Raw genomic sequence first — 57,671 nt, 5'->3', positions numbered from 1 at the left:
GCGAGGCGAGCAGACCGAGGAGGAGCGCGATCGGACCGGCGATGCGCAGCACGGCGAGGATCACCTGCAGCCAGGCGTCGTCGGGCGCGTCCGGCTCCTGCGTCGTGTCGGGCGTGTTCTGGGTGGTGCGCGGGTCCGGCTCGTCCGGCGGGGGCTCGACCGGCGTCTGGGGTCGCGAGATCTGCGTCGGGTCCTGCGGCGGCGCGTCGGGGATCGGCCGGACGGCCGGCACCGGGTCGAGCGCGACCCAGCCGTACTCGGCCGTGTTCACCTCGATCCACGCCGAGATGTCGGAACCGAGGATGACGCCGGGGTGCTCGTCCGACGGCACGAAGCCGACGACGACACGGGACGGGAATCCGATCTGGCGGGCCATGAGTGCCGCCGCGACGGCGTACTGCTCGGCGTCGCCGATCATCAGCGGCGAGGTCAGCAGGTCGCTGATGCGCTCGGCGGAGTGCCCGGAGCGGCTCGGCGGGTCGGTCGGGGCGATCCCGTGGCTGATGTAGCCGTCGCGACGGAGCCCGTCGAGCACGGCCTGCAGGGCCCGCCCCGGCGACGTCTGACCCGCTGTGTAGTCCTCGACGCGGGTGCCGACCGCGTCGGGCACCGAGACGGGGGCGGGAACCCGGGCTGAGCCGGGAGTCGCGGCGGCGAGCTGCGACGAGGTCGGGGTGATGGGCTCCACCGCGTCGAGCCGGTAGCTGTCGTCCGCGCCGAGGCCGCCGAGCACGGCGCCGGTGCCGCTGACGCGGTCGAAGTAGAAGCGGCCGCGCAGCTGCTGCGCGTCCGATCCGGAGAAGTCGACCGAGGTGAGGTCGCCGACGGTCGGCAGCCAGACGCCGCGGTAGTCGACGACCTGGATGTCGACCGACACCGACTGCCCCCGCTCGTTCGAGCGGTCGATGCTGGTGGGCACCCGCACGAAGCTGCCGGATCCGCCGTCGGCGTTGCCGGTGCCGCTGCGATAGACCACGCCGTCGTAGGCGTCGAGTGTCGCGATGCGGATGCGCTGGCCGTCGGCCAGGCCGCTCACCCGCAGCATGGTCTGCTCGTCGGCGCCGTCTTTGAGGTAGCCGCGGAAGGCGGCGAGCGGGCTCGCGTAGTCACGCGGGTCGAAGGGCTGCACGACCGCGGTGCGCAGTACGGTGCGGGGCACGCCGGGTGCGATCTGCACGGCCGCGGCACCCGCTCCGGCCCCGGCGATGAGCAGGATGGCGACGGCGGCGGCGAGGGAGCGTCCGCCGATCGAGCGCTCGGAGGCCGCCGCCGAGGAGCCGAGAAGACGGCGGACGGCCTCGCGGCGCCGGGCGGCACGACGCCAGACGCACCAGAGCAGCGCGACCGCGAGCGTGCCGCCGGCGAGAGCTCCGCCGAAGGCGGCGCGTTCGGGTCCGAAGGCGATGCCGACCACGAGCACGGCGGCGGCGGGGATCGCGCCGAGCTCGCCGTGCCGCGCTCGGAGTCCGATCGAGAGCCCGATCACCGTCGCGACCAGGAGCGAGACGAAGGCGGGCACGAGCAGCGCCTGGTAGTCGCCGACCGGCAGGGTGATCGTCAGCAGCTGACGCCAGCCGAGCGCGACGCCCGACACGAGGGCGGTGAGCCCGTCGAGGGTCGGCACGACGCCGCGCGTGGTCTGCGAGGGCACGGCGAGCGGGACGCCGGTCGCGATGAAGGCGATGAAGGTCGCGAGCATGAGCGCCCAGGCGCGCCAGTGGAAGACGGCGCCGAGCACGGCGATGGCGGTGCCGAGCAGCACGGCGCCCACGGCGGCGACCACGTAGCTCGGGTCGCGGTAGACGGGCCAGAACCCGGCGGCCCCGATCGCGATGAGCGCCCAGAACAGCAGGACCGTCACGATGGCCGAGAGCGGACGGAGCCGCATCCCCACTCGGGAGCTCCCCCGAGCGGAGGAGACGGTGCGGGCGCTCATGAGACCGCCGCCGCTCGGGCGAGCGCCTGCCGGAGGTCGTCGAGCAGGCCGACGCGCAGCACGTTGAGGCCGGGCACCCGACGCAGACCGGGGCGGGCATCCGGGTCGCAGACGACCGCGACGACCTCGACATCGGCCGGAAAGGCCGCGGATGCGGCGCGCAGCTCGGCGAGCGGGGTCGGAGACCCGGTCACCAGGAACGCGATCGAGACGCCGGTCACCGTGTCGGAGATCACCCGGGCGACGTCGCGGACGGGCAGCGCGTTCTCGTCGGAGGCGACGACGGCGAGGTCGTCGAGGAGGCGTCCCGGGCGCACGGTCGACAGCGGGCGCACGGCGTAGACCCGGCGCTTCGCGAACTCGGGGGTCTTCTCGCCCACCACGACCGAGACGGTGCGACCGTCGCGGATGGCGCGCACGCCGAGGCTGCCGGCGACGCTGACCGCGAGCTCGAACTCCTCGTCGTCGAGGAAGTCGCCGCGGGCGGTGCTGAGTCCGACCACGAGATGGCTGCGGCGGGTCTGCTCGAACTGCCGCACCATGTAGGTGCCGGTCTTCGCGGTCGACTTCCAGTGGATGTAGCGGCGGTCATCCCCCGCCTGGTATTCGCGCAGCGCGTGGAAGGACACGTCGCTGGGCGTGAGGTCGGTGGTCGCCGCGCCTTCGAGGTCGCGGATGAGCCCGGTGCTGGTCGACGGGACGGCGATCGTGCGCGGGTGCACGACGAGCTGCTCGCGTCCGGTCCAGATGAGCTCACGCCGCACCAGGCCGATCGGGTCGGCCCGCACGGTGTGCACGGGGCCGATCGGCACGACGCCGCGCCGTGCCGTCGGAACCGCGAACTCGTGCCGGTGCACGGCATCGCGACGCAGGCTCGGGATCGCGGCCTCGGCGAGCCCCTCGCCGACGGGGATCTCAGCGGTCGCGCCGAGCGAGCGGTGGCTGCCGGTGCTGCGCACGCTGATCGCCGCCGTCGCCGGTTCGCCCACGACGACCTTGTGGCGTTCGAGCTCGAGCGTGACGGCGAAGGCGTTGCGGCCGATCAGCGACACGACCGCGACGAGCACCAGGACGACGGCGATCCAGAACAGCACGACGGCCTCGACCCAGCCGAGGAGCACGTAGCCGACGAGCCCTGCGGCGACGAGCAGCGCGAGCACGATCCAGCCGAGCGGGGTGACGACCGACGACACGCGTCGGCCGACCTCGCCGACCGCCGCGCCGACGCGCCGCCCGACGCGCACGACTCCCACCACCCCGTCGGCGAGCACGCCGGTGCGCGCACCCACGAGGCGGGTGCGCGTGTTGCTGAGCGTGTCGGTGCGGGTGTGCGGATCCAGCGGGCGGGTTCCGGTCCGCTGCGCCGGTCCGCGGGGCGACCCGGTCGATCGCGGGGAGCCGGAACCGCTCACACGGCTTGCCGATCGCTCGGCGGCGGGGTCTCGATGAGGATCTGCGAGATGACGCTCGAGGCGGTGACGCCGTCGAACTCCGCCTCGGGGTCGAGCACCAGGCGATGCGCGAGCACCGGCTCGGCGAGAGCCTTCACGTCGTCGGGGATGACGTAGTGGCGTCCCGACGCCGCCGCGAGGGTCTTCGAGGCGCGGATGAGCGCGAGCGCGGCGCGGACGCTGCCGCCGAGCCGCACCTCCGTGGCGGTGCGCGTCGCCTCGACGAGGCGCGAGACGTAGTCGTTGATCGTCGGGTCGACGTGCACGGTGCGGGCGAGGCGGGCCATCTCGACGACCTGCTGGGCGCCGATGACCGGGTCGAGGCGCACCTCGTGCGAGCGCGTGCCGGCCGATTCGAGGATGCGCAGCGTCGACGCGTGGTCGGGGTACCCGATCGAGGCCTTGAGCAGGAAGCGGTCGAGCTGCGCTTCGGGCAGGCGGTAGGTGCCGGCCTGCTCGATCGGGTTCTGGGTCGCGATCACCATGAAGGGCGCATCCACCGAGTGCTCAACGCCGTCGGCGGTGATGTGGCGCTCCTCCATGACCTCGAGCAGGGCGGCCTGGGTCTTCGGCGAGGCGCGGTTGATCTCGTCGGCGAGCACGATGTTCGCGAACACCGGTCCGAGGTGGAATTCGAACGCGCCCGTGCGCTGGTCGTAGATGCTGACGCCGGTGATGTCGCCCGGCAGCAGATCGGGGGTGAACTGGATGCGGCTGGAGCTGCCGTCGACGCTCTGCGCGATCGCGCGCGCCAGCGAGGTCTTGCCCGTGCCGGGCGAGTCCTCGAGCAGCAGGTGGCCTTCGCTGAGCAGGGCCACGAAGCCGAGGCGCACGACGAAGGTCTTGCCGACGAGCACCTGCTCGACGTTCGCGACGAGGCGCGCGAAGGTCTCCTGGTACCAGGAGGCCTGCTCGGCCGTCATGGTCACGCGCTGGGCGGGGGACGCCGTGGTTGCGTCTACCACTGATAGCTCCGTTCGTAGGTCTGTCCGCCGGAGGTGATCCGGAGGGTGAGCGGGTTCCAGCCGTTGACGAACGGCAGCGAGCTGTCGCCCGTGCAGCTGCCCGGCCCGGCGTCGGTCACGGCGAGCCAGGTGCCGCCCCCGTCGCAGCTGATCTCCACCTTCTCGTAGGCGGAGCTGAAGCTGGTGGAGGTCCACGACCATGTCGTGGTGAAGTTCAGGACGCCGTCGGGCGTGTCGTGGGCGTACCCGTCGATCGAGGCCTTCACCGGCACGCCGAGCTGATACGTGTCCGACCAGCTGGACGCGCAGAGCAGCCCGCCGGGCAGCTCGGCGTACGACTTGCAGCCGAGCACCTGGATCGACACGACCTTGCCGTACTGCGAGCCGTTGCCGGTCACGAGCGCGGGCCCGCTCGCCGGGTCGACGGCGGCGCTCTCGCTGCCGTCGACGCCGTCGGTGACGAAGCGGTACTTGACCTTGTCGTAGGCGCCCGCGGGCGAGATGGAGCTGCTGCCGAGGGTGAAGTCGCCGAGCCCGTCGGCGCGCACGGCGTTCGGGTCGGGGGCGATCGCGGTCACCGAGGTCACGCGCGGCGGCGCGACGCGCGGCGTGAACGAGATCGCGGCCGACGGCGTGCAGCCCTGACGGTTGTAGGCGAAGACGACGAGACGGTAGGTCGTGTCGGGCGTCAGACCCGTGAAGGTGGCGCTGGTCACCGGGGTGTCATCCGGGGTCGTGACGACCTGGTCGCCGGTCGGCGGCACGGAGACCTTCGGCATGCCGGTGTCGACCCCGGTGACGACGCAGGTCGGCGCCGTGCTGCCGAGGGCGTAGGCGACGGCGTAGTACCGCCGGATGTCGCGGCCGTTCGCCGAGAACACGCCCGCCCAGCCGATCGTCGCCTGGGTGGTGCCCTGACCGGATGCCGTCGGGGCCACGGTCGCGATCGGCGGCCCGGCCGGGGTCCCGGTGCCGTTCGCCTCGTTCCAGACCGCGAGCGAGTTCGGGGCGCCGTTGCGCGCACTGACGGTGTACCCGATCGAGCTGCCGTTGATGATGGAGGCGCCCGTGACCGAAGCCGAGTAGCCGGTTCCGGTGGCGTCGCCGGCGTCGACCGAGACGGTGCGCGACACGCCGCCGACCGTGACGACGTAATAGGTGATCGGGCTGCCGGCCGCATCGGCGTCGGGCTTGGTCCAGGTGACGCGCAGACCCTGGTCGAGCGGTGTGGAGCCGAGTCCAGTGGGTGCGGGAGGGATGATGTCCGACCAGATCGTGCCGGCCAGGCTGGTCGCATCCGATCGGCCGATCGCGTTGACCGCGGTGACCGCGACGCCGACCGCGTTGCTCGGCCCGTTGCCCGGCGTGGTCACCTTGCAGGCCGCGGGGCCGGAGCACTTGGTCGTGCTGATGACGCCGTCGCCGCGGGTGAGCGCGACCTCGTAGCCCGTGATGGGCGAGTTGTTCGCGGGCCCGGGCGAGAACGCGATGCGCAGGCTGCGGTCGCCGAACTCCGTCACCCGCACTCCGCTCACCGGATCGGGACGGTCCTGCACGGAGATGCGGACGCTGCCCCAGACGTAGCGGTCCGGGTCGCCGGTCGCATCCGCCACCTGGTACTGCAGCGTCGTGTCGCCGGGCAGCGCCGACGCCCCCACCTGCACGGTCAGCCGACTGCTGTCGGCGCTCGGGGTGACCTTGACGCCGGCCGGCAGCGAGGCCGAGTCGAGCCCGCGCACATCCACGACCCGCAGCGGGCTGCCGGGGAAGGGGTTGTTGGCGAGGTCGTTGGCGAGCACGTCGACGGTGGTGCTCTGACCGCGCTGCGCGATCGCCTGATCGGCGACCGGACGCACGAGCGGACGGGTCGACGACACGACCTTGAGCTGGATGCGCCCGGCGGTGCCGGTGTTCTCTCGGTCGCTCACCCCGAGCGTCACGGAGCTCTGGGTGCCCTTCGCCGCGGAGTCGGCGGCGGTGATGACCAGGCGCTGCCCGTTCACGACCACCCGGAAGCCGGTGGGGTTCGCTCCCGTCACGGAGTAGGTCAGCTCGTCGAGGTCTTTGACATAGGGGTAGTTGGTGAGGCGAACCAGGTCGAGCTCGCGCTGCTGGCCCGGCTCGAATTCGAGGCTCGCGCCCGTGAAGACGGGCGGCTGGTTCTGCCGCGGCTCGACCTCGATCGGCAGCGTCAGCACGGCGCTGCGCGTCTTCGGGTCGGCGGGGTCGCCGTCGGCGACCTCGAAGGAGATCGAGGCCGGCCCGAAGTACTGGTCGGCGGAGGTGTACTGCAGCGTGTCGTCGTCGAGGACGAGGCTGCCGCCGTTGGCGTGGGTCGCGCGCACCGAGCTGCGGTCGGCGAGGCGCACCTCGGATCCGCCGAGCGCGACGACGTAGTCGTTGAGGTCGATGCGCACGGTCGACTCGCTGCGCACCGTGATCTTCGGCGCTCGCGTGTTGAGCTGCGGGAGCGCGTCGTCGTAGCCGGGCACGCGCAGGAAGGCGTAGGCGCGCACGCTCGAATCCTTCGGGTGCACGACCGCGAAGGGGATGACCTGGCTGGCATCGCCGACCGTGACCCTGATCTTCTTGTCGGCGAGCACGCGGGCGTCGGAGGAGTAGCCGGGCAGCAGCTCGACCCCGAGGCTCGAGACGGCGCCATCGGCGAAGAACACGTTGTCGAGCACGGGGACGCTGATCGTGCGCTTGCCGAGCATGTCGGTGACGGTCAGCACGGTGTCGTCGGCGATCGGGCGCGACAGCGGGGCGTCGGTGGCGACGGTGAGGGTGATGAAGTCGGATGCGGTGCCGCCGGTCACGTTCTCGATCGAGTAGACCAGGCCGAACGACCCCTCGGTGCGGGGAACCTGCACGCGCACGTAGCGTCCGTCGACGACGTCCGCCGTGACCGTCTTGTCGTTGGGCGTCACGGCTGTGACGGTCAGCTGGCCGCCGTCGGGGTCGGAGTCGTTGTCGAGCACGGGGATCGTCACGGTGGCGCCGGGCCGCACGGTCACCGCGTCGGGCACGGCGACCGGGTTGCGCCCGGCTTCGACGCGGGCGGCGATGCCGACGCGGATCGTGCCGGTGGCACGGGCGCCGAGCCCGTCCATGACGGAGTAGGTGAAGGTGTCGGTGCCGCTCGAGTAGGCGCCGGCCTGGTACACGATGCCGGTCGCGGTCGTGGAGGTGACGGAGCCCTTCTCGGGGTTCGTCGCGAGGCCGAGCAGCTGCACGGAGTCGCCGTCCGGGTCGATGCCCGAGAGCGGGATGCGGATGTCGACGGTCTCGCCAGCGATCGCGCGCGCCGTCACCTGGCGCGGCACCGGCGGGTTGTTGGTGGCCGCGTCGCGCTCGCGCACCGAGATCTTGACCTCCGCCTGCGCCGTCTGGCCGAGCGAGCTGATCTGGTAAGCGGCGGTGAAGGTGCCGGCCTGCTTCGGCGCCAGGAAGCGCAGGTGATCTCCCGAGACGAAGAGCAGACCCGAGCCGGAGGGCACGTCGCGCGGCAGCACCGGGTCGAGTGTGATCTCCTCGCCGTCGGGCTGCTCGTCGTTGTCGAGCACCGGGATGTCGATGATGTCGCCGACACGCACGGTCGCCGTGTCGTCGCGGGCGATCGGCGGCTGCACGACGCTGGGGAACGGGATCTGCACGACGGTGATCGTGCCGGTCGCCTCGGCGAGCCCGTTGGTGATCCGGTACCCGAAGGTCACGGCCCCGTCGAGCGGTGTGGTGAGCGTGACCCGCACGGAGCGCTGCTCGAGCACCTCGGCCTGCAGCTGCCCGGCCGGCAGCTCGGTCAGCGCGGTGACGAGCAGCACGCCGCCCGCCGGGTCCTTGTCGCCGCCGGCCACGTCGATGGTCTCGCTCGCGAGCGGATGCACGAAGACCGTCTTCGGGATCGTGATCGGCTTCGCGTTGGCGTCCGGCGGCTGCAGCACCTCGACGCGCACCTGACCGGTCACGGTCTGGGTGCCGTCGGTGACGACGTATTCGAGGTTGTGCGTGCGCACCTGGTCGCTGACGAAGGTGAAGGTGCCGGAGTCGAAGCTCGGCACGACGGTCGCCCCCGATTTGGCGGGCACCGCGTTGAGACGCACGGCGCCGTTGCCGCCGCGCACGTGCTCGAGCGGCGACACCGTGATGGTCTGGCCGGCGTAGGCGATGACCGGGAAGGGGTCGGCGATGATGGGCACCTGACCGCTCGCCCGCACCGTGATCGCGAGCGATCCCGTGCCGTCGGCGGCGCCGTCGGAGACGACGAGGGTGACGGTCTTGAGCTCGCCGCCCTGGCCGAGGTCGGAGAACAGCACGGCGCCGTCCGGCTTCGAGCTGACCCGATCGGGTGCCGCGACCGAGGCGCTGCGCACGTACATCGCGTCGCCGTCGGGGTCGATCCAGTCGCCGAGCACCTGAGTCGTGACCTCGCCACCCGCCCGGACCGTGGTCTTCGACGCGCGCACCTGCACCGGCGGCGAGTTCTCCCCCGGCTGACGCACCGTCACCCGCACGGTCGCCGAGGCGCTGCCGCCGTGGCCGTCGGTGATCGTGTAGCGGAACACGATCACCCCGCTCGCCTCGCCCGGAAGGGTCAGCAGGAGCTGCTGGTTGCGGTTGATCAGGTCGAGGCGCCCCTGCTGCTCGGGCAGCGCGTCGGCCGAGTCGATGACGAGCACGTCGCCGTTGGGGTCGTAGTCGTTGAGCAGCACCGGCAGCACGGTCGCGCGCCCGGGGCGCGCGCCGAGCTCGTCGTCGACCGCGACCGGCGGCTCCTGCTTCTCGGCGACCTGCGGCGGGGTGTCCTCGTCCGCGTCGACCACCTGCTGCTGATCGTCCTTAGCGAGCAGATCCTTCCAGTTGTCGATCAGCTCACCGTCGTGCTGCACGGCCCAGCTGCGGCCGCTGCGCACGTCGTTCAGCACGAGCCGCTTGCCGTCGCGCACGAAGCTGAGAGCCGCCGACCCGCCGACGCTCTCGAGGTCGAGGTCGCGCGCCGAGGAGCCGGTGCACTGGCGCCAGGCCGCGCCCGCGTTCCAGGCCGCGTAGCGGCAGTCGCCCAGCACGACCGGCGCCGCGGGCGTCCCGCCGCCGGTGGTGACGATCCGGCGCACTGACCCGTCGCCGAAGGGCACCGACACGAGGCCCGCGCTGCCCGCGACGAGCACGGAGTCCGCCGCCGCCGCCGTCGGCTCCTGCACGACCGCGCTGCCCGCGCTGCCGAGCGCCGCCGGCAGTCCGACCACGCCGCGATCCTGCAGCGCGATGCGGCGCGCATCCGCATCGAGCACGGCCCAGCGCCCCGCCACCGCGGTGATGCCGTAGCTGTCGTCGTCGCGGGGCAGGTCGACCGGCCAGCGGCTGTCGGCTTTGAGCTCGCCGGCGCCCGCATCCACCCGGAACACCTCGCCCGTCGCCGGGCCGTAGGCCCAGAGCACGCCATCGGGGTCGACCGTCGCGACGGCGCCCTTGCCGAAGGTCAGCTGCGCCTCGGCCGAGGGATCGAAGCTCTGCAGGTCGGTCACCGGCACGATCCAGACCTCGCCGGTGCCGCGCGCCATGATGACCACGCTGCCGCCCGCGAGCCACGCCTCCGGCTGCTCCGGGGGCAGCGCGACGGTCTCGCCGAGCTCGCCGGTGGCCGGATCGAGCACATCGAGCGAGGCGTTGCTGCGGTCGACGACGAGCACGGTGTCGTCGTCCTGCAGCACCTCGACGTCGGTGCCGGTCGTGCGCACGACCGAGTCGAGCTCGCGGATCTGCGTGTTGACGCGCCCGACGGCCTGCTCGGCGTCGTTCACGACCCACACGCTGCCCGGGTCGAGGTCGAGCTGCTGCGCCGAATAGCCGTTCGAGAGGATCGCGCCCGCCGCCACGACGGCCGTGATCACGGTGCCGCTCAGGGCGGTCGCGACGGCCCCCTTGCGGGCCGCGAGCCAGCGTCGCATGTCGATCTCAGCCCGCCACGATGTCGACGCACTTCGTCGAGCTGGGTTCGCCGGCGCGTCCGCCCCGGTTGACCGTCACGGTGATGCAGACGGTCGCGCCGGGGGCGGCGTCGACCTTGAAGGAGTTCGCCTGCTGGAAGCTCGGGGTGTCGTCGTCGACGGCGACCGAGTAGCGGTCACCCGATCCGAGCCCGGGATCATCCCAGCTGAAGCGCACCGTGCCGTTCGACTGCGTGTCGCGGATGTCGGCCACGCGCGGGATCGACTGCGCGTCCTGGGTCGAGTACACGAGCACGCCGACGATGACTCCGATGACCGCGACGAGCGCCGCGATGGTCGCGATCAGCCAGCCGTTCGCACCGCGACGCGATCCGACGCCGCTCCGTCCCGACGACGGGATCGCCCCGCCCGATTCGCGCGGCGCGCTGCGGTTGGCCGGCGCCTCGTCGACCCCGCCGAGGGCCGCGGCGGCGCGGCGACGACGACGGCCTTCCTTCACCGGCGCCGCGGCGCCCGGCGCCGCACGCAGCCGGGTGCGCTCCCCCAGATCGCCCGCGGTCGACAGCGCCCACTCGTCCATCGCGAGCTCGATGGGCGTCTGAGCGACGCCGAGCTCCGACTCCACCAGCTGAAGCTCGCGCACGACCTCGATGACGCTCGACGGCCGCTGCTCGGGGCGACGCGACATCGCCCGGCGCAGCGCCTGCTCCAGGCTCGCCGGCACATCGGGTCGGCCGATCGGCTGCGGCTTCGCGCGGTTGATCCGGCCCATCAGATCGGCCGAGCTGTTCGCGCCATCCGGGATCTCGAACGGCGAACGCCCGGCGAGCAGCGAGTAGATCGTCGCCGCGAAGGCCCAGACCTCCGAGGCGACCGTGCCCGTGGTCTCGTCCAGGAGCACCTCGGGAGCCGACCACGGGATCGAGAGCCCGATCGACTCCTCGATCGTGTCGGTGCTGAGGGTCGAGGCGATGCCGAAGTCGCTCAGCACGGGGTGGCCGTAGGCGGTCAGCAGGATGTTCGACGGCTTGATGTCGCGGTGCAGCACGCCCGTGCGGTGCGCGGTCTCGATCGCGCTGCCGATCGCCACGGCCACCCGCAGGATCTCGGGCACGGGGATGCGCTCGCGCCGGTAGCGCTCGCTCAGCATCGCCGAGCACAGCTCCATGACCAGATACGGCCGCCCGTCGGCGGAGACGCCGGCCGAGTGCACCGTCAGCACCGAGGGGTGCGCGCTCACCTGACCCATCAGGTTCGCCTCGGCCTGGAACATCTGGCGCACGTTCTCGTTGACGACCTCGTTGAGCAGCACCTTGACCGCGACCTGCCGTCGCGGCATGTTCTGCTCGTAGAGGAACACGTCGGCGAAGCCGCCGGATCCGAGGATGTGGACGAACGAGAACCCGGGCAGCACGGGAGGCTGGGACGGCAGACGGCGCGCCAAGATCGTCCCCCTCTCCTCGAGACTCCTTGCGATTGTAGGCAGGAGGTGCGCTGCATCCCGGCCGCCACCCCCGAACGGGGGGACTCGTCGCGCCGCCCCGGATCGGGGGACGCAGGACCGGCGGCCGGGCACCGCCGGGAGGATCAGACGACGTCGACGATGAGCACGGTGATGTTGTCGCGGCCCCCGGATGCGAGGGCGGCGTCGACGAGCGCGTCGGCCGTCACCAGGGGGTCGAGACCGGCGCTGAGGTGCAGCCGGATGTGGCCGTCCTCGACCTCGCGGGTGAGCCCGTCAGAGCAGAGGAGCAGGCGCATCCCGCTCTGCACCGGGATGCGCGTGAAGTCGGGCTCGGGATGCTCGGCGAAGCCGAGGGCCCGGGTGATGACGTTGCTCTCCGGGTGGAACTCGGCCTCGGCCTCGCTGATGGCGCCGGCGTCGACGAGCTCCTGCACGACGGAGTGGTCGACCGTGATGCGGCGCAGCTCGTTGTTCGCGAAGCCGTAGGTGCGGCTGTCGCCGAGGTTGAAGACCAGCAGCTCTGCTCGCTCCTCGCCCGCGGCGAGCACGACGCCGGTGACGGTGGTGCCGGCGCCCGCGGGCACCCCGGCGGCGACCTCGGCGATATCGGCGACCGCATCCTCGAGGTGGGCGATGACCTCGTCCTCGGTGCCGAGCGCGCCGCGCTCGTGCTCGTCGAGGCGCACGACGGCGGCCTTCGACGCGAGATCGCCCGCCGCGTGGCCGCCCATCCCATCGGCGACGGCGAACAGCGGCGGCTTGACCACGGCGCTGTCCTCGTTGTTCTGTCGGCGGCGGCCGATGTCGCTCGCGACGCCCCACGCGAGCCGCACCGGCTCCGCCCCGTCGACCTCGATCGCGATCTCGCCCGTGTACTCGCCCAGCACCGTCATCGCGGTTCCTCCCCGTCCTGCGGCGCGGCGACTCCGGGCGCCAGCACCTCGAGGGCGACACCGTCGCCCAGCTCGATCACCGTACCCGCCGGAACGACCGCCGACTCCCCCGGCCCCAGCGTCCGCACCGTCGTCCCGGGCGCGATCACCCGCGTTCCGTTCGTGGAGCGGAGGTCGCGCACGACCACGGCCGACCCCACCTCGGTGAGCTCGACATGCGCCGAGCTCACCTCCCCGAGCGGCGAGACGACGGGGACGAGGATCGGCGGCGGACCGTCGGGGATGCGCGGCGCCCGCGGCGCGCGGCCGACGATGATCGGCGCGCCCAGCGGCAGCGGAGCGGATCCGGCGACGCTCACCCGGTGGGTCAGGTGCGCCGAGGTCCGCGGAGCGCGCGGGGCCGGCGGCGACGCGGCGAGTCCGGCCGGCTCGCGCAGCAGACGGTGGCGGGTCTCGGTGCTCAGCTGCACCGTGTCGTCGAGGTCGTCGATGCGCACCGGCGGCGGCGAGAGCGGCATCACGGCGCCCGGCCGGGTGTCCTCGTCGTCCGGGTGCATCTCCCCATCATCCGCCATCGCGGAGCCGGGGAGACGGATCCGTCCACAGGGCGACGCGTCCCGCGGTCGGACGACCCGGCGACGGCAGGGGCGGTCGCGGCGTGATTCCCGACTCGTCGCCGCCGCTCCGGTTCGGATTCCGTGGCAAGTCAGTCGACATCCTGCGGATCCGCTTGTCTCGACCCCGCGGCGCTGTCATGATCTGGGCATGGCACCCCGTTCGCGCCCGCTCGTCCTCGACGATGTGTCGAAGGCGATCATCGAGCAGCTGCAGACCGATGGACGACGCTCCTACTCCGAGATCGGCAAAGCCGTCGGTCTCAGCGAGGCCGCCGTCCGCCAGCGCGTGCAGAAGCTCACCGACGCCGGCGTGATGCAGGTCGTGGCGGTGACCGACCCGATGCAGCTCGGGTTCTACCGCCAGGCCATGATCGGCATCCGCGTCTCCGGCGACACCACCGCGGTGGCCGAGGAGATCGGCGCCATCCCGGCCGTCGACTACGTCGTCCTCACCGCAGGCAGCTTCGACATCCTCGCCGAGGTCGTCTGCGAGAACGACGACGACCTGATCGACCTGCTCAACAAGCGGATCCGCGGGATCGACGGGGTGCAATCGACGGAGACGTTCGTCTACCTGCGACTCCACAAGCAGTTCTACAACTGGGGAACACGGTGATACCGATGACCGACACCACGACGACGCTGAACGAGGCCGCTCTTCAGCAGAAGGCCAAAGACCACCTCTGGATGCACTTCTCGCGCCAGTCGACGATGGAGAACGGCGTTCCCATCATCGTCAAGGGCGAGGGCCACCACATCTGGGACTCGAAGGGCAAGCAGTACATCGACGGACTCTCCGGCCTGTTCGTCGTCGCTGCCGGCCACGGCCGCCGCCGCCTCGCCGAGGTCGCCGCGAAGCAGGCCGAGGAGCTCGCCTTCTTCCCGATCTGGAGCTACGCGCATCCCGCCGCGATCGAGCTGGCCGACCGCCTGGCCGACTACGCGCCGGGCGACCTCAACCGCGTGTTCTTCTCCACCGGCGGCGGCGAGGCGGTCGAGACCGCCTTCAAGCTCGCGAAGTACTACTGGAAGCTGCAGGGCCGTCCGACCAAGCACAAGGTCATCTCGCGCTCGGTCGCGTACCACGGCACCCCGCAGGGCGCCCTGGCGATCACCGGCATCCCCGCCATGAAGGAGATGTTCGAGCCGATCACCCCCGGCGGCTTCCGCGTGCCGAACACGAACGCGTACCGCGCGAACGAGATGGGCTTCGTCGGCGACGCGCAGGGCGCCGACGCCGAGGCCTTCGGGCTCTGGGCGGCGAACCGCATCGAGGAGATGATCCTGTTCGAAGGCCCCGAGACCGTCGCGGCCGTGTTCCTCGAGCCGGTTCAGAACTCGGGCGGATGCTTCCCGCCGCCGCCGAGCTACTTCCGCCGGGTGCGCGAGATCTGCGACCAGTACGACGTGCTGCTCGTCTCGGACGAGGTCATCTGCGCCTTCGGCCGCATCGGCCACATGTTCGCCGCGGACGCCTACGGCTTCCAGCCCGACATGATCACCTGCGCCAAGGCGATGACCTCGGGGTACTCGCCGATCGGCGCGACGATCATCAGCGACCGCATCTACGAGCCCTTCCGCACCGGCAACACGAGCTTCTACCACGGCTACACCTTCGGCGGGCATCCCGTCTCGGCGGCCGTCGCCCTCGAGAACCTCGACATCTTCGAGGAGGAGGGCCTGAACGAGAACGTGCGGCAGAACTCGCCGCTGTTCCGGGCGGCGCTCGAGCGGCTGACCGATCTGCCGATCGTCGGCGACGTGCGCGGCGACGGGTACTTCTTCGGCATCGAGCTCGTGAAGGACAAGGCGACGAAGGAGACCTTCGACGACGACGAGTCGGAGCGCCTGCTGCGCGGATTCCTCTCCAAGGCGCTCTACGACGCCGGCCTGTACTGCCGCGCCGACGACCGTGGAGACCCCGTCATCCAGCTCGCTCCGCCGCTCACGATCGGACCGAAGGAGTTCGACGAGATCGAGGGCATCCTGCGGGGCGTGCTGACCGAGGCGTGGACGCGCCTCTGACCGACTGACGCGCTGCCGCGCCCTGCGCGAGGATCATGACGGCCCGGGATGCTCATCCCGGGCCGTCATGTCATGTTCGGAAACATTTCGGCGATTCGGGGAATGGAATCCGGGTCCATGCGATTGCATGGATTCATGACCACTCAGACTCACCCCGACTTCGCCACCGGCATCTGGAAGCTCGACCCCACGCACTCGACGATCGACTTCAGCGTGCGCCACCTCGCCATCAGCAAGGTGCGCGGCAGCTTCGAGACCTTCGACGTGACCATCACCGCCGGCGAGACCGCCGCCGACCTCGCGGTCGAGGCCACGATCGACGTCGCGAGCGTCAACACCAACCAGGCCCAGCGCGACGAGCACCTGCGCACGAGCGACTTCTTCCAGGTCGACGAGCACCCCACCGCGACCTTCCGCTCGACCTCCGTCGTGCTCGACGGCGACGATTTCACGGCCGAAGGCGAGCTCACGCTGCGCGGCGTGACCAAGCCCGTCACCCTGAAGGGAGAGCTGGGCGGCGTCGTCGTCGACGGCTACGGCCAGACCAAGGCCGGACTCGAGGCGAAGACCAAGATCAACCGCCACGACTTCGGCGTCAGCTGGAACGCCGCCCTCGAGGCCGGCGGCGTCACCCTCGGCGACGACGTCACGCTCACCTTCGAGCTGCAGTTCGTCCTGCAGAAGTAACGACCTCCGCTTCCCCTGAGAGGGCGGCTCCCGCGATCGCGGGAGCCGCCCTCTCTTCGTAGCGTCGAGGCATGAGCACCGCATCCGCCCCCTCGTCGTTCCCCCGTCGCACGACCGGGACCGGTCCCGCTGCCGCGATCGGCATGCTCGTCGTGTTCCTGGCGATCTCCTTCGCCGTCGCCGCGCTCGGCTCGCTCGCCACCCTGCAGAACGTGCAGGGCTGGTATGCGGATGCCGACAAGGCCTTCTGGACGCCGCCCAACGCCGTCTTCGGACCGGTCTGGACGGCGCTCTACTCGCTCATGTCGGTCGCCGCCTGGCTCGTCTGGATGCGACGGGATCACGACGGCGCGGCCGGGCGCCGGCTCGCCCGGCGCGCGCTCGGGGCGTACGTCGCCCAGCTCGTGCTCAACGCCGTCTGGACGCCGGTCTTCTTCGGGCTCTACCCGTTCGCCGGGCCGGCGGCGCTCTGGATCGGGCTGGCGATCATCCTGCTGCTCGACGTCGCCGTGCTGGTGACGATGCTGCGCTTCTGGCCCGTGCGCCGGCTCGCCGCCGTGCTGCTGATCCCCTACTGGGCCTGGGTGCTCTACGCGACGACCCTCAACGCCGCGCTCGCGGTGCTGAACCATCGGTGAGCCCGAGCCCCTCGATACGGTCGCGCAGTGACCCCAGATCGGGTGGCAGCTCTTCCGCGCACGCACACGAATGCTGGCCTCGAGAGACCAACGTGGCTAATGTTAGGCGTGTTGACTGTGTGAATTCCGGGGGGACACGCCAATGACGATCGATTCACGGACCAGACTCGGAGCGGCGCTCGCCCTCCTTCTCGCCGTCGTCACCGCTGCGACGGTCCTGATCGCACCGGCGGAGCGAGCTGAAGCGGCGAACGCCGCGGAGTTCGATCCCGGCTACATCATCAGCGATGAGCGGTTCTTCGACTACAACTCGATGTCGGTGGCCGAGATCCAGGCCTTCCTCGCCGACAAGGAACCCGCCTGCACGTCCAATCCCATCTACCCCTGCCTGAAGAACTACGTCGGGCAGACCAACTCGCGCGCCGCAGCCGGCGCGGGTCATTGCACGGCGTACGACTCGTACGGCACCGAATCGGCGGCGACGATCATCTACCGGGTCAGCCAGGCCTGCCGCATCAACGCCCAGGTCCTTCTCGTGATGCTGCAGAAGGAACAGGGCTTCATCACGTCCAACGCCCCGACCGCCTACATGTACCAGCGGGCCATGGGCTACGCATGCCCCGACAACGCCCCGTGCGACTCTAAGTACTTCGGCTTCTTCAACCAGGTGTACTCAGCCGCGTGGCAGCTGCGGCAGTACACGCTCAAGCCGGGAAGCTGGTCGTACCGGATCGGCGCCAACGACATCCTCTACAAGCCGGTGCCGAACACCTGCGATCCGCAGCGCGCGCGAGTGAACATCCAGAATCAGGCCACGGCGAACCTGTACATCTACACGCCCTACGTGCCGAACAGCGCGGCGCTGGCGAACCTCTATGGCGTCGGGGACAACTGCTCGTCCTACGGCAACCGCAACTTCTGGCGCTACTTCAGCGACTGGTTCGGCTCGCCGACCTCCGCGGGTCCGCGCCAGATCAACGCCGAGTACGCCGTGCAGGGCGGCGCCAACGGGCCGCTCGGACTGCCGACCAGCAGCTACATCACGATCCCGCAGAACGGCGGAGGTCTGGGCCGCGCTTACAACGGCGGATCGATCTACTGGACCGGATCGACTGGTGCCGCACCGGTCTACGGCAACATCCTCACCTACTACTTCCGATTCGGCGGCGCCGCCGGCGAACTCCAGTGGCCGAACACGCGCATCTATCCGATGGCCGCCGGAGACGTCGCAGGACAGGGCCAGAGCTACTCGAGCGGGATGACGGTGTACACCTCGCCCGCCGGCACCTACCGAGTCGTCGGAGCGATCCGAGGGGCTTACTGGGCCGCAGGCGCCGCGACGGCGACGACGGGCTTCCCCCAGGCCGAAGCGAGTTGCGCTGGTGCGCTCTGCTCGCAGAAGTTCGGCGGAGGTGTCGTGTACGGCACGGGCCAGGCCACCGCCGGATATCAGTTCGTCCCCGCGGTGATCGACGCCGGATACGTCAAGGCCGGCGGTCCCTCCGGCGCAGTCGGACTCCCGACGAGCGCGGCGAGCATCGCCTCGAGCGGCGCAGCGCAGGGTTTCGCGAAGGCATCCATCTACGCGGGGTCCGGCCTGGACGCGCAGGTCGTCCGCGACGAGATCCGCTCCGCCTACTGGGGAGTCGGCGGGTCCGGCTCCTGGCTCGGATGGCCGACGTCGGCTCAGAGCTGCGCCGCGGGATCGTGCACCCAGAGCTTCCAGAACGGCGTGATCTCGATCAAGCAGGGCACGGCGGGGGCATCCATCTCCTCACCCGCCATCGACACCGCGGCGCAGGGACTCGGATCGCCCACCTCGGCGGTTCAGCCGGTCGGCTCGGCCGGAATCGCACGAGCCTACGAGAAGGGCTCCGTCTACCTCCGTGCAGGAGCCAGCACCGCCTACGCGGTGTCCGGAGAGATCAGGTCGCGCTACTTCGCGAACGGCGGCGCGACCGGAGCTCTCGGATGGCCCACCTCGGTGACCGTCTCGGGTTCGACCACCACAGTCGGCTTCGAGCGCGGGGCCATCACGTCCCCTCGCGCGGGTGTCAGCTACCTCGTGAGCGGCGCCGTCAACACCGCCTACGTCGCGCTCGGCGGCGCGACCGGCAGCCCGGGCCCGGCCACCTCCGAGGCCAGCCGCATCAGCTCGAACGGCGGCGGAATCGGTCAGGCTTTCACTGCCGCATCGATCTACCAGCGCGATGGCGTCACCACCGCCTTCCCGGTGTCGGGCGAGATCCGGACTCGCTACTTCAGCGGAGGCGGCGCCGCCGGCGCACTCGCCTGGCCGACCTCGCAGGTGATCACCAGCGCGGCGAACGGAGGGGGCACCGCACAGTCGTTCACCGGCGGCTCGATCTACCAGTCTGGTTCCGGAGCGTTCGCTGTCACCGGCGCGACCCGCGACGCGTACTGGGCCCGCGGCGGATCCGATGGCACGCTCGGGTGGCCGACGAGCGAGATGACCTGCACCCCGACCCTCTGCACCCAGAAGTTCCAGAAGGCGACGATCCAGTGGAGCCTCGCCGGCGGCGCCGTGGTCGTCTGACACCGACTCATCCGATGCCGAAGGGCTGCCGCATCGAGTCGCGGGAGCCCTTCGGCATCGGCGTGCCGCTCAGTCGATCGATGCCGCCTCACGCGTGCGGCGACGCGCCAGCACCATCAGGACGACGATGATCAGGAGCCCCGCGGCGCCGGCGGCGATGCCCGCCGTCGAGCCGGGCGGTGCGAACGATACCTGCAACCGTCCGGAATCCGTGTCTGCGGGGATCGTGACCTGAAGCAGGCCCGCGGGACCTGTCTCCACCGGGAGCGCGCGACCGTCCAGGGTCGCGCTGTACCCGGGCCAGGCGAGTCGGGCGAAGGTGACCGTGGACTCCTCTGAGGTCGAGACCGTCGCTGTCTCGGAGTACGCGGACGCGGATTCATCGTCGCGCACCTCGGCATCCCCTGACGCGTGCGTGATGCGCCCAGCCGGATCATCATCGGCCGCATCACGCTGATAGACGATGACCCAGGGGTTCTCGCTCGTCTTGCTCCACCCCGAAGGAGCCGTCGGATGCGCGACGTAGCCCTTCTGGACGATCACCGTGTCGGCGCCGATGAGGTCGACGAGCAGAGTGCCGTCATCGCCCGCCGGGGTCCAGAGCTTGGTCCACAGCTTCTTGCAGCTGCCCCCGTTGTAGTTCTCGCAGAGAGCCTTGTCGGCGGCGTTGAATCCGATCCCCGAATACGCGGTCAGCGATTCGATGCCCGTGGCGGCGTACATGTTGCCGAGCATGACGCCCGTCCAGAGCTCGTCCGGTTTGAGGTCGCGAGCATCGTGATACCAGTCGACGACCTGGATGGTCCGTCCTCTGGTGATCGCCTCGAAGTGCTCGGTCAGCGCCGAGCGCGACGCCGGAACATGGAAATCGGAGACGTTGCCGTTGAACGGCGTCACGGCCGCCTGGCTCCCGGTGAACAGCACGGTCCCCAGCAGCAGGACGACGGAGACCCGAGCGGATGATCGCGACCAGCGCGTGATGATCCAGATGAGCGCAAGAGTGGCGACGCTCGTCACGCCGATCCACTTCCACGACGGTGGGCCGTCGGAGAACGCCATCCAGGCTCCGAAGCCGACGATGATCGCCGTCAGCGCGGCACGGAGGCGCCACTTCGTCGTGACGATGCCCGCCGAGATCAGCACAGCGAGGACGACCACCAGCGCGAGGAACAGGAACGGGAGCAGTCGCGCCGGCCAGCGGAACATGCCGATCTGCGTCGGGCCGAGCACCATGAGCAGGAACACGACGCCGACGACCCCCACGCTCACCAGCTTGCGCCAGTGTGCGCGGAGACTGCGCCAGTCGAACCACGGAAGGAGCGGAAGAGCGAACCACGCCAGATAGACACCCGGATAGCTCATATAGGGCAGACCGAACTGACGGATGTACGGCTTGTACACCGGCACGCTCATCCCGAGCAGGTTGCTCAGAGACGGGGTCATCTCCTCGTCGTTGAAGGTGCCCTGATTCGCGCGGATGCCGACGGAGGACGTGAGCAGGAACGGCAGGTACACGATCACATTGAGCAGCACGATCGCGGCGCCGAGGGGAATGATCCAGCGCAGTGCGCGGAACTGTCGGGTGACGAGAGCCTCGATGCCGATTCCGAGGAACGCGACCGCGAGGACGAGCATCCCGTACGGATTCCCCGTCGCGCAGACCAGGTAGCCCGCTATCGCGGCGATCAGGATGTCGCGCGCTCGTCCTCCCCTGATGAACGCGCGGCGCAGCGCCCACCAAGCCCACGGCGCGAACGCCATGATCGCGGTGCCGTTGATCCATGCGGCGCCATCCATGAAGAGCGCCCAACCCGAGAGCGGGAGAACAGGCGCCACCGCGGCCGCAGCCCACCGGCGCGCGCCGTAGCTGCCGGCGAGGGCGTAGACGCCGAGAGCGCAGATCGCGAACATGATGATCTTGGCGACCGTGATCGCGACAGCCATGTCGTCGAAGGGTCGGGTGATGAACATGATCGCCACGATCACCGGATTCCACATCCCGGTGGCGGCCTCGGCGATCAGGTTGCCGCCTCGCCACATGTCCAGCTCGAGGAAGGGGATCCGACCGTGCAGGAGCGCATCCGGAACACGCTGCCAGACGCCGACGGCCGCCCCGACCGTGTCATCCCAGTAGTAATGACGGGGGTTGCGCAGGAGCGGCAGCAGCGCCCCCACGACGGTGGCGACGACAGCGAGCAGCGGCGGCAGGATCGCGGTGGCGCCGCTCCGTAGACGCTCGCGAGCGGAGGGTGCGGGCGCGCGCACCTCAGGGACGGACGCAGTGGCGGTCATGCGGAGGCCTCCATCTCGGCCACGATGTGATCGGCGATCTCCAGGGCGCAGGTCGCCGCCGGCGACGGCGCGTTGAGGATGTGCAGCTGACGCGCGGCGCGCTGGATGTAGAAGTCGTCCACCATCCGCCCATCGCGATGCATCGCCTGCGCCCGTACACCCGCTTTGGCGGGCACGAGGTCGTGCACCCCGATGCCGGGCACCAGCTCAGCAAGGCTGTTCGCGAAGAGCTTCCGCGACACCGAGCGCACGAACTCGCGAGCGCCCGGAACCACGTTCTTGGCGCCGAGACGCCACAGGCCGGGCCAGGTCAGCGACAGGCCCAGCTCGCGCGGGTCGACATCCCGCCACCGGTATCCCTCGCGGGCGAGCGCGAACACAGCATTGGGGCCGGCGTGGACGGAGCCGTCCACCATCTTCGTCAGGTGAACGCCGAGGAACGGGAATCGCGGATCCGGCACCGGGTAGATGAGCCCCCGCACGAGGTCCGAGCGATCGGGAACGAGCTCGAAGTACTCGCCTCGGAACGGGACGATGCGCACGTCGGGAGTCACGCCGCTGGCCGCCGCGACGCGATCGCTGTGCAATCCGGCGCAGTTGACCAGCAGATCCGTCTCGACCACGCCCGCGGTCGTCTCGACGGCGAGCCCGCCTGTCTGTTCGCGGGAGGACAGCACGGCCGTGCCGAAGCGGATCTCTCCCCCGGACTCGCGGATGTCGTCGGCCATCGCCCGGCATACCCCGGTGTAGTCGACGATGCCGGTGCTCTCGACGCGGATCGCACCGACGGTGCGGACGTGAGGCTCGTGCTCTCGCGCTTCCTCGGCAGTCACGCGGCGCGACGGCACACCGTTCGCCACCGCCCGCTCAGCGAGCTTCGCGAGCTGAGGCAGCTGACTCTCATCGGTCGCGACGACCAGCTTGCCGGTGATCTGATGCGCGACGCCCTTCTCGGCGGCGTACTCCTGCATGGACCGCGCACCCGCACGACACATCGTCGCCTTCTTGCTTCCCGGGGTGTAGTAGAGGCCCGAGTGGATCACGCCCGAATTGCGCCCCGTCTGATGTCGCGCCACGTCATCCTCCTTCTCCAGGACGACGACGTCGTGGCCGCGTCGCGCGAATGCACGCGCGGTAGCGAGGCCGACGATTCCTGAACCGACGACGGTGATGCGGGTCATCCGATGTTCCTTTGCGGTCGTGCGCCGGCCGAGCCGGGGGCGAGCGAGGTCATTCGATCCCGGGATCTCCGTGGTAGTCGCCCTGCCGACGACGCGCGACCACAGCGAGAAGCGCCGCCCCGCCGGCCGTGACCAGGTCCGCTGCGATGAAGAGCACACGCGAGACGGCCGCGAAGGCGAACGCCTGGGGTCCTCCCACCAGACCGGTCAGCGCAGCGACGATCACGGTCTCCCGCGCACCGATACCGGAAGGGAGGAAGAAGGCCACGAGACCGGCCATCATCGCCGCTCCCATCGTGCCGATGCAGAGCAGAAGCGGATCGAACGTGAGCCCCTTGAAGTCATCCGCGAGGAGCCACAGATGCACCCCGTAGCTGATGTACGACAACAGCGCCAGAGCGAGTGCGCGCAGAACGACCACGAGCCGGATGTCGTGGTCGGGCTGGGGGCGGCGCAGCACGCGGAACCCGATCCTGACGAGAGCGGTCAGGATCTTCGGATGCAGCATGACCAGCGCGACCGGCAGCAGCACGTAGAGCCACGGGAGCCAGCTCAGACTGGGCTCGTTCCGGATCAGCGCCGGCACGGCGAGCGCCCCCGCGATCAGAGCGGCGACCAGGATGACCGCCAGCGAGAACATCGTGCCGGCGAACACGCGAGCGCGAGCGAGACCGGCGCGGCGCCCCAGCTCGATCTGCAGCACGTAGGCCCAGACCGACCCGGGCAGGTACTTGCCGAGTTGACCGACGAGGAAGATCTGCGCTCCGCGCCCGACTCCGATCGGCTTTCCCAGATCATCGACCAGTGCCTGCCAGCTGAGCGTCGAGAAGCCGATGCCGGCGATCACCGCGATGAAGCTGAGCACGACGCGGTGCCACTGCAGCGCCGCGATCGTATGGACCACGGAGCTCCAGTTCGTTGCGAACTGCCAGACCGCCGCCGCGACGACGAGCAGGAGGAGAACCCAGCGAGCGGCCGCGATGAAACGCTGCTTGGCCGATCTCCGAGGAGCCTGCTCGGAATCGATCGCGATGCTCTCCGGCGGCATCGCCGGGACCGCGTCAGGAAGATGCACGTGCCGGTCGTGATCCGGTTCCGCAGCGGCTCGATCCCGAGGTGATTCGCTCATCGGGGTCCCTCCATGTCGACCGCGACCGGTCGCCGGTCGGCGTGCGCCGACCACCAGTCGATCTCGGCTGCCAGTTCGCCGAGACCGTCGACCCGCGCGAGCTCGAGATCTCCTTGACGGTAGGCGTCCGCGAGTGCGCTGACGGCGTCGGCCGAGATGCCGCGTCGGCCGAGCGCATGAGCATTGAGCCGGCGCAGCCGGGGCGGCGCGCCGAAGACCATGGCGAACGGCGGCACGTCCCGAGAGAGAGGCGTGCCCATCCCGATCATCGCGCCCGGCCCGACGAGACGGCGCTGGTGGACAGCGGCGTTCATCCCGATGTTCGCCCCCGCCCCGATCGAGCAGTGGCCGCCGACGCTCACGCCGGCGGAGAGCGTGACCCCTTCCCCGAGCACGACGTCATGAGCGATGTAGCTGCGGTTGAGGAGCCAGCTGGCGGCGCCCACGGTCGTCGCGCGGTGGCTCCCCTGGTGAACGTTCACGTGCTCGCGGATGACCGAGTCCGGCTCGATCACGACGCCGGCGTGTTCCAGCTCGCCCGCCCAGGCGCGATTCTGCCTCAGCGAGGAGATCTCGGGAGGAGCGCCGATCACCGACAGCGCCCCGATCCAGACACGGTCGCCGATCCGAGCCGGACCCAGCACCACCGCGCCGGGCCCGATCGTGACGTCCTGCCCCAGCTCGACGCCGTCGCCGATGACCGCGGAAGCATGGATGGAGGAACTCATATCGGGGGAACTCGTCTCGACGTGCGTGCGCGGCACCGCGGCCACGGAGGAAAGGGATTCCCACCGGCGCAGATCCTGACGAACCCCGGCGCGACCCGAGCGGCAACTTTACCCCAGCGCGACTTGACCTCGACTCCCCCGCGCCCAGGAACGGGGGCGCGCTCCTTATATGCTCGACGAAGCGTCAACTGAAAGCGAGCGTGCAGTGATCCCGATCTCGACCGTCCGACTCGGACCCGAAGTAGAGGAACGCGTCCTCTCGGTCATCCGCTCGGGGATCATCGCGCAAGGACCGGTCGTCGCCGAGCTCGAGCAGCGCTTCGCGGAGCTCCAGGGCGCGAAGCACGCCGTCGCGGTGAACAACGGGACCACCGCCCTGGTCGCCGCGGTCGAGGTGCTGGATCTGCAGCCGGGCGACGAGGTCATCACCAGTCCGTTCACCTTCATCGCCACTCTCAACGCGATCCTCGAGGCCGGCGCCACGGTGCGCTTCGGCGACATCCGCACGGAGGACTTCGCACTCGACCCCGCGAGCGTCGAGGCGCGGATCACACCGCGCACGAAGGTCATCATGCCGGTGCACCTCTACGGGCAGTCCGCCGACATGGCCCCGCTCGTCGAGATCGCCCGACGCCACGGACTGAAGATCATCGAAGATGCCGCACAAGCCCATGGCGCCCGGTATCACGATCAGGGGGTCGGCACCTTCGGCATCGGCACGTTCTCGTTCTATGCGACCAAGAACCTCACCACGGGCGAGGGCGGGATCATCACGACCGATGACGACGAGATCGCGGATCGACTGCGCGTGCTGCGCAACCAGGGCATGCGGCAGCGGTACGTGTATGAGGTCGCCGGACACAATCACCGTCTCACCGACCTGCAGGCCGCCGTGGCGCTCCCGCAACTCGACAGCTACGACGAGCTCGTCGCGCGCCGTCAGCAGAACGCCGCTCTCCTCACGGAGCTCATCGGTGACGTCGACGGTCTCGTCCTCCCCCGACAGCTCGACGGCCGGGAGCACGTCTGGCACCAGTACACTCTGCTGCTCCCCGAGGGCGTCGATCGCGACACGGTCGTCGAGAAGCTCGCCGCGGCGGGCGTGGGAAGCGGCATCTACTACCCGAAGCTCGTCTTCGACTACGACGTCTACCGCGCTCGCGAGGACGTCATCATCGACGATGCGCCGGTCGCCGCGTCGGTCGCCCGCCGCTGCCTGTCGATCCCGGTGCACCAGCACCTGACCGACGACGAGGTACGCACTGTCGCCGCCGCCGTGCGCCAGGTGCTCGGCGCATGACGCGGCGGATCGCGCTCGTCGGCGCCGGCTCCATGGGGCGCAATCACGCGCGGGTCATCGCCGAGAACCCGGATGCGACGCTCGAGCTCGTCGTCGATCCATTCGAGGAGACCGGTCGGCCGACCGCCGACCGCTACGGGGCGCGGTGGGTTCCCTCGATCGAGGAGAAGGGCGACCTCGATGGCGTCGTCATCGCCGCGACGACGGAGCATCACTTCCGCATCGCGAGCGACATCATCGCGCTCGACCTGCCGCTGCTCGTCGAGAAGCCGATCTGCCCTTCCCTCGAGCAGACCGAGCAGATCCTCGCTGCGTCGCGTACCGCCGGAGTGCCGATCATGTGCGGCTTCCTCGAGCGCTATAACCCCGCCGTCATCGTGGCGCGCAAGCTCGTCGACACCCCGCTGTTCATCCGAGCGGAACGTCATTCGCCGTACGCCCCGCGCATCAAGACCGGCGTCGCCTGGGACCTCCTCGTGCACGACGTGGACTTGATCGCGCAGTTCTACCGCGGCAAGACCCCCGCCTCGATCAATGTCGAGTCGGGTCTCTACCACCCACTCTCCGTGCCCGGTGCGGAAGACGTCATCGAGACCACGCTGCGATTCGACGACGGGGGCATCGCATCGGCCTCGGCGTCGCGGATCGGTCAGCGCAAGGTCCGGAGCATGGTCATCCAGAGTCTCGAGAACATGGTCGAGATCGACCTCCTCCGCCGCGGCGTGACGGTGTATCGGCACACGACGCTCTCGGATGACGGCGCCGACGGCGCCGGCTTCCGCCAGTCGACTGAGATGGAGGTCCCGGAGATCTTCGGCAAGGAGCCTCTCGCCGCGCAGTTCGACCGTTTTCTTCAGCTCATCGCCGGCGAGGTCGACGCCGACGCCGAACGCGAATCGATCCTTCCCGCTCATCGCATCGTCGATCAAGCGCTCGCCGGGCGGGCCGAGTAGTCCTTCCGGACGGGAGATTCCAGAGGGGCCCGGTCTGACCCCGGGCCCCTCTTTCCGCTTCGACGTCTCGGGGGCGCAGGCGCGTTCGCCACACCGCCCGTCCGATCAGTCCGGGATCGGCGTGAACCTCGGCTCGGCGTCACCATCGACGAACTCGACGCGCGAAACGGGACGTGCAGGGACTCCGACGACGACAGTGCGAGCCGGCACGTCCTTCGTCACGACCGCTCCGGCGCCGACGACCGCCTCATCGCCGATGCTCACACCCATGTTGATCACCGCATTCGCTCCGATGAACACGCGGTCGCCGATCCGCACGGGTTCTCGCTCGACGGAAGCGAATCGACGTCCGGAAACGCACCGTTTCGCGGACGAATGCGTGTAGATGTGCACCCCTGATGAGATGTCGCACCCCTCGCCGATCGTGAGTCCGCCCGAGCCGTCGATCACCGTGAACGCGCCGATCCAGGTGCCGGCCCCGACGATCGGCTCCCCGACGATCCAGGCGAGCTCGTTGTACGGGTTCTCGGGGAGGGCCGCCATTCCGGTCAGCCGCGCTGGGTCTCGTAGCGGATGAGATCCGTCATGCCCTGCTCGACCGGGATCGAGTACTCGAAGCCGATGACCTCCTTGGCACGAGTCGTGTCGGCTGCGCGGCTCGACACGAGCACGTCGCGGGGGTTGAACTGCGGCTCGACATCCGCGCCGACGGCGTCGATGAGGATGCGCGCGAGCTGCGCCACGCTGGTCTGGATCCCCGTGCCGACGTTGATGGGCACGTTACCCTGCTCGGACTCGGTCGCGAGCACGACGGCACGAGCGATGTCCTCGACGTGAATGAAGTCCATCGACTGCTCGCCCTTGCCGTCGATGATCGGCGGCTCGCCGTTGCGCAGACGGTTCACGAAGTGGTTGATCACGGAGGTGTAGTACGCGGTCGTCTTCTGCCCAGGGCCGTACACGTTGAAGAAGCGCAGTGCGATCCACGACAGGCCGGAGCGACGCTGGTAGTAGCCGAGCATGTCCTCGACGGTGCGCTTGCCGATGCAGTACGGGGTCAGCGGGCTGAGCTGGTCGTCCTCGTGCATCGGCAGCTTCTTCGGGTCGCCGTACACCGAGGCGCTCGATGCGTAGACGAGCCGCTGCACGCCGAGCTCGGCGGCGGCGGAGACCACGTTCAGGGAGCCCTGCACATTGACGTCGAAGCTGCTGTACGGGTCGGCGACGCTCTTGTTGATCGAGTCGGCAGCGAGGTGGACGACACGATCCGCGCCCTTCATCGCGGCGAGCACGGCTCCGCCGTAGCGGATGTCCTGATCCACGACATCCACGTCGCCGGACTTCGCGAGCTCGTTCGCCGCGTCGCGGTCGCCGCGCCACATGTTGTCGAAGATGCGCACCTTCCAGTCGCGCTCGAGCAGCTGACGCACGACGTGCAGGCCGATGAAGCCCGCGCCTCCGGCCACGAAAACGGTCTTCTTCTCAGTCATCTCTTCGTTCTTCCTCGTTGTGTCTTGTGTTCAGCGGCGGACGGCAGCCGACGCGACGACGTCGCGCAGGGTGTCGGCGACGTAGTCGACGTCGTCTTCAGCGAGTCCGGCGTACATCGGAATGGCGATGTGCCGCTGGAACAGATCAGCGGAGACCGGCAGGCTCTCGCGCTCGCCGTAAAGCGGCTGCACGTGGCTCGCGTAGGTTCCGAAGTTGCAGCCGACGCCGCGCTCCCGCAGCGCCAGGGCGACCGCGCCGCGGTCGATCCCCGCAGCGACGGTGATCACGTACGACTGCCAGGGGTGCGTGCGGTCATCGAGCTGCGCGGGCAGGAGGATCTGCTCGAGGTCGCTGAGGCGCTCGCGATAGCGGTCGGCGACGACCTGACGCTGGCGCAGGAGCTCCGGCAGTCGGCGCACCTGCACCCGCATGATCGCGGCCTGGATGTCAGACATCCGGTAGTTGTAGCCGAGTTCGTCGAACGACGGGACCGGGAGGGTCGCCTGTCCCTCCCGCGTGATCGCGGGGGCGATGCCGTACGTGTGCAGCTTCCGCGCGTGCCCGATGAGATCAGCATCGTCGCTGACGAGCGCGCCACCCTCACCGGCGGTGATGCCCTTCCGTCCGTGGAAGCTGAAAGCGGCGGCATCAGCGAGGCTGCCGGCCGGGCGCCCCTTGTACGTCGCGCCTGCCGAGCAGGCGCCGTCTTCGAGCAGCCACAGCCCGTGCCGGTCGGCGATCGCGCGCAGCTCGTCGTAGTCGGCGGGCTGGCCGAACACGTCCACGGCGATGATGCCGACCGTGCGCGGGGTGATCGCAGCCTCGACCTGCGCCGGGTCGATGCTCCAGATGTCGCGCCGGATATCGACGAAGACCGGAGTCGCACCCGACCACATCACCGAATGCCCGGTCGCCGGGAAGGTGTAGTCGCCGACGATGACCTCATCGCCCGGCTTGATCCCGAACGCGAGCTGCGCCAGGTGCAGCGCCGTGCCGCAGTTGCTCGTGGCGAGCGCGCCCGAGGCGCCCATCGCCTCCGCGAACTCCGACTCGAACGCGAGACAGCTCGGCCCCGCACCCGACAGCCATCCCGAGTCGAACACTTCCGAGATCGCGTCGAGCTCCTCCTGGCCGACAGTGGGTCGTCCGAGCGGGATGCTGCGGGTCATCGTCATCCTTTCGTGTGGTGATCAGCGCAGGTCGTCGCGCGCGCCCGAGGCATCTGCCGAGCCGCGCACCCTCCGCACGATGAAGACCGGGCGACGACGAGCGTCGTCACCCGCGCGCCAGATGTACTCGCCGAGCACGCCCATGCCGACGAGGTTCATGCCGCCGACCGCGAGCACGAGACCGGACACCAGCGCCGTGCCGGATCCCGCGGAGGCCGGAGTGAAGGCCAGCACGAGCGCAGTGAGCAGCGCGAGCGCACCTACGGCCCCGATGGCGAGGCCGCCCCAGGCGATCCACTCCAGCGGGGCATGGGAGAACTGCACGAAAGAGTCGACGACGAGCTTCATCTTCTTGCGCAGCGTCCACTTGCTCACACCGTGCGGGCGCGGGAGCTGCTCGAAGTAGACAGCCCGCTGGTCGAAGCCGGTCCACGCCGCCATCGCGAGCACGTTGCGATTCAGCTCCGGCATCGCCACCACCGCGTCGATGGCACGACGAGCGAGCAGGATCTGCGAGGGGCCTTCCTTCGGATAGGTCGGCACGTCGGAGTTGGCCTGATAGATGCGCGAGAAGGCCTCCGCGAAGGAATTCGACAGCCCGCGCTTCATCGCGCGCGTGCTGCGAAGCCCCCAGACGAGCTCACCGCCGGCGCGCCATGCCTCGATGAACTGACCGACGGCGCTGAGCGGCTCCTGGCGATCGGCGCTCAGCGTCAGGGCGGCATCGCCGCGCGCGTAGGCGAGTCCCGCGGAGATCGCCGCGTGCGATCCGAAGTTGCGTGAGAGCTGGACGAGGGTGAACGCTTCGTCTTCCGCGAAGAGAGGCTCGATCGCCGCCAGCGTGCCGTCGCTCGATCCGTCGTCGATGACGAGCAGCTCGAATCGCATCTCCGGGTGCTCGCGGCGGATGTCACGGAAGAAGTCGACGATCTCCTCGACCGACTCGACCTCGTTGTACGCGGGGACGATGAGGCTCAGCAGAGGCGAACTGTCGGTCATCGGTCCTTCTCGGTCGTTCACTGGGCATCTCGCCGATCGGCGGAGCACAACATCCTCAAGACTACCCGCACAGATGCGCGCCGACTCCGCCCCGCGGCGTCACACGCGCGAGGATGCCGACGACGTGAACAGGCGCGAGATCGCGCTGATCTCCTCGACGTCCGGCGTCCAGGCCGTCGCGGCGGCCGCGTTCTGCACGATCTGCTCCGGCTTCGTCGCGCCCGCGATCACGCTCGTCAGCGCGGGCTGGGCGAGCAGCCAGCCGATGGTCGCCTCGAGGATCGAGACGCCGCGCTCGGCGGCGAAGGTCGTGAGGGCCTCGATCGCATCCCACGGGGCGTTGTCGGCGATGTGCGGACGCTGGCGCGCGATGCGCGTGTCGGCCGGGCGCTCGGTGCGCGAGAACTTGCCGCTGAAGAGGCCGTTCGCGAGCGGGAAGTAGGGCAGGAAGCCGACGCCGAAGTGCTCGGCCGCCGGGAGCAGCTCCTGCTCGACGCCGCGCTGAAGCAGGCTGTACTCGTTCTGCGCCGACATGAAATGCGTCGTGCCGAGCAGCTGAGCCGTGAGCTCGGCCTCGGCGAGCTGCCATCCGGAGAGGTTCGAGTGCCCGATGTAGAGCACCTTCCCCTCTTTCACGAGCTCATCGAGAGCCTGGAGGGTCTCGTCGATGGGCGTGATCGGGTCGGGAGTGTGCAGCTGATAGAGGTCGATGCGATCGGTGGCCAGTCGGCTGAGCGAGCCCTCGACGGCCTGGCGGATGTAGCGCCGCGACCCCTTCGCACCCCAGCCGCTGATCGGCGCCGGGTAGTCGGCGTGACCGAACTTGGTGGCGACCACGACCTCGTCGCGCCGTGCGCCGAGCGCGCTCCCCAGCATCCGCTCGCTCAGACCGAACTCGGCTCCGTACATGTCGGCCGTGTCGAAGAGCGTCACGCCGGCATCGATGGCGGCGTTGACGACCGCGTCAGCACCCGACTGCTCGAAGGTCAGGGTGCCGGTGCGACCCAGGTTGTTGCAGCCGAGACCGACGGCGGAGACGCGGAGGCCGGAGCGGCCGAGGGTGCGGTATTCCATGCTCACGCGACCAGCCTAGGGCGGCGCGGCGACGGTCACCGGGAACGTTCAGCGGACCGGCCGCGGTCATCGTCATCCCTCCCCCTCCTGGCCGCCGCGGTGTTCTCCACGGGCGGACGGATCGTCCGGCCGGATGTCGCCGGCGCTCGCTACCGTGAGCACATGACCACCACCTCCGAGAGCCCCCGCTCGCTGCGTCGTGTCGACTCACCCCTCGGCCGGCTCGAACTGGTCGGCGATGGCGAGGCCGTCGTCGCGCTGAGCATCGAGTGCCGAGGGCGGCTGCCGCACGACGACCTCCCCGAGTCGAGCGACCCGGTGCTCGACCAGGCGGCCGCGCAGCTCGACGAGTACTTCGCCGGCTCGCGCCGCGATTTCGACGTTCCGGTGAAGCTGGGCGGCACGGCGTTCCAGACCTCGGTCTGGGAGGAGCTCGTCGACCTGGAGTGGGGCGAGGTCGTGACCTACGGCGAGCTCGGGCGCGCCACCGGCCGCGCGACCGCGGGGGCGGGCCGTCGGCGGTGCGGTGGGAGCGAACCCGGTGCCGATCCTCGTGCCGTGCCATCGGGTGCTCGCAAGCGACGGGCGCATCACCGGCTACAGCGCCGGCGAGGGCGTCGCGACGAAGGCGTGGCTGCTCGAGCACGAGGGGATCCCGTTCCGTCTCCCCAGCACGCGCGAGGTCGAGACCGCCGTCGAGCTCGCACTCGGTCTGGAGACCGGCGCGGCCGAGAGCGCGGCGTGAGCGAGCGCCCTGCTCTCCACATCGGCACGGACGGCGTCGCGCGCTGCGGCTGGAGCGGCGACGACCCGGAGTACCAGCGCTATCACGACGAGGAATGGGGGCGCCCGCTGCACGGCGATCGGGCGCTGTTCGAGAAGCTGAGCCTCGAGGCGTTCCAGTCGGGACTGTCGTGGATCACGATCCTGCGCCGCCGACCGACCTTCCGCAGCGCCTTCGCCGACTTCGACATCGAAACTGTGGCCGCCTTCGACGACCACGACGTGCAGCGGCTGCTCGCCGACCCCGGCATCATCCGCAACCGCGCCAAGATCGACGCCACCATCGCGAACGCCCGCACGCTCGTCGATCTCGTGCGCGACGATCCCGGCGCACTCGACCGGATCGTCTGGGGCTTCGCTCCCCCGCCGCGCGACCCTGCCGACCGTCCTCGAGCTTTCGGCGACCTCCCGGCGATCACTTCCGAGTCGACGGCCGCGAGCAAGCACCTCCGCAAGCTGGGCTTCCGCTTCGTCGGGCCGACGACCTTCTATGCGCTGATGCAGTCGGCCGGGCTCGTCGACGACCACCTCGCCGGATGCTGGCGGGCCGAAGCCGCCTGACGCGCGTCCCCCTCAGAGCCCCTGAAGCGGACTGACGTTCACGCGGCAGCGAGTCGAGAGCGGAATCCGATCACGGCTGTCCGACCACGAGATCGAGCTCGCCCGGTGCGCCGCGGCGCAGCACGAACCCGGTCTCGGCCGCCCAGTCGAGCAGGGCATCCACCGTCGCGGGCGCGGCGGCGGTCTCGGCGAGTGCCCGGGTGAGCCGCCCCTTGGCCGCCTTGTTGAAGTGGTTCAGCGCACGAGCACGGCCATCGGCGCCCTCGGTCACGACGCGGAGGTAGACGCTGTCGTCCCGGCGCGGGGCCGGTCCGAGCGCGGCGTAGGCCTCCGAGCGCAGGTCGAGCACGAGTCCCTCGGATGCTGCGAGGGCGCTCGACTGCGCGGATCGCCAGTGACGTCCGAGAGAGAGTCCCGGGAGTCGTGAATCCGCGCTGAGGCGGTACGCCGGAACCGCATCCAGGGCGCCGAGCAGCCCGAACAGCGCCGACGAGACGACCGCGTTGCGTCCGAGCCAGTCCCGGGGCGGAGCAGCGAGCGACGGCGCATCCAGCGACTCATAGAGCACGCCGTCGAAGCGGTCGATCGCCGGCATCGTCGGAGCCGTGCGCAGATCGACGTTGAGTGCGGCGGCGTCGGCCGACTTCGGACCGAGCTTGAGTGCGCGAACCGCAGCGTCGAGGTCTCGCGACAGCTCGCCGATGGCGGCCAGGGTCGCCAGGCGGTGATCGGTCAGAGCGGGGAACGAAAGCGCGGCGAGGTCGAGACCGGAGGTCGAGCCGCCACGCCGCTTCGTCTCCGAGGGAGGCAGCAGCAGGAGCATCAGCCGCGCACGAACTCCACGGCCTCGGCGACGCACTCCTCGAGCGGACGGAGCGTGTCGATCGTCAGTCGCCGGACGTCGGCCGACTCGCCGGCCCAGTCCTCCCACTCGTCGAGGCTGCGCTCGACGGCGTGCCACGTCGGCTCCTCGAGCGGCGCGAGGTCGCGCTCACGCGACTCGAGCCGAGCGCGGTGAACCTCGGGGTCGGAGCACTCGACCGCGATGAAGCGGACGGCGACGTCACGACGGGCCGCGAGGCGGACCCACTGCTCGCGCGCGGGAGCGACGGCGTTGACCGCGTCCACGATCACGCCGCGCCCGGTCTGCAGCACCGCATCGGCCAGGGTCTCCGCCACCAGGTAGGCGGCGAGACCCGTCGGCTGATCGCCGTCGATGCCGGCCTGCAGGATCGCGGACTCGATCGGATCGACCGACACGACCGCGAGGCCGAGTCGTTCTCCGATCGCATCCGCGATCGCGCTCTTGCCGACGCCGGGAAGCCCGGCCATGGCGATCAGCACGACGATGCTCGAATCAGACGAGCGTGGCGTCGCCTGCGACGACCGTCACCACATCGTTGTCGACCGAGAGGAAGCCGTCGGCCGCGTTCGCGGTGACGACCTCGCCTTCCGTCGTGGTCACGCGCACCTCGCCCTGGGCGAGGATCGCGAGGATCGGCTCGTGTCCGGCGAGGATGCCGATCTCTCCCTCGGTGGTCCGCGCGACGATCTGTCGCGCGGCCCCCGACCAGAGCTCGGCGTCGGCGGAGACGACGCTCACCTGGAGGTCGGCCATGATCAGCCGTTCTCCTTCTGGATCTTCGCCCAGTTCTCCTCGACGTCCGAGATCGGGCCGACGTTGAAGAACGCCTGCTCGGCCACGTGGTCGAAGTCACCGCGGGCGATCGCGTCGAACGACTCGATCGTGTCCTTCAGCGGAACCGTCGAACCCTCGACACCGGTGAACTTCTTCGCCATGTAGGTGTTCTGCGACAGGAACTGCTGGATGCGGCGCGCGCGGGCGACGGTGATCTTGTCTTCCTCGCTGAGCTCGTCGACACCGAGGATCGCGATGATCTCCTGCAGCTCCTTGTTCTTCTGGAGGATCTGCTTGACCGTCGTCGCGACGCGGTAGTGGTCGGCGCCCAGGTAACGGGGGTCGAGGATGCGGCTGGTCGAGGTCAGCGGGTCGACGGCCGGGTAGAGGCCCTTCGACGCGATCTCACGCGAGAGCTCGGTCGTCGCGTCGAGGTGCGCGAAGGTCGTCGCCGGCGCCGGGTCGGTGTAGTCGTCGGCCGGCACGTAGATCGCCTGCAGCGAGGTGATCGAGTGGCCGCGCGTCGAGGTGATGCGCTCCTGGAGCACGCCCATCTCGTCGGCGAGGTTCGGCTGGTAGCCCACCGCGGAGGGCATGCGGCCGAGCAGCGTCGACACCTCGGAGCCCGCCTGCGTGAAGCGGAAGATGTTGTCGATGAAGAGCAGCACGTCCTGCTTCTGGACATCGCGGAAGTACTCCGCCATGGTCAGGGCCGACAGGGCGACGCGCAGACGCGTTCCCGGCGGCTCGTCCATCTGGCCGAAGACGAGGGCGGTCTTGTCGAAGACGCCCGCCTCCTCCATCTCGTGGATGAGGTCGTTGCCCTCACGGGTGCGCTCGCCGACACCGGCGAACACCGACACACCACCGTGGTCCTGCGCGACGCGCTGGATCATCTCCTGGATGAGGACGGTCTTGCCGACGCCCGCACCGCCGAAGAGGCCGATCTTGCCACCCTGCACGTAGGGGGTGAGGAGGTCGATGACCTTGATGCCGGTCTCGAAGAGCTGCGTCTTCGACTCGAGCTGGTCGAACGACGGCGGCTTGCGGTGGATGGGCCAGCGCTCGGTGATCTCGATCTTCTCGTCGGGCTCGAGGTTGAGGATCTGACCTGTGACGTCGAAGACCTTGCCCTTGGTGACGTCGCCGACGGGCACCGAGATGGCGGCGCCGCTGTCGCGCACCTCCTGGCCGCGGACGATGCCGTCGGTCGGCTTCAGCGCGATCGCGCGCACCAGGTCGTCACCGAGGTGCTGGGCGACCTCGAGGGTGATCGTGGTGGTGTCGTCGCCGATCGTGATGTCGGTGTGCAGCGCGTTGTAGATCTCGGGGATCGCGTCGTGCGGGAACTCGATGTCGACGACGGGGCCGGTGACGCGGGCGACGCGTCCGACGCCGGCCGGCGCGGTCGACGACCCGGAGGTCTGGTTCTCGGTCGCGGTGGGAGTCATCTCGTGTCTCTCTTTTCCTGTGGTCACTTCGCCGAGCTGAGGGCGTCGGCGCCGCCCACGATCTCGGAAATCTGCTGGGTGATCTCGGCCTGGCGGGCGTTGTTCGCCAGTCGGGTGTAGTCGCGGATCAGCTTGTCCGCGTTGTCACTCGCGGCCTTCATGGCCTTCTGGGTGGCGGCGTGCTTTGCGGCCGACGACTGCAGCATCGCGTTGAAGATGCGGCTCTCGATGTACACCGGGAGCAGCGAGTCGAGCACCGTGTCGGCGTCGGGCTCGAACTCGTAGAGCGGGAGCACACCCTCGGCGTCGCTCTCCCCCACGCCCTCGACGACCTCGAGCGGGAGCAGGCGCACGGTCTCCGGCGTCTGGACCAGCATCGAGACGAAGCGGTTGTAGACGACATGGATCTCGTCGACGCCGCCCTCGTCGGTCGGCTGCACGAACTTGTCGACGATCGTCTGACCGATCTCGCGCGCCGTCTCGAAGTCAGGGCTGTCGGTGCCGCCGATCCACTGCGCCTCGGACTCGCGGCGGCGGAACTGGAAGTACTGCACCGCCTTGCGGCCGATCAGGTAGTGCACGACCTGCTTGCCCTCGTTCTCGAGGCGCGTGCGCAGCTCCGAGGCCTCACGCAGCACCTGCGAGTTGAACGCGCCGGCGAGGCCGCGGTCGGAGGTGAACACGACGATCGCGGCGCGGGTCGGGTTCTGGGGCTCGGTCGTGAGGATGTGATCGACGTTCGAGTACGTCGCCACCGCCGACACCGCACGCGTCACCGCGCGGGCGTAGGGGGTGGACGCGGCCACCCGCTGCTGGGCCTTCTGGATGCGGGAGGCCGAGATCAGCTCCATGGCACGGGTGATCTTCTTCGTCGTCTGGGCAGAGCGGATCTTCTGCCGGTAGACGCGGAGTTGGGCTCCCATGTCGTTTCCTTGTCTGTTGTCGGTGCGGACCCGGCGGCTCGGGGCTTCTCAGCTCCCGAGCCGCCGACCGCATCGGCGGTGTTCTCGGTGGGGGTGTCGCGTCAGCGACGGCCCTTGACGATCTTCTCCTGGTTGATGTCCTCGGCGGCGAGCTCGTCGCTCGACTCGGTGCCGGGGGCGCCGAGGGCGCTGCCGTCACCAGCCTGGAACTCCTGCTTGAAGGTGTCGATGTTCGACACCAGCTGCTCGACGACCTCGTCGCTGAGCACGTTGGTGTCGCGCAGCGTGGTCAGCACCTCGGTGTTGCGGCCGAGGTAGTCGAGGAACTCGCGCTCGAAGCGCAGCACGTCCTCCACCGGCACCTCGTCGAGGTGGCCGTTGGTGCCGGCCCAGATCGAGACGACCTGCTGCTCGACGGGGAACGGCGAGTACTGCGGCTGACGCAGCAGCTCGGTGAGGCGGGCGCCGCGGGCGAGCTGGCGGCGGCTGGCCGCATCCAGGTCGCTCGCGAACATCGCGAAGGCCTCGAGCGAGCGGTACTGGGCCAGCTCGAGCTTAAGCGTGCCGGAGACCTTCTTGATGCTCTTCACCTGGGCGTCGCCGCCGACGCGCGAGACCGAGATGCCCACGTCGACCGCCGGACGCTGGTTGGCGTTGAAGAGGTCGGACTGGAGGAAGATCTGGCCGTCGGTGATCGAGATCACGTTGGTCGGGATGTACGCCGAGACGTCGTTCGCCTTGGTCTCGATGATCGGCAGACCGGTCATCGAGCCGGCGCCCAGCTCGTCGGAGAGCTTCGCGCAGCGCTCGAGCAGACGCGAGTGCAGGTAGAAGACGTCGCCGGGGTACGCCTCGCGGCCCGGCGGGCGGCGCAGCAGAAGCGACACGGCGCGGTAGGCCTCGGCCTGCTTCGACAGGTCGTCGAAGATGATCAGGACGTGCTTGCCGCCGTACATCCAGTGCTGGCCGATGGCCGAGCCGGTGTAGGGGGCGAGGTACTTGAAGCCGGCCGGGTCGGAGGCGGGGGCCGCGACGATGGTGGTGTACTCCATCGCGCCGGCGTCCTCGAGCGCGCCCTTCACCGAGGCGATGGTCGAGCCCTTCTGGCCGATCGCGACGTAGATGCAGCGCACCTGCTTGTTGACGTCGCCCGACTCCCAGTTGGCCTTCTGGTTGATGATCGTGTCGATCGCGATGGCCGTCTTGCCGGTCTGGCGGTCGCCGATGATCAGCTGACGCTGACCGCGGCCGACGGGGATCATCGCGTCGATGGCCTTGATGCCGGTCTGCAGCGGCTCGTGCACCGACTTGCGCTGCATGACGCCGGGCGCCTGCAGCTCGAGGGCGCGGCGGCCCTCCGCGGCGATCTCGCCGAGTCCGTCGATCGGGTTGCCGAGCGGGTCGACGACGCGGCCGAGGAAGCCGTCGCCGACGGGCGCCGACAGCACCTCGCCGGTGCGGGTGACCTGCTGGCCCTCCTCGATGCCGCCGAACTCGCCGAGCACGATGACACCGACCTCGTCCTCGTCGAGGTTGAGGGCGAGGCCGAGCGTGCCGTCTTCGAACTTGATGAGCTCGTTCGCCATGACGCCGGGGAGACCCTCGACGTGGGCGATGCCGTCAGCGGCATCGGTGACGACGCCGACCTCGGTGGTGCCGGCCTTCGTCGGCTCGTAGCCGGCGACGAAGTCCTTCAGCGCGGCGCGGATCTCGTCGGGGCTGATCGTGATGTCTGCCATGAGGTTCCTGTTCTGTGTGCCGGATCAGCCGGCGAGCTGGATTCGGAGATCGTTGAGACGCGATGCGACGCTGCCGTCGATCACATCGTCGGCGATCTGCACTCGGATCCCGCCGATGACGGCCGGATCGATGATCACGTTGAGCTGCGGTGCCAGCCCGTACTGCGCCTCCAGCGCGGCGCTCAAGCGCTTCTGCTGGTCGGAGCTGAGCGGCGAGGCCGCGGTCACGGTGGCCACGAGCCGGTCGGTCGCCGAGGCCACGACCTCGGACGCCCGACCGAGGGCGGCGCGGATGCGGCGTCCGCGGGGGCTCTGCACGAGGTGCGCGACGATCGTCACGGCCTCACCGGAGACCTTGCCGGCGAACAGCTTCTCGACCAGGGCGGCCTTCGCCGCCGGGTCGCCCAGCTTGCTGCTCACGGCGAGCTCGAGCTCCGGATCGCTCGCGACGACACGCTGGACGTCGAAGAGCTCGCGCTCGACCGAGGCGGTCTTCGGCGCGGAGGCCACGACCGCTCGGATGCCGAGCTCCTCGACGCCGTCGACGAGATCGGCCGGCGACGACCAGCGCTGCTCCGCCGCGGCGACCAGCACCGCGGAGGCGACTCCGTCGAGCGAGCCGAACACGCGCGACACGATGGCGCGCTTGTCGTCGCCGCTCACGGAGGGGTCGGCCAGGAGCGAGCGGAGCTGCGAAGAGGAGTCGATCGCCCGGGCGGCGGCGAGCAGCTGCTCACCGGTCGACGCGGTCGGCTTCCGCGCGCCGAGGGCGGCGATGCCGGCCTCGAGCGCGCTCCTGGTCGCGGAACCCATCTACTTGCCCGCCTTGCCTGCGGCCTCGCTGGCCTCGAGGTCCGCCAGGAAGCGGTCGACGAGAGCGGTGGCCTTCTTGTCGTCGCCGAGCGCCTCGCCGACCACGCCGGAGGCGAGGTCGAGGGCGAGCGAGCCGACCTCGGTGCGGAGCGAGGTCTGAGCGGCCAGGCGCTCCGCCTCGATCTGCGCCTGCGCGGCGGCGAGGATGCGGGCGGCCTCAGCGGACGCCTGCTCCTTCTTCTCGGCGATGATCTTGTCGCCGTCGACACGAGCCTGCTCGCGGATGCGACCGGCCTCGCCGCGGGCGTCCGCGAGCTGGGCCTGGTAGCTCTCGCGAGCGGCGCTCGCCTCGGCCTGGGCGATCTCGGCACGCTCGATGCCGCCCTCGATGGCGTCACGACGCTCATCCAGGGTCTTGGTCACGCGCGGCAGGACGATCTTCCAGAAGAAGATGAACAGCACGACGAAGACGACGGCGCCCCAGATGAGGTCCGGCGTGGCCGGCAGGAGCGGGTTGATCGTCTCGTGCCCGCCTTCCGCCGCGCGAATCACGGTGGTCAGCACGGTCGGTCCTTAGTTGGTGAAGATGAAGTAGGTCGCGATGCCGATGAGGGCCAGCGCCTCGGTGAACGCGATGCCGATGTACATGAGGGTCGTGAGGCGACCCTGCAGCTCGGGCTGGCGGGCGACCGACTCGATCGTCTTGCCGACGACGATGCCCACGCCGATGGCCGGGCCGATGGCGGCGAGACCGTAGCCGACGGTCGCGATGTTGCCGGAGAGTGCAGCGAGTTCCACGAGGGATCCTTCCGTAGGGTCGGGCCGGGTTGGTCCGGCCTCGGGGGTTGGTTTCAGTGCTCCTCAGCGAGCGCGAGCTGGGTGTAGACCGCGGTCAGGAGCGTGAAGACGTACGCCTGCAGGATCGCGACCAGGATCTCGAAGACCGAGAAGGCGAATCCGAAGAGCAGGGTGCCGGCGCCGAGCAGACCCAGGGGGTTGCCGTTGCCGAGCAGGCCGAAGAAGAACGAGGTGGCCGTGAAGAAGAGCACCAGGAGGAGGTGGCCGACGACCATGTTCATCGTGAGTCGCAGCGTCAGCGTGACGGGCCGCAGCACGAAGGTGGAGAAGAACTCGATGATCGCGATCAGCGGCGCCAGCGGGAGCGGCACGCCGGGCGGCACGAGCGAGTTCTTGATGAAGGTGCCCGGGTGCTTCTTCAGACCCGCGCCGATGAAGGTCACGTAGGAGATGACGGCGAGCACGATCGGGAGTCCGATCACGGAGGTGCCCGCGATGTTCATGCCGGGCACGATGCCGGTGATGTTCATGCCGAGCACCAGGAAGAAGATCGTGGTGAGCAGCGGCAGGAACTTCTTGCCGTCCTTCTCGCCCAGCAGCTCCTCGCCGACGCGGCGCGGGTAGCCGAGCAGGATCTCGATGAGGCCCTGGAAGCGACCCGGCACCAGCTTCATGCGGTAGGTGCCGATGGAGAAGATGATCACGATCGCCAGCAGCACCACGATGCGGATGATCATGATGCGGTTCATCTCGAACGGCGTGCCCGCGAAGAGGATCACATCGGGGAAGAACTCACCGATGGTCGGTCCCTGGAACTGGTCGTCCGAAGCGGCGGGCAGAGCGAGAGGAAGCACGAGAGGCGTTTTCTCCTGAATCGGGGCGCGACTGCGCGCGGCGATTGACGGGGATTGCTGTCAGCCTAGCAGGGCGGAACGCGCCTCATTGACGCCTGTCGTCGGAATCATCCGACGTGTCGCCGGGCGCCGCATCCACGCCGTCGGTCGCAGCCGCGTCGTCGCCGGGCAGGGCGACCTCCACGTAGGGGATGCGGCTGCGGCGCACCGCGATCACGTCGATGACGAGCGAGCCGATGATCGACGCCAGCAGGGCGCCGTAGAGCACCGGGAACGCGATCCAGTCCTGGCTCTTGAGCCAGATCAGCAGCACGATGAACAGCACGAACTTGACGATCCAGCCGCCCAGCACGATCGCGAAGAAGACCGGGTTCGTGATGTCTCCCCCGGTCGCGCGACCGGCCGCGAGGATGCTCGCCGAGGTCAGCACGAGGAACAGCACGGCAGCCAGCGCGCCGATCAGGCCGCCGAGCAGACCCGGCACGCCGGCCACGAGGACGCCCACGACGCCCCCGAGCACGGCGACCACGAGGGCGAGCACCGCGCCGTAGCGGATGATGCGGCGGAACAGCGGGGCGGTGGTCACGATCAGGGCTCCTGTCGGGGCGTGCGGCCGGATCGGCCGGGCAGGGGGATGCCGCCGGTCGCGACGCGGCGGAGGGCGGCCGCGGCCGCCGCATCCGTGGGGTCGTCGTCGTCGACCGCGGCGGAGTCGAGCGGGTCGAACTGGGCGAGCTGGGCATCCGGCTTGGCGCTCTGCACGGCGACCTCGACCGCCTTGCGCCGGCTGAGCGGCGAGAGCGTGATGATCGCGCAGACGAGGAAGCCGAGTGCTGTGACGATGAGCGCCCACCACCAGTCGACGAACAGGAACAGCAGGCAGCCGACCGAGGCGGCGAGGGTCCAGCCGTAGAAGATCAGCACGGCGTGCAGGTGCGAGTGGCCCATGTCGAGCAGGCGATGGTGCAGGTGCTTGCGGTCGGCGCTGAACGGCGACTTGCCCGCGCGCAGGCGCCGCGTGACGGCGAGGGCGAAGTCCATCAGCGGAACGATCAGCACCGCGAAGGGCAGCAGGATCGGGATGAACGCCGGCAGCAGCCCCGACCCGCCGAGCACGACGCCGCTGTCGGGGGTCGGCACCTGCACGGTCACGTTGCCGGGGTCGAGCTGGCCGGTCGCGGCGATCGTCGAGGCGGCCATGAGCAGACCGACGAGCAGAGCACCCGCATCCCCCATGAACAGCTTCGCGGGGCGCCAGTTGAGCGGCAGGAATCCGACGCAGACGCCGATCACGGTCACCGCGAGGAACGACGCCAGGTTGAAGTACTCCGTCTGGGTCGGGCCGACGCTGAGAACGTAGGTGTAGATGAAGAACACGCCGCTGGCGATGATCGCGACACCCGCGACGAGGCCATCGAGACCGTCGATGAAGTTCACCGCGTTCATCACGAGCATGCAGATGAAGATCGTGGCCGCGAGCGAGAGGAACGGAGATCCGATCAGCAGGCCGCCGGGCACCGGCAGCGACGCCAGCTGAGCGCCCTGCCACGCCAGCAGCGCGGCCGAGATGACCTGGCCGGCGAGCTTCGTCACCCAGTCCAGGTCGATGAGGTCGTCGATCACGCCGATCACGACGGTCAGCAGGGCGGCGCCGAGCACGCCGAGGATCTTGCCGGAGTCGGAGAACACCAGCTCGAAGGCCGGCAGCTTGGATGCGACCGCGAACGCCGCGATCACGCCCACGAACATCGCGATGCCGCCGAGACGCGGCGTCGGGCGTGTGTGCACGTCGCGCGCGCGGATCTTCGGGTAGAGCCGGTACTTGTGGCTGAGCCGGAAGATCAGCAGCGCCACCGTGAAGGTCACGACGGCGGCGATGCCGGCGACCAGGACGTAGAAGACTATTCGCACCGCTCGGCCCCCACGACGCGGATGATCTCGTCGTCGGGGATGACGCCGTGACGCAGGAAGCGCAGCTTCCCCTCGGGGTGGTCGAGCAGCGTGGCGTCGACGATCGTCGAGCCGGTGCTCGCCGCCGCATCCGCGTAGCCCTCCCCCGCCGGACCGCCGTCGAGGTAGACCGCGACGCTGTCACCCAGCATCCCCTCGGCCTCCTGCGCCGTCATGGCGGCCGGCTGACCCGTGAGGTTCGCACTGGAGACGGCGAGCGGGCCGGTCTCGGCGAGCAGCTCGAGCGCGAGCGTGTCGCTCGGCATGCGGAGGCCGACGGTGCCGCGGGTCTCGCCGAGGTCCCAGTCGAGGGTCGGACGCGCGCGCAGCACGATCGTGAGGCCGCCGGGCCAGAACTCGTCGACGAGATCGCGCACCGGCTGCGGAACCGACTCGGCGAGGGCCTCGAGCGTCGCGATCCCGGGCACCAGCACCGGCGGCGGAGCCGTGCGGTCGCGGCCCTTCGCGTCGAGCAGGCGCTGCACGGCGGCGGCGGAGAAGGCGTCGGCGCCGACCCCGTAGACGGTGTCGGTGGGCAGCACGACGAGTTCGCCGCGACCGATCGCCTGCCGCGCGAGCCGCATTCCGGTGAGCAGCTCGGACGCGTCGGAGCAGTCGTAGATCGAGGTCATGGCGGTGGCAATCCTACTGTCGACCACCTGGAAGACTGGACCGGTGACTCTGCTCTTCGCCTTCGACATGGACGAGGTCATCTACGACTACGACTGGCGGCGCCGGATGGCGGGCCTGAGTGCGCTGACCGGTCTGCCGGTCGACGAGCTGCGGGCGCGCTGGTGGACCCACCCCGATGGCGAGATGAAGGCCGAGGCCGGCGGCTGGCGCACGGGCGACGAGTACCTCGCCGCAGTCAACGCGACGCTCGGGATCGACGTTCCGGGCGACGCCTGGCTCGCGGCGCGACGCGATGCCATGGCGCCGCGACCCGCCGTGATCGCGGCGATCGCGAGAGCCAAGGAACTCGGCGAGGTCACCATGCTGACGAACAACGGCGCCTTCATCGGCGAGAACCTGCACCGCCTCGTCCCCGAGGTCGCGGACCTCTTCGGCGACGGCCTGCGGGCGACGGCCCAGTACGGCGCGCGCAAGCCCGATCCCGCCGTGTTCCGGGCGCTCCTCGCCGCCTACGACCGTTCGCCCGATGAGGTCTTCTTCGCCGACGACCTGGCCGAGAACGTCGCGGGCGCGGCCTCCGTCGGCATCACGGCGCACCACTACACCGGCTCGGACGGACTGCTCGCCGCGATCGAGGACTTCGCGCGCGCCAGGGTCTGAATCCGCGACGCATCAGCCCCGGCACGTCAACGCCGCGCGTCAGTGCAATGCGTCAGCGCAACGCGTCAGTGCAGCGTGCCACGGCAGCGGATCAGCGCAGCGCGGTCGTCGCGCGATCGCGCCCGAGCAGATCGCGCGACGTCGCGGCCGCGCGCCAGCCGTCGGCCGTGAGCAGCTCGCGGATCTCGGCCCCCTGCAGCTCGCCGTGCTCGAGCACGAGCGTGCCGCCGGGACGCAGCAGTGCGAGCGCGCGCTGCGACAGGGCGCGGACGACGTCGAGGCCGTCCTCTCCCCCGTACAGCGCCGCGGGCGGATCGTAGAGACGCACCTCCGGGTCGCGCGGAACCGCGGCGGCGGGGATGTACGGCGGGTTGGACACGACGACGTCGACAAGGCCGTCGAGCTCGGGCACCGCGACCGCCAGGTCGGCGAAGACGAGCCGCAGGTTGTCGGCGCCGCTCTCGCGCACGTTCTGCTTCGTCCAGGTGAAGGCCTGCGGCGAGTTCTCGACCGCGACGACCTGCGCGTGCGGCGCCTCGGTCGCCAGGGCGATCGCGATCGCCCCGCTGCCGGTGCCGAGGTCGATGCCGACCGGCTGCGGCGTCGCGACGGCCCACAGGGCGTCGATCGCGATCTGCGCCACTGTCTCGGTCTCGGGCCGGGGCACGAACACGCCGGGACCGACCGCGAGCTCGAGCATCCGGAACGGCGCCCGCCCGGTGATGTGCTGCAGCGGCTCGCGCGCGGCGCGGCGCTCGATCGCCTCGACGACCTGCACCCGCTGCTCGGCATCCACTCCGGCGCCGGTCGCGACCTTGGCCTGGATCTGACCGCGGCTGAGTCCGAGCACGTGGCCGAGCAGCAGCTCGGCGTCGACCTCGGGAGTCGGGATGTGCGCCGCCGCCAGCACGCGCACCGCCTCGGCACGCAGCTCCGCCACAGTACGCGGCATGGTGCGTCCCGTCTCGGTCTCGGGCGCCGACACGATCACGATACGCCGTCGCCGAGGTCGGCCAGCTGGGCCTCCTCGTCGGCGGAGATCAGCGACTCGATGACCGGCCCGATGACGCCGTTCATCACGGCGTCGAGGTTGTAGGCCTTGTAGCCGGTGCGGTGGTCGGCGATGCGGTTCTCGGGGAAGTTGTAGGTGCGGATGCGCTCCGAGCGGTCCATGGTGCGGATCTGCGTCTTGCGTGCGTCCGAGGCCGCCGCGGCCAGTTCCTCCTGCTGTCGCGCGAGCAGGCGCGCCCGCAGCACGCGCATCCCCGCCTCGCGGTTCTGCAGCTGGCTCTTCTCGTTCTGCATCGACACGACGATGCCGGTCGGGAGGTGCGTGATGCGCACCGCCGAGTCAGTCGTGTTGACGCTCTGGCCGCCGGGACCAGACGAGCGGAAGACGTCGATCTTGAGGTCGTTCTGGCTGATCTCGAGCTCTTCGGGCTCGTCCACCTCGGGGAAGACGAGCACGCCGGTCGTCGAGGTGTGGATGCGACCCTGCGACTCGGTCGCCGGCACGCGCTGCACGCGGTGCACGCCGCCCTCGTACTTCAGGCTCGCCCAGACGCCCTGCGCCGGGTCGGTCGCGGTCGACTTGATCGCCACCTGCACGTCCTTGTAGCCGCCGAGGTCGCTCTCGGTGCGCTCGAGCAGCTCGGTCTTCCAGCCGCGCGACTCGGCGTAGTGCACGTACATGCGCAGCAGATCGGCCGCGAACAGCGCCGACTCCTCGCCGCCCTCCCCGCCCTTGATCTCCATGATGACGTCACGGCCGTCATCCGGATCGCGGGGGATCAGCAGACGGCGCAGCTTCTCCTGGGCGGCGGCCAGCTGCTCCTCGAGCGCCGGCACCTCCTCGGCGAAGGCCTCGTCCTCCTTGGCCAGCTCGCGCGCGGCCTCGAGGTCGTCGCCGAGCTGCGTCCACGCGGAGTGGGCGTGCACGATCTGGCTCAGCTCGGCGTAGCGCCGGTTGACCTTCTTCGCGCGCGCCGCATCCGCGTGCAGAGCCGGGTCGGCCAGCTGCTCCTGCAGCTGGTCGTGCTCGGCCCGCAGCGCGGCGACGGACTCGAACACCGTTACTCCTTGTGCGCGGCGCCGCCCTGGTGGCCGCCCGCCGGGAGCGAGTTCTGGATCTGAACCAGGAACTCGGTGTTCGACGACGTCTCCTTGAGCTTGCCGAGCACGACCTCGAGCTGCTGCTGCAGCTCGAGACCGGCGAGGGCACGACGCAGGCGCCAGGTGATCTTGACCTCGTCGGCGCTGAGCAGCTCCTCCTCGCGGCGGGTGCTCGACGCGTAGATGTCGACCGCCGGGAAGATGCGCTTGTCGGCGAGCTGACGCGAGAGGCGCAGCTCCATGTTGCCGGTGCCCTTGAACTCCTCGAAGATCACCTCGTCCATCTTCGAGCCGGTCTCGACGAGCGCGGTCGCGAGGATGGTCAGCGAGCCGCCGCCCTCGATGTTGCGCGCGGCGCCGAAGAAGCGCTTCGGCGGGTAGAGCGCCGAGGCGTCGACGCCGCCGGAGAGCACGCGGCCGCTGGCCGGCGAGGCCAGGTTGTACGCGCGGCCGAGGCGGGTGATCGAGTCGAGCAGCACGACGACGTCGTTGCCCAGCTCGACGAGGCGCTTCGCGCGCTCGATCGCGAGCTCGGCGACTGTCGTGTGGTCTTCGGCCGGGCGGTCGAAGGTGGAGGCGATGACCTCGCCGCGCACGGAGCGCTGCATGTCGGTGACCTCTTCGGGACGCTCGTCGACGAGCACGACCATGATGTGGGTCTCGGGGTTGTTGACCGCGATCGCCTTCGCGATGGCCTGCAGGATCAGCGTCTTGCCGGCCTTCGGCGGCGCGACGATGAGTCCGCGCTGGCCCTTGCCGATCGGGGCGACGAGGTCGATGATGCGGGTCGACAGCTTGCCGGGCTCCGTCTCGAGACGCAGGCGCTCGTTCGGGTAGATCGGGGTCAGGTCGCCGAACTCGGGGCGGTTCTCGACCTGGTCGACGCTCTGGCCGTTGATCAGGTCGACCTTGACGAGCGCGTTGTACTTCTGGCGTCCGCTCTGGGCGTCGCCTTCGCGCGGCTGGCGGATGGCGCCGACCACGGCGTCGCCCTTGCGCAGGTTGTACTTCTTGACCTGGCCGAGCGAGACGTAGACGTCGTTCGGGCCGGGAAGGTAGCCGGTCGTGCGCACGAAGGCGTAGTTGTCGAGCACGTCGAGGATGCCGCCGATCGGGATGAGCACGTCGTCATCGCTGATCTCGGGCTCGTCGTCGCCGCCCTGGCCGCGGCCGCGCTTGCGATCGCGGTAGCGGCTGCGGCGGCTGCCCTGGCCGTCCTGGGCGTCGTCGTCGCGGGCGCCCTGCTGCTCGGGGCCGTTGGCTCCCGAGGCGTCGTCGCCCCGCGCCGGCGCGTTCTGATTCTGACCGCTCTGATTCTGGCCCTGGTTCTGCCCGTTGCCGCCCTGGCCGTTCTGGTTCTGGTTGCCCTTGCCGCGGTTGCGACCGCGACGGCGTCCGGAGCTCTGGCCCTCACGGGCCTGGTTATCGCCTTCGCCGGCGCTCTCGCCTGCCGCGGACGACTCGTCGGTCTTCGGCTCGGCGGCGTCGGTGTTCTCGGCGGCGGTGCCGGTCTCTCCCCCGGCGACGTGCTGGTCGGCCCCACGGCGGTCGCCACGACGGCGACGGCCGGAGGTCTGCTCGCGCGGGGTCTCGCCCTCGGCGGCGGTCTCGGCGGCCGGCGTCTCGGCGACGACGGCGTCGGCCGACTCGGTCGCGGCGGGGGCGCTCTCGGCGGCGGTCGCCAGTGCGGCGACGTCAGCGGTGGATGCGGTGGCACGACGCGAGCGGCGCGCGCGGGTCGCCGCGGCGGGCGCCTCGGTCGCGGGCTCGGCGGCGGGAGCCTCGGACTCGGCGGCCGGCTGCTCGGCGGCGGGAGCATCCGCGGCCGCAGCCTCGGCCGCGGGCGCCTCGGCGCTCGCCACGGCGGGGGCGGCGTCGCCCACCACCGAGCTGAGCAGCAGCTCGACGAGCTCGCCCTTGCGCAGACGCGCGGCGCCGGGCACGTTGCGCTCGGCGGCGATGGCCTGCAGCTCGGCGAGCTTCAACTTGGTCAGCGCGGCGCGGTCGCCGGGCAGGGGTGCAGTGATGTCAGTCACGGGATTGCGGTTCCTTCTCTCGATCCGAGCACAGAAACGCTCGGGGACGGGACACACGGGTTATCCGCGGCTCCGAAGTGCTCTCCTCCGCTCCGTGCGGGAGCTCAGGGCGGGATCGTGCGGAACCGCGTTCGGCGAATGCCGGGTGAATGCTCCGGGTCGTGCGGGCTAGGCCACTGCGGCGACCGGAAGCGATCCCACTGTAGCACCGCGGAAGTCGACGGCGAGCATGAGCGGCCGCCAGGTCGTGCTGGCGTGTCGCTCGAGGAGCTCGGCGGCGACGAGGCGCTGCGCGGGGTCGCTGCCGAGCACGAGGATCGACGGTCCGGCGCCGGACACGACCGCGGCCAGACCGTTCTCGCGCAGCACGCGGATGAGCGCATCCGTCTCGGGCATCGCACTCGCGCGGTAGCTCTGGTGCAGACGGTCTTCGGTGGCGGCGTGCAGCAGCTCGGGACTCTGGATGAGCGCGGCGATGAGCAGGGCCGACCGCGAGACGTTGAAGATCGCGTCCTGGTGCGGCACCGACTGCGGCTGCAGGCTGCGCGCCAGCGCCGTCGACATCGTGATCTGCTCGGGCACGGCCACGAGCGGGGAGACGCCGCGGTGCACGCTGAGCTTCTTGAACTCGGGACCGTCATCCGAAGTCCAGGCGATCGTGAGTCCGCCGAACAGCGCCGGAGCGACGTTGTCGGGGTGGCCTTCGAGCTCGGTCGCGAGCCGCAGCAGGGTGCGCGAATCGAGGTCGACCACGCCCTCCAGCAGGCCCTTCGCGGCCATGACGCCGGCCACGATCGCCGCGCCCGAGCTGCCCATGCCGCGGCCGTGCGGGATGCCGTTGCGGGCCACGAGCCGCAGGCCGGGCAGGGGCTGGCCCTGGTCGGCGAAGACGTGCGCGATGGACCGGGCGACGAGGTTCGTCTCGTCGGTCGGCACCTCGCCCTCGCCGACGCCGTGCACCTCGACGATGACGCCGGGCTCGGCGACGGCCGTGACCTCGAGCTCGTCGTAGATCGAGAGCGCGAGACCGAGCGTGTCGAAGCCGGGGCCGAGGTTCGCCGTGGTCGCCGGCGTCTTCACCGCGACGGCGCGGCCGACGATGCTCATGCCGGGGCGTTCGCGGCGAGGCCGAGCTGGCCCGCCACATCCGCGAGGTCGACGTCGACGACCGTCGGCGAGACCTCTCCGCCGTCGGCGGCGCGCAGGGCCCACTGCGGGTCCTTGAGGCCGTGGCCGGTCACCGTGAGAACGACCGTCGCGTCCTTCGGGATCGCGCCCGCGGCGCTGCGCTCGAGCAGGCCCGCGACGCTGATCGCCGACGCCGGCTCGACGAAGATCCCGACCTCGGAGGAGAGGATGCGGTGGGCGACGAGGATGTCGGCGTCGCTGATCGAGCCGAAGTAGCCGTCGCTGTCGTCGCGCGCCGCGAGGGCGAGCTCCCAGGATGCGGGGTTGCCGATGCGGATCGCGCTGGCGATCGTCTCAGGGTCGCGCACGACCTCGCCGCGCACGATCGGCGCGCTGCCCTCGGCCTGGAAGCCGAACATGCGGGGCTTGCGGCCCGCGGCGCCGCGGGCGAGCTCCTCGGTGTAGCCGCGGTGGTAGGCCGTGTAGTTGCCGGCGTTGCCGACCGGCACGAAGTGGAAGTCGGGCGCGTCTCCGAGCACCTCGACGACCTCGAAGGCCGCCGTCTTCTGGCCCTCGATCCGGTCGTTGTTGACCGAGTTGACCAGGTGCACCGGGTAGTTCTCGGCGAGCTCGCGCGCGATGTCGAGGCAGTCGTCGAAGTTGCCGCGCAGCTGGAGGATCGACGCGCCGTGCGCGACGGCCTGGCTCATCTTGCCCATCGAGATCTTGCCCTCGGGCACGAGGACGGCGGCGGTGATGCCGGCGTGCGCCGCGTAGGCGGCGGCCGAGGCCGAGGTGTTGCCGGTCGAGGCGCAGATGATCGCCTTCGCGCCGGCCTCGACGGCCTTCGTGACGGCCATGGTCATGCCGCGGTCCTTGAAGGATCCGGTCGGGTTCATGCCCTCGAACTTCACCCAGACCCGGGCGCCGGTGCGGGCGCTCAGGGCGGGCGCCGGGATGAGCGGGGTGCCGCCTTCGCCGAGCGAGATGATCGGGGTCGAGTCGCTGACGTCGAGACGGTCGGCGTATTCGCGGACGACTCCGCGCCACTGGTGGGCCATGAACTAGATTCCTTCGACTCGGAGCACGCTGGCGACCTCGGTGACGGCGTCGCTGGCCGTCAGCTCGGCGACCGTGGCGGTCAGAGCCGCCTCGGTGGCCGTGTGGGTCACGATCACCAGGGTAGCGGTGGCGGACCCGGGCTCGGTGCCACCGGAGAACGGCGACTGCTGAACGGTCTCGACCGAGACGTCATGCCGACTGAAGACGCCGGCGACGTGGGCGAGCACGCCCGGCTCGTCGATGACGCGCAGCGTCACCTGGTAGCGGGTCACGACGTGCGCGATCGGCAGCACGGGCAGGTTCGCGTGCGTCGACTCGGCGACGCCGGGCCCGCCGAGCACGTGCCGGCGCGCGGCCGAGACGACGTCGCCGAGCACGGCCGACGCGGTCTGGATCCCCCCGGCGCCCGCGCCGTAGAACATGAGCGGTCCGGCGGCGGCCGCCTCGAGGAAGACGGCGTTGTTGCCGCCGTGCACAGCGCCGAGCGGGTGGGTGCGGGGAACGAGCGCCGGGTGCACGCGCACGCTCACGCCCTCCTCGCCCGAGGTCGGGTCGACGAGTCGCTCGCAGACGGCGAGCAACTTGACGACGAAGCCGGCCTCGCGCGCCGAACGCACCTGCTCGTGCGTGACGTTCGTGATGCCCTCGCGGTGGACGGCCTCGAGCGGCACGGTCGTGTGGAAGGCCAGGCTCGCGAGGATGGCGGCCTTCTGCGCGGCGTCGTAACCCTCGACGTCGAGCGTCGGGTCGGCTTCGAGGTAGCCGAGCTCGAGTGCGATCTGCTGGGCGTCCTCGGCGGCGAGGTCGTCGGCATCCATGCGGTCGAGGATGTAGTTGGTCGAGCCGTTGACGATGCCGTAGATCCGCTCGATCCGGTCGCCGGCGAGGCTCTCGCGCAGCGGGCGGATGATCGGGATCGCGGCCGCGACGGAGGCCTCGTAGTAGAGCTGGGCGCCGAGCTGCTCGGCGAGCTCGAACAGCTCGGGGCCGTGGGTGGCGAGGAGCGCCTTGTTGGCGGTGACGACATCCGCACCGCTCGTCATGGCGAGCGTGATGAGCTCGCGGGCCGGCGAGAGGCCGCCCATGACCTCGACGACGATGTCGGCGCCGACGATGAGCGACTCGGCGTCGGTCGTGAACAGCTCGAAGGGGATGCCGGAGTCGCGGTGCTTCTCGGGATCGCGCACGGCGACGCCGACGAGCTCGAGCCCGGCGCCGACGCGCTGGGCGAGCTCGTCGCCGTGCTCGAGCAGCAGGGCGGCCACCTGGGAGCCGACGGAGCCGGCCCCGAGGAGGGCGATGCGGAGGTTGCGGTATTCGATCACGCGATCTTCTCTGTCGTCGTAGGGGCGGCTGAGGGGGCTGCAGGACCAGCGGCCGAGAGCTGCGCGTCGACGTCGCGCGCCAGCACGTCGTCGATGCTCTCGCCGCGCACGATGACGCGCGCGCCGCCGTCGCGCACCGCGACGACGGCCGGCCGGCCGAGGTGGTTGTAGTTGCTGGCGAGCGACCAGCAGTAGGCGCCGGTGGCCGGCACCGCGACGAGGTCGCCCGCCGCGACGTCGCCGGGCAGGTAGTCGGCCTGCACGACGATGTCGCCGGATTCGCAGTGCTTGCCGGCGATGCGCACGAGCGCGGGCTCCGCGCCGGAGACGCGCCCGGCGAGACGCACCGAGTAGTCGGCGCCGTAGAGCGAGGGGCGCGCGTTGTCGCTCATGCCGCCGTCGACGCTGACGTAGCGGCGCACCGCCGCGTCCTCGCCGTCCCCGACGCGCACGTCCTTGATCGTGCCGACCTCGTAGAGCGTCACGCCGGCGGGGCCGATGATCGACCGGCCGGGCTCGATCGCGATGCGCGGCAGCGGGATTCCGAGTCGCGTGCACTCCGCGGCGACGACCGCGGAGAGCTCGTCGGCGATCGTCTCGATCGGGGTGACCTCGTCGGCCGTCGTGTACGCGATGCCGAAGCCGCCGCCGATGTTGAGCTCGGGCACCGGTGCGGTCGCCGAGAGCTCCGCGTGCAGCGCCAGCAGGCGGCGCGCGGCCTCGCCGAAGCCCGACGACTCGAAGATCTGCGAGCCGATGTGCGAGTGCAGGCCGAGGAACTCGAGGCCGTCGTGGGCGCGGATGCGCGCGACGGCCGCGGCCGCATCGGCGATCGGGATGCCGAACTTCTGGTCTTCGCGGGAGGTCGCCAGGAACTCGTGCGTGCTCGCGTGCACCCCGCTGTTGATGCGCAGGCGCACCGCCTGCACGCGGCCGTGACGGCGGGCCGCCTCGGCGACACGGTCGATCTCGACGACGCTGTCGAGAACGAGCGCGCCCGCGCCCCGACCGACCGCGAGGTCGATCTCGGCGAGGCTCTTGTTGTTGCCGTGGAAGCCGATGCGCGCCGGCTCGACCCCCGCGGCCAGGGCGACGGCGAACTCCCCGCCGCTGCACACGTCGATGCGCAGCCCTTCCTCGACCATCCAGCGCGCGACGGCGGCGCTGAGGAACGCCTTGCCCGCGTAGTAGACGCCGACGGTCGTGCCGATGCGCTCGAACGCGGCGTCGAAGGCGGCGCGGATGCGCACGGCCCGCGCCCGCGCATCCGCCTCGTCGACGACATAGAGCGGGGTGCCGTGCTGGGCCGCGAGCTCGGTCGCGGAGACGCCGCCGACGTGCAGTCGGCCGTGCTGGTCGCGCGTCGCGCTCGACGGCCAGATGGCGGTGGGCAGCTCGTTCGCGTCGGCGGGGTGGGCGAGCCACTCCGGGGCGAGCGGGTTCACAGTCACGCAGAGCCTCGCGGTCGGGTCAGGATCGGTTCGAGGCGAGCGGACCCGGCTTGGTCCCTGAAGCCGACCCCATGCTAGCGAACGCGCCGGCCTCCCCCGCGCCACCGGGCGTTCACCGCCGCCCCGCTCAGGAGCAGGCGCCCTTCGCCGAGCCGCCCGCCAGGGCGACGTCCCGTCCGCCGAAGCGCAGGGTCACGTCGCCGCCTTTCATGACGGCGCTCTGCAGGCCGATGCCCGCGGGCAGCTGCTCGTTCACGCAGTAGGTCTTCGGCCCCAGGTACTTGCCGAGAGCGCTGCCGAAGGGGCTGTCGGCGACGTCGGCGAGGTCGATCGCCGTGCCTCCGAGGTTGACGGTCGTCGGCGTGAACACGAGCGCGCCCCCGGCCGCGCCGACGCTGAGGTCCACGGCGACGGGGATGCGCTGCCCGAGCAGCGACAGCGACGCGCCGAGCTCGACGTGGTCGCCCGCGAAGACCACCGAGTCGAAGCCCGCGTTCTGGAAGTAGTCCGCGAAACCGGCGGCCTGCTCCTTGCCGACGACGAAGGTCGCCGTCACCGAATCGGCCGCGCCTCCCCCGCGGATCGGCACGCCCTGCGCCTCAAGGCGCAGGGGACCCGTCACGTTGGCGACGCGGGCCTCGGGCAGGTCGACCTTCACCCGATCGACCTCGCCGCCGAGCGCCTGCAGCACGAGCGACCCGCCGCCCAGGTCGACGTCGACCCGCGAGCTCGGATCCTGATCGAGCGCCGCGACGACCTTGTCGCGCACGACCCCGGCCGCCACGGCGCGACCGGCCGTCTCGGCGACGACGACGAGCGCGATCAGCACCACGACGACCGCGGCGACGACGCCGATGAGGATGCGACGGCCGCGACGGCGAGGACGCGGCGACGCACTCGCGGCCGACTCGACGACCGCCGGCGGCAGCGGGGCGACCGACTCCACCGGAGCGCTCGGCGCCGCCGTGTCGGCCGACGCCGGCGAGGCGCTCGGATCGGTCGGCGCCGTGGGCTCCGAGGCGGCGGAGTCGGCGGGCGCACCCTCGGGACGGTCGGCCGGGTCGGTCATGCGGATCCTCTCCTCGATCGTCCGGGCCGTCGAGCGACGGCCGCGGGCGCGGTCGTCACATGCGGTCGGGCGCGCTCACTCCGAGCAGGTCGAGTCCGTTGCGCAGCACCTGGCCGGTCGCCGCGTTGAGCTGCAGTCGGGTGCGGTGCACGGTCTCCACCGGGTCGTCGCCCATCGGGGTGACGCGGCAGCTGTCGTACCAGCGGTGGTACGAGCCCGCGAGCTCTTCCAGGTAGCGGGCGACGCGGTGCGGCTCGCGCAGCTCGGCCGCCTGCGCGACGACGCGCGGGAAGTCCGCCAGCGCGCCCAGCAGCGCGCTCTCGGTCTCGTGCGTGAGCAGGCTCGCATCGAACTCGGTCGCCTCGACGCCGAGCTGAGCGGCGTTGCGGGCCACGGCCTGCGTGCGAGCGTGGGCGTACTGCACGTAGAAGACGGGGTTGTCGTTCGTGCGGCGCTGCAGGATCTCGGGGTCGAGTGTGATCGGCGAGTCGGCCGGGTAGCGCGCGAGCGAGTAGCGCAGCGCATCCGTACCCAGCCAGGCCTGCAGGTCGTCGAGCTCGATGATGTTGCCCGCGCGCTTCGACAGCTTCGCGCCGTTGATGTTGACGAGCTGCCCGATCAGCACCTCGACGTCCTTCTTCGGGTCGTCGCCGGCGGCGCCCGCGATCGCCTTGAGGCGGTGCACGTACCCGTGGTGGTCGGCGCCGAGCAGGTAGATCTTGTGCGCGAAGCCGCGATCGGTCTTCGACAGGTAGTAGGCGGCGTCGGCGGCGAAATAGGTGTACACGCCGTTGCCGCGGCGGATGACGCGGTCCTTGTCGTCGCCGAAGTCGGTCGTGCGCACCCACACGGCGTCGTCGGCGTCGAAGACGTGCCCCTGCGCGCGCAGGCGGTCGACGGCGCCGTCGATCGGGCTCGCGGTGCCGTCATCCCCCGGAGTGTGCAGCACGCGCTCGCTGAACCACACGTCGAAGTGCACGTTGAATCGCGCGAGCGAGGCCGTGATGTCGGCGAGCTGGAGCTGGTACGCGAACTCGCGAACGCGCGGCAGCGCGTCCTCGTCGGAGAGGTCCTCGATGCTCGGCTCGGCCTCGATGACCCGGGCGGCGAGATCGGTGATGTAGGCGCCCGGGTAGCCGTTCTCGGGCGTCGGGCGGCTGCGCAGCGCCGCGAGCACCGATGCGCCGAAGCGGTCCATCTGCTCGCCGGCGTCGTTGATGTAGAACTCGCTCACCAGGTGGGCGCCGCTGGCCTTGAGCAGACGCGCCAGCGCATCCCCCAGCGCCGCCCAGCGGGTGTGGCCGATGTGCAGCGGACCCGTCGGGTTCGCGGACACGAACTCGAGGTTGATGGTCTGCCCGGCGGCCGAGTCGTTGTGGCCGTAGGCCGCGCCCTGCTCGACGATCGCGAGCGCGAGCGCGCCGGCCGCGGCGGCATCCAGACGGATGTTGAGGAAGCCGGGACCGGCGACCTCGACCGAGGCGACGCCCTCGATCTCCGCCACGCCATCGGCGATCTCCTGCGCGAGCTCGCGCGGAGCGACACCCCACGGCTTCGCCAGACGCATCGCCACATTCGTCGCCCAGTCGCCGTGATCGCGATTGCGCGGACGCTCGAGCACGATGCCGTCCTCCGCCGGAGCCGCGGCGCCGCGTCGCTCGGCGGCGGCGGAGACGACCTGGAAGATGGCGGCGGAGAGCTCGGCGGGATTCACGGGGATCGAGTCTATTCGCCGGGGCAGGACGGTCGCGCGCGGCCGACTCAGCCACACGCCGACGGCGCTCCGTCGCCGGTCGCCCCAGCGCGGCAGGATGACGACGTGAGCCGTTCCCTCCGCACCGCCGCCCTCGCCGCCTCCGCCGGCGCCGCGATCCTCGCCCTCGCCGCCTGCACGCCCACCGGCGACTCCACCACGAGCCCGAAGCCGACCACGAGCAGCAGCAGCAGCTCCGCACCCGGGGATTCGGGCTCCCCCACCGCCGCCGCCTCCCCCGGCAGCATCCCGTTCTCGATCGACTGCGACAAGCTGGTCTCGCCGCAGATCGTGTACGACTTCAACCCCAACTTCGTGCTCGCGAACGGGGCCGAGCCCCCCGCCGGATCCAACGCCGCCCGCGCCGTCGCCGACGAGGGCGTCGCCTGCGCCTGGCAGAACACCACGAGCAACCTCATGATCTACGTGTCGGTCGCGCGCTACGCGCCCGCCCAGATCGACGCGCTCAAGCAGAAGTCCGGCACGCCGAGCACGGCGTTCAGCGCCGACTCCGGCTACTACGACGGCACCACCGCGACCGCGCTCCAGGGTGACGCCTGGATCGTCGCCACCTCGGACGCCTTCAGCGAGCCCACCGACGCGAAGCCGTTCATCGACGCAGCGGCCGCCGCCGTCGGCTGATCCGGCTCAGGTCCAGAGGCGCTGCCACATCCACTCGTCGCCGACGGTTCGACGCTCGGCCACGATGCGATCGTGCGCGCGGCCCGTCGCCGCGGCCCAGAACTCGATGCGCACCGGAGCGAGCAGATACGCCGCCCACGCCGGCGCGACCAGATCGGGATCGGCGTCGAGCCGTCGCTGAGCTCGTGCGAGCTCCGTCTGCGCCGCGTCGTCGCGCGGCGAACTCTGCCGGTCGACCAGCATCTCCCGACGGGCGACGACGCTGCGCTCGCGGAAGTCGGCCGCGCTGACCTCCTCCGACGGAGACGAGACCTCACCGGTCACCCGGATCTGCCGGCCCGCCTCGCGCCAGTACAACGTCAGAGCCGCCTGCGGGTGCGCGGCCAGATCGCGTCCCTTCGGGCTGTTCCGCGACGACGAGAACCAGACGCCCTCGGCCGTCAGATCCTTCACGATCAGCATCCGCGCGCTGACCGCACCCGATGCGCCGACCGTGGCGAGAGCCGCCACGTGCGGCTGCGTCACGCCCGCCGCGATCGCGTCGTCGAGCCAGCGCTCCACGAGCGACAGCGGATGCCGCGGCAGCTCCGACTCCGACAGACCCGCCATCTCCCCCGACAGCACGGGCACGGCCCGCAGCCTCGCACGCCAGTCGTCACGGAGCAGGATCGGATCGTCGGGCATGCCGCCACGCTAACCCGACCCGCGCGCCACGACGCGAATCGCGCGGTCGCTGATCGGGTAGGCTCGGTTCACCGGCGTCTGTAGCTCAGTGGATAGAGCACCGCCCT

50 protein-coding genes and 1 pseudogene (1 of these 51 cut by a window edge) are annotated in these 57,671 nt (G+C 70.5%); 12 read left to right on the top strand and 39 right to left on the bottom strand.

The features are described from left to right. From FJ657_RS09220 to FJ657_RS09190, 7 genes are all read right to left on the bottom strand, one after another. Positions 1 to 1,888 carry the 5' portion of a transglutaminase-like domain-containing protein gene (locus FJ657_RS09220; protein WP_141163358.1) on the bottom strand. The gene continues 401 nt to the left of window position 1, outside the view, so the window shows 1,888 of its 2,289 coding nt (coding positions 1-1,888); the start codon lies at positions 1,886 to 1,888; its stop codon lies beyond the left edge, outside the window. Between the two features lie 44 nt (positions 1,889 to 1,932). Continuing rightward, positions 1,933 to 3,348: a DUF58 domain-containing protein gene (locus FJ657_RS09215; protein ID WP_255447236.1), complete on the bottom strand. Its 1,416-nt coding sequence runs from the start codon at positions 3,346 to 3,348 to the stop codon at positions 1,933 to 1,935. Continuing rightward, positions 3,345 to 4,316, bottom strand: a complete 972-nt coding sequence (locus tag FJ657_RS09210) for an AAA family ATPase (RefSeq protein WP_141163964.1) — start codon at positions 4,314 to 4,316, stop codon at positions 3,345 to 3,347. The genes FJ657_RS09215 and FJ657_RS09210 overlap by 4 nt, the downstream gene beginning before the upstream one ends. Positions 4,317 to 4,345: 29 nt before the next feature. Then, positions 4,346 to 10,300 (bottom strand): Ig-like domain-containing protein, encoded by a 5,955-nt coding sequence (locus FJ657_RS09205; RefSeq protein ID WP_141163357.1) that lies wholly within the window; start codon positions 10,298 to 10,300, stop codon positions 4,346 to 4,348. A 7-nt stretch (positions 10,301 to 10,307) separates the two neighbouring features. Then, positions 10,308 to 11,744, bottom strand: a complete 1,437-nt coding sequence (locus FJ657_RS09200) for a serine/threonine-protein kinase (RefSeq protein ID WP_141163356.1) — start codon at positions 11,742 to 11,744, stop codon at positions 10,308 to 10,310. 143 nt (positions 11,745 to 11,887) lie between these two features. Continuing rightward, positions 11,888 to 12,658 (bottom strand): PP2C family protein-serine/threonine phosphatase, encoded by a 771-nt coding sequence (locus FJ657_RS09195; protein ID WP_141163355.1) that lies wholly within the window; start codon positions 12,656 to 12,658, stop codon positions 11,888 to 11,890. After that, a complete protein-coding gene (locus FJ657_RS09190) occupies positions 12,655 to 13,215 on the bottom strand; it encodes an FHA domain-containing protein (RefSeq protein ID WP_181408927.1) in 561 nt (186 codons plus the stop codon). Before FJ657_RS09190 ends, FJ657_RS09195 begins: the two co-directional genes overlap by 4 nt. 208 nt (positions 13,216 to 13,423) lie before the next feature. Here FJ657_RS09190 and FJ657_RS09185 point away from each other — a divergent pair, with 208 nt between their 5' ends. From FJ657_RS09185 to FJ657_RS09165, 5 genes are all read left to right on the top strand, one after another. Then, on the top strand, positions 13,424 to 13,891 hold the full coding sequence (locus FJ657_RS09185) for an Lrp/AsnC family transcriptional regulator (RefSeq protein ID WP_141163353.1): 468 nt from the start codon (positions 13,424 to 13,426) through the stop codon (positions 13,889 to 13,891). A 5-nt stretch (positions 13,892 to 13,896) separates the two neighbouring features. Continuing rightward, the gene (locus FJ657_RS09180; protein ID WP_141163352.1) at positions 13,897 to 15,300 is read left to right on the top strand and encodes an aspartate aminotransferase family protein; all 1,404 of its coding nucleotides are present in this window, start codon (positions 13,897 to 13,899) and stop codon (positions 15,298 to 15,300) included. 135 nt (positions 15,301 to 15,435) lie between these two features. Further along, positions 15,436 to 15,987: a YceI family protein gene (locus FJ657_RS09175; protein ID WP_141163351.1), complete on the top strand. Its 552-nt coding sequence runs from the start codon at positions 15,436 to 15,438 to the stop codon at positions 15,985 to 15,987. Positions 15,988 to 16,058: 71 nt separating this feature from the next. Further along, on the top strand, positions 16,059 to 16,625 hold the full coding sequence (locus FJ657_RS09170; RefSeq protein WP_141163350.1) for a TspO/MBR family protein: 567 nt from the start codon (positions 16,059 to 16,061) through the stop codon (positions 16,623 to 16,625). Positions 16,626 to 16,767: 142 nt separating this feature from the next. Continuing rightward, positions 16,768 to 19,182, top strand: coding sequence for a LasA N-terminal domain-containing protein (locus tag FJ657_RS09165; RefSeq protein WP_141163349.1), 2,415 nt, complete (start codon positions 16,768 to 16,770; stop codon positions 19,180 to 19,182). Between the two features lie 69 nt (positions 19,183 to 19,251). Here FJ657_RS09165 and FJ657_RS09160 read toward each other — a convergent pair whose 3' ends face one another. From FJ657_RS09160 to FJ657_RS09145, 4 genes are all read right to left on the bottom strand, one after another. After that, complete coding sequence (locus tag FJ657_RS09160) at positions 19,252 to 21,474, bottom strand: putative glycosyltransferase family protein (protein ID WP_141163348.1); 2,223 nt, start codon at positions 21,472 to 21,474, stop codon at positions 19,252 to 19,254. Continuing rightward, the gene (gene lhgD, locus FJ657_RS09155; protein ID WP_141163347.1) at positions 21,471 to 22,655 is read right to left on the bottom strand and encodes an L-2-hydroxyglutarate dehydrogenase; all 1,185 of its coding nucleotides are present in this window, start codon (positions 22,653 to 22,655) and stop codon (positions 21,471 to 21,473) included. Before lhgD ends, FJ657_RS09160 begins: the two co-directional genes overlap by 4 nt. Before the next feature lie 49 nt (positions 22,656 to 22,704). Beyond that, a complete protein-coding gene (locus FJ657_RS09150; protein ID WP_141163346.1) occupies positions 22,705 to 23,703 on the bottom strand; it encodes a lysylphosphatidylglycerol synthase domain-containing protein in 999 nt (332 codons plus the stop codon). Between the two features lie 77 nt (positions 23,704 to 23,780). Next, the gene (locus FJ657_RS09145) at positions 23,781 to 24,512 is read right to left on the bottom strand and encodes a DapH/DapD/GlmU-related protein (protein WP_141163345.1); all 732 of its coding nucleotides are present in this window, start codon (positions 24,510 to 24,512) and stop codon (positions 23,781 to 23,783) included. A 205-nt stretch (positions 24,513 to 24,717) separates the two neighbouring features. On the opposite strand from FJ657_RS09145, the gene FJ657_RS09140 reads away from it, so the two are divergent. Both FJ657_RS09140 and FJ657_RS09135 read left to right on the top strand, forming a co-directional pair. Further along, entirely contained in the window at positions 24,718 to 25,812 is a 1,095-nt protein-coding gene (locus FJ657_RS09140) for a DegT/DnrJ/EryC1/StrS family aminotransferase (protein ID WP_141163344.1), read from the top strand. Continuing rightward, the gene (locus tag FJ657_RS09135; RefSeq protein WP_141163343.1) at positions 25,809 to 26,765 is read left to right on the top strand and encodes a Gfo/Idh/MocA family protein; all 957 of its coding nucleotides are present in this window, start codon (positions 25,809 to 25,811) and stop codon (positions 26,763 to 26,765) included. The genes FJ657_RS09140 and FJ657_RS09135 overlap by 4 nt, the downstream gene beginning before the upstream one ends. Positions 26,766 to 26,870: 105 nt before the next feature. On the opposite strand, the gene FJ657_RS17505 is transcribed toward FJ657_RS09135, so the two are convergent. From FJ657_RS17505 to FJ657_RS09110, 5 genes are all read right to left on the bottom strand, one after another. After that, positions 26,871 to 27,215 carry an acyltransferase gene (locus FJ657_RS17505; RefSeq protein WP_369407406.1) on the bottom strand — a complete coding sequence of 115 codons (345 nt, stop codon included), beginning with the start codon at positions 27,213 to 27,215 and terminating at the stop codon, positions 26,871 to 26,873. 98 nt (positions 27,216 to 27,313) lie between these two features. Beyond that, complete coding sequence (locus tag FJ657_RS09125; RefSeq protein ID WP_141163341.1) at positions 27,314 to 28,255, bottom strand: NAD-dependent epimerase/dehydratase family protein; 942 nt, start codon at positions 28,253 to 28,255, stop codon at positions 27,314 to 27,316. A 30-nt stretch (positions 28,256 to 28,285) separates the two neighbouring features. Next, positions 28,286 to 29,425: a DegT/DnrJ/EryC1/StrS family aminotransferase gene (locus FJ657_RS09120; protein ID WP_141163340.1), complete on the bottom strand. Its 1,140-nt coding sequence runs from the start codon at positions 29,423 to 29,425 to the stop codon at positions 28,286 to 28,288. A gap of 21 nt (positions 29,426 to 29,446) precedes the next feature. After that, entirely contained in the window at positions 29,447 to 30,424 is a 978-nt protein-coding gene (locus FJ657_RS09115) for a glycosyltransferase family 2 protein (protein ID WP_141163339.1), read from the bottom strand. Between the two features lie 99 nt (positions 30,425 to 30,523). Further along, entirely contained in the window at positions 30,524 to 31,498 is a 975-nt protein-coding gene (locus FJ657_RS09110; protein WP_141163963.1) for an aldo/keto reductase, read from the bottom strand. Positions 31,499 to 31,660: 162 nt separating this feature from the next. Between FJ657_RS09110 and FJ657_RS17385 the strand changes: the two are divergent. From FJ657_RS17385 to FJ657_RS09100, 3 genes and pseudogenes are all read left to right on the top strand, one after another. Further along, positions 31,661 to 31,834: pseudogene (locus FJ657_RS17385) on the top strand (methylated-DNA--[protein]-cysteine S-methyltransferase); the annotation flags it as partial. Positions 31,835 to 32,024: 190 nt separating this feature from the next. Further along, the gene (locus FJ657_RS17380; RefSeq protein ID WP_255447310.1) at positions 32,025 to 32,243 is read left to right on the top strand and encodes a methylated-DNA--[protein]-cysteine S-methyltransferase; all 219 of its coding nucleotides are present in this window, start codon (positions 32,025 to 32,027) and stop codon (positions 32,241 to 32,243) included. Then, positions 32,240 to 32,842, top strand: a complete 603-nt coding sequence (locus tag FJ657_RS09100; RefSeq protein WP_141163338.1) for a DNA-3-methyladenine glycosylase I — start codon at positions 32,240 to 32,242, stop codon at positions 32,840 to 32,842. Before FJ657_RS17380 ends, FJ657_RS09100 begins: the two co-directional genes overlap by 4 nt. A gap of 70 nt (positions 32,843 to 32,912) precedes the next feature. On the opposite strand, the gene FJ657_RS09095 is transcribed toward FJ657_RS09100, so the two are convergent. The 13 genes from FJ657_RS09095 to FJ657_RS09035 all read right to left on the bottom strand — a co-directional run bounded on the left by FJ657_RS09095 (position 32,913) and on the right by FJ657_RS09035 (position 43,641). Beyond that, positions 32,913 to 33,665, bottom strand: coding sequence for a YaaA family protein (locus FJ657_RS09095; RefSeq protein ID WP_141163337.1), 753 nt, complete (start codon positions 33,663 to 33,665; stop codon positions 32,913 to 32,915). After that, positions 33,665 to 34,186 (bottom strand): P-loop nucleotide/nucleoside kinase family protein, encoded by a 522-nt coding sequence (locus tag FJ657_RS09090; protein WP_141163336.1) that lies wholly within the window; start codon positions 34,184 to 34,186, stop codon positions 33,665 to 33,667. Before FJ657_RS09090 ends, FJ657_RS09095 begins: the two co-directional genes overlap by 1 nt. 13 nt (positions 34,187 to 34,199) lie before the next feature. Next, entirely contained in the window at positions 34,200 to 34,460 is a 261-nt protein-coding gene (locus FJ657_RS09085) for a F0F1 ATP synthase subunit epsilon (RefSeq protein ID WP_141145463.1), read from the bottom strand. A gap of 2 nt (positions 34,461 to 34,462) precedes the next feature. Continuing rightward, the gene (gene atpD / locus FJ657_RS09080; RefSeq protein WP_141163335.1) at positions 34,463 to 35,932 is read right to left on the bottom strand and encodes a F0F1 ATP synthase subunit beta; all 1,470 of its coding nucleotides are present in this window, start codon (positions 35,930 to 35,932) and stop codon (positions 34,463 to 34,465) included. A 23-nt stretch (positions 35,933 to 35,955) separates the two neighbouring features. Continuing rightward, entirely contained in the window at positions 35,956 to 36,855 is a 900-nt protein-coding gene (locus FJ657_RS09075; RefSeq protein ID WP_141163334.1) for a F0F1 ATP synthase subunit gamma, read from the bottom strand. A gap of 101 nt (positions 36,856 to 36,956) precedes the next feature. Then, positions 36,957 to 38,594: a F0F1 ATP synthase subunit alpha gene (gene atpA, locus FJ657_RS09070; protein ID WP_141163333.1), complete on the bottom strand. Its 1,638-nt coding sequence runs from the start codon at positions 38,592 to 38,594 to the stop codon at positions 36,957 to 36,959. Positions 38,595 to 38,618: 24 nt separating this feature from the next. Beyond that, positions 38,619 to 39,407: a F0F1 ATP synthase subunit delta gene (locus FJ657_RS09065; RefSeq protein WP_141163332.1), complete on the bottom strand. Its 789-nt coding sequence runs from the start codon at positions 39,405 to 39,407 to the stop codon at positions 38,619 to 38,621. Beyond that, positions 39,408 to 39,971: a F0F1 ATP synthase subunit B gene (locus tag FJ657_RS09060; RefSeq protein WP_141163331.1), complete on the bottom strand. Its 564-nt coding sequence runs from the start codon at positions 39,969 to 39,971 to the stop codon at positions 39,408 to 39,410. A gap of 9 nt (positions 39,972 to 39,980) precedes the next feature. Continuing rightward, positions 39,981 to 40,205 carry an ATP synthase F0 subunit C gene (gene atpE / locus FJ657_RS09055; RefSeq protein ID WP_141163330.1) on the bottom strand — a complete coding sequence of 75 codons (225 nt, stop codon included), beginning with the start codon at positions 40,203 to 40,205 and terminating at the stop codon, positions 39,981 to 39,983. A 53-nt stretch (positions 40,206 to 40,258) separates the two neighbouring features. Further along, a complete protein-coding gene (atpB, locus tag FJ657_RS09050; RefSeq protein ID WP_255447235.1) occupies positions 40,259 to 41,059 on the bottom strand; it encodes a F0F1 ATP synthase subunit A in 801 nt (266 codons plus the stop codon). Positions 41,060 to 41,144: 85 nt separating this feature from the next. After that, positions 41,145 to 41,645, bottom strand: a complete 501-nt coding sequence (locus tag FJ657_RS09045) for a Cg1360 family ATP-synthase-associated protein (protein ID WP_181408926.1) — start codon at positions 41,643 to 41,645, stop codon at positions 41,145 to 41,147. Positions 41,646 to 41,647: 2 nt separating this feature from the next. Beyond that, positions 41,648 to 42,970 (bottom strand): MraY family glycosyltransferase, encoded by a 1,323-nt coding sequence (locus FJ657_RS09040; protein WP_369407405.1) that lies wholly within the window; start codon positions 42,968 to 42,970, stop codon positions 41,648 to 41,650. Further along, a complete protein-coding gene (locus FJ657_RS09035; protein ID WP_141163329.1) occupies positions 42,961 to 43,641 on the bottom strand; it encodes an L-threonylcarbamoyladenylate synthase in 681 nt (226 codons plus the stop codon). The genes FJ657_RS09040 and FJ657_RS09035 overlap by 10 nt, the downstream gene beginning before the upstream one ends. A gap of 43 nt (positions 43,642 to 43,684) precedes the next feature. On the opposite strand from FJ657_RS09035, the gene FJ657_RS09030 reads away from it, so the two are divergent. Beyond that, positions 43,685 to 44,302, top strand: a complete 618-nt coding sequence (locus tag FJ657_RS09030; protein ID WP_141163328.1) for an HAD-IA family hydrolase — start codon at positions 43,685 to 43,687, stop codon at positions 44,300 to 44,302. Positions 44,303 to 44,393: 91 nt separating this feature from the next. Here FJ657_RS09030 and prmC read toward each other — a convergent pair whose 3' ends face one another. The 9 genes from prmC to FJ657_RS08985 form a co-directional block, all read right to left on the bottom strand. Beyond that, positions 44,394 to 45,254: a peptide chain release factor N(5)-glutamine methyltransferase gene (prmC, locus tag FJ657_RS09025; RefSeq protein WP_141163960.1), complete on the bottom strand. Its 861-nt coding sequence runs from the start codon at positions 45,252 to 45,254 to the stop codon at positions 44,394 to 44,396. Positions 45,255 to 45,289: 35 nt separating this feature from the next. Continuing rightward, entirely contained in the window at positions 45,290 to 46,372 is a 1,083-nt protein-coding gene (gene prfA, locus FJ657_RS09020) for a peptide chain release factor 1 (RefSeq protein WP_141163327.1), read from the bottom strand. Between the two features lie 2 nt (positions 46,373 to 46,374). After that, positions 46,375 to 48,450: a transcription termination factor Rho gene (rho, locus tag FJ657_RS09015; protein ID WP_141163326.1), complete on the bottom strand. Its 2,076-nt coding sequence runs from the start codon at positions 48,448 to 48,450 to the stop codon at positions 46,375 to 46,377. A 168-nt stretch (positions 48,451 to 48,618) separates the two neighbouring features. Continuing rightward, positions 48,619 to 49,557 carry a homoserine kinase gene (thrB, locus tag FJ657_RS09010; RefSeq protein ID WP_141163325.1) on the bottom strand — a complete coding sequence of 313 codons (939 nt, stop codon included), beginning with the start codon at positions 49,555 to 49,557 and terminating at the stop codon, positions 48,619 to 48,621. Further along, positions 49,554 to 50,639, bottom strand: a complete 1,086-nt coding sequence (gene thrC, locus FJ657_RS09005; RefSeq protein WP_141163324.1) for a threonine synthase — start codon at positions 50,637 to 50,639, stop codon at positions 49,554 to 49,556. Before thrC ends, thrB begins: the two co-directional genes overlap by 4 nt. A 3-nt stretch (positions 50,640 to 50,642) precedes the next feature. Then, the gene (locus FJ657_RS09000) at positions 50,643 to 51,965 is read right to left on the bottom strand and encodes a homoserine dehydrogenase (protein WP_141163323.1); all 1,323 of its coding nucleotides are present in this window, start codon (positions 51,963 to 51,965) and stop codon (positions 50,643 to 50,645) included. After that, complete coding sequence (lysA, locus tag FJ657_RS08995; RefSeq protein WP_141163322.1) at positions 51,962 to 53,416, bottom strand: diaminopimelate decarboxylase; 1,455 nt, start codon at positions 53,414 to 53,416, stop codon at positions 51,962 to 51,964. Before lysA ends, FJ657_RS09000 begins: the two co-directional genes overlap by 4 nt. Positions 53,417 to 53,543: 127 nt before the next feature. Next, on the bottom strand, positions 53,544 to 54,485 hold the full coding sequence (locus FJ657_RS08990; RefSeq protein WP_141163321.1) for an LmeA family phospholipid-binding protein: 942 nt from the start codon (positions 54,483 to 54,485) through the stop codon (positions 53,544 to 53,546). A gap of 55 nt (positions 54,486 to 54,540) precedes the next feature. Then, entirely contained in the window at positions 54,541 to 56,199 is a 1,659-nt protein-coding gene (locus FJ657_RS08985) for an arginine--tRNA ligase (RefSeq protein WP_141163320.1), read from the bottom strand. A gap of 105 nt (positions 56,200 to 56,304) precedes the next feature. Here FJ657_RS08985 and FJ657_RS08980 point away from each other — a divergent pair, with 105 nt between their 5' ends. Further along, the gene (locus FJ657_RS08980) at positions 56,305 to 56,880 is read left to right on the top strand and encodes an arginyl-tRNA synthetase (protein WP_141163319.1); all 576 of its coding nucleotides are present in this window, start codon (positions 56,305 to 56,307) and stop codon (positions 56,878 to 56,880) included. 6 nt (positions 56,881 to 56,886) lie between these two features. Here the strand turns inward: FJ657_RS08980 and FJ657_RS08975 are convergent, their stop codons facing one another. Next, entirely contained in the window at positions 56,887 to 57,564 is a 678-nt protein-coding gene (locus tag FJ657_RS08975; protein WP_141163318.1) for a pyridoxine/pyridoxamine 5'-phosphate oxidase, read from the bottom strand. Positions 57,565 to 57,671: the final 107 nt, after the last annotated feature.

The organism is Schumannella soli (genome assembly GCF_006517435.1).
GTDB classification, from domain to species: domain Bacteria; phylum Actinomycetota; class Actinomycetes; order Actinomycetales; family Microbacteriaceae; genus Schumannella; species Schumannella soli.
This window is presented reverse-complemented; position numbering and strand designations above follow the sequence as displayed.

Excerpts from the sequence above, each read along its gene's own strand:
- FJ657_RS09125 (WP_141163341.1), bottom strand. The coding sequence starts at position 28,255 with ATGACTGAGAAGAAGACCGTTTTCGTGGCCGGAGGCGCGGGCTTCATC.
- FJ657_RS08990 (WP_141163321.1), bottom strand. The coding sequence starts at position 54,485 with ATGACCGACCCGGCCGACCGTCCCGAGGGTGCGCCCGCCGACTCCGCC.
- FJ657_RS09135 (WP_141163343.1), top strand. The coding sequence starts at position 25,809 with ATGACGCGGCGGATCGCGCTCGTCGGCGCCGGCTCCATGGGGCGCAAT.
- FJ657_RS09170 (WP_141163350.1), top strand. The coding sequence starts at position 16,059 with ATGAGCACCGCATCCGCCCCCTCGTCGTTCCCCCGTCGCACGACCGGG.
- thrC (WP_141163324.1), bottom strand. The coding sequence starts at position 50,639 with ATGGCCCACCAGTGGCGCGGAGTCGTCCGCGAATACGCCGACCGTCTC.
- FJ657_RS09120 (WP_141163340.1), bottom strand. The coding sequence starts at position 29,425 with ATGACCCGCAGCATCCCGCTCGGACGACCCACTGTCGGCCAGGAGGAG.
- FJ657_RS09095 (WP_141163337.1), bottom strand. The coding sequence starts at position 33,665 with ATGCTCCTGCTGCTGCCTCCCTCGGAGACGAAGCGGCGTGGCGGCTCG.
- FJ657_RS09180 (WP_141163352.1), top strand. The coding sequence starts at position 13,897 with ATGACCGACACCACGACGACGCTGAACGAGGCCGCTCTTCAGCAGAAG.
- FJ657_RS09110 (WP_141163963.1), bottom strand. The coding sequence starts at position 31,498 with ATGGAATACCGCACCCTCGGCCGCTCCGGCCTCCGCGTCTCCGCCGTC.
- FJ657_RS09035 (WP_141163329.1), bottom strand. The coding sequence starts at position 43,641 with ATGACCTCGATCTACGACTGCTCCGACGCGTCCGAGCTGCTCACCGGA.
- FJ657_RS09160 (WP_141163348.1), bottom strand. The coding sequence starts at position 21,474 with ATGACCGCCACTGCGTCCGTCCCTGAGGTGCGCGCGCCCGCACCCTCC.
- FJ657_RS09190 (WP_181408927.1), bottom strand. The coding sequence starts at position 13,215 with ATGCACCCGGACGACGAGGACACCCGGCCGGGCGCCGTGATGCCGCTC.
- thrB (WP_141163325.1), bottom strand. The coding sequence starts at position 49,557 with ATGAGCATCGTCGGCCGCGCCGTCGCGGTGAAGACGCCGGCGACCACG.
- FJ657_RS09065 (WP_141163332.1), bottom strand. The coding sequence starts at position 39,407 with ATGGGTTCCGCGACCAGGAGCGCGCTCGAGGCCGGCATCGCCGCCCTC.
- FJ657_RS08975 (WP_141163318.1), bottom strand. The coding sequence starts at position 57,564 with ATGCCCGACGATCCGATCCTGCTCCGTGACGACTGGCGTGCGAGGCTG.
- FJ657_RS09185 (WP_141163353.1), top strand. The coding sequence starts at position 13,424 with ATGGCACCCCGTTCGCGCCCGCTCGTCCTCGACGATGTGTCGAAGGCG.
- atpA (WP_141163333.1), bottom strand. The coding sequence starts at position 38,594 with ATGGCAGACATCACGATCAGCCCCGACGAGATCCGCGCCGCGCTGAAG.
- atpD (WP_141163335.1), bottom strand. The coding sequence starts at position 35,932 with ATGACTCCCACCGCGACCGAGAACCAGACCTCCGGGTCGTCGACCGCG.
- FJ657_RS09150 (WP_141163346.1), bottom strand. The coding sequence starts at position 23,703 with ATGCCGCCGGAGAGCATCGCGATCGATTCCGAGCAGGCTCCTCGGAGA.
- FJ657_RS09165 (WP_141163349.1), top strand. The coding sequence starts at position 16,768 with ATGACGATCGATTCACGGACCAGACTCGGAGCGGCGCTCGCCCTCCTT.
- FJ657_RS09085 (WP_141145463.1), bottom strand. The coding sequence starts at position 34,460 with ATGGCCGACCTCCAGGTGAGCGTCGTCTCCGCCGACGCCGAGCTCTGG.
- FJ657_RS09115 (WP_141163339.1), bottom strand. The coding sequence starts at position 30,424 with ATGACCGACAGTTCGCCTCTGCTGAGCCTCATCGTCCCCGCGTACAAC.
- FJ657_RS09145 (WP_141163345.1), bottom strand. The coding sequence starts at position 24,512 with ATGAGTTCCTCCATCCATGCTTCCGCGGTCATCGGCGACGGCGTCGAG.
- FJ657_RS09205 (WP_141163357.1), bottom strand. The coding sequence starts at position 10,300 with ATGCGACGCTGGCTCGCGGCCCGCAAGGGGGCCGTCGCGACCGCCCTG.
- FJ657_RS09075 (WP_141163334.1), bottom strand. The coding sequence starts at position 36,855 with ATGGGAGCCCAACTCCGCGTCTACCGGCAGAAGATCCGCTCTGCCCAG.
- FJ657_RS09195 (WP_141163355.1), bottom strand. The coding sequence starts at position 12,658 with ATGACGGTGCTGGGCGAGTACACGGGCGAGATCGCGATCGAGGTCGAC.
- lhgD (WP_141163347.1), bottom strand. The coding sequence starts at position 22,655 with ATGACCCGCATCACCGTCGTCGGTTCAGGAATCGTCGGCCTCGCTACC.
- prmC (WP_141163960.1), bottom strand. The coding sequence starts at position 45,254 with ATGCCGCGTACTGTGGCGGAGCTGCGTGCCGAGGCGGTGCGCGTGCTG.
- FJ657_RS09175 (WP_141163351.1), top strand. The coding sequence starts at position 15,436 with ATGACCACTCAGACTCACCCCGACTTCGCCACCGGCATCTGGAAGCTC.